This window comes from Micromonospora sp. NPDC006766, from assembly GCF_040636055.1.
Taxonomy (GTDB): Bacteria; Actinomycetota; Actinomycetes; order Mycobacteriales; family Micromonosporaceae; genus Micromonospora.
Genome location: NZ_JBEYIX010000030.1, coordinates 1 through 55,483 on the forward strand (window position 1 = coordinate 1; position 55,483 = coordinate 55,483).

Annotated in this window: 54 protein-coding genes and 1 pseudogene (1 of these 55 cut by a window edge); 30 read left to right on the forward strand and 25 right to left on the reverse strand. The window is 72.7% G+C overall.

All coding sequences use genetic code 11. The features are described 5' to 3' along the window. Positions 1 to 108 precede the first annotated feature (108 nt). Entirely contained in the window at positions 109 to 441 is a 333-nt protein-coding gene (locus ABZ671_RS21955; RefSeq protein ID WP_357861050.1) for a YnfA family protein, read from the forward strand. A gap of 109 nt (positions 442 to 550) precedes the next feature. Here the strand turns inward: ABZ671_RS21955 and ABZ671_RS21960 are convergent, their stop codons facing one another. Further along, positions 551 to 1,957 (reverse strand): lysine 2,3-aminomutase, encoded by a 1,407-nt coding sequence (locus ABZ671_RS21960; RefSeq protein ID WP_357861053.1) that lies wholly within the window; start codon positions 1,955 to 1,957, stop codon positions 551 to 553. A gap of 156 nt (positions 1,958 to 2,113) precedes the next feature. Between ABZ671_RS21960 and ABZ671_RS21965 the strand changes: the two genes are divergently transcribed. Genes ABZ671_RS21965 through ABZ671_RS21990 form a run of 6 tightly spaced genes read left to right on the forward strand, consistent with a single transcriptional unit; the run spans position 2,114 to position 8,822 of the window. Further along, positions 2,114 to 3,163 (forward strand): zinc-binding alcohol dehydrogenase, encoded by a 1,050-nt coding sequence (locus ABZ671_RS21965; protein WP_357861238.1) that lies wholly within the window; start codon positions 2,114 to 2,116, stop codon positions 3,161 to 3,163. A gap of 5 nt (positions 3,164 to 3,168) precedes the next feature. Continuing rightward, positions 3,169 to 4,740, forward strand: a complete 1,572-nt coding sequence (locus ABZ671_RS21970; protein WP_357861056.1) for an amidohydrolase — start codon at positions 3,169 to 3,171, stop codon at positions 4,738 to 4,740. After that, positions 4,737 to 6,296 (forward strand): lysine 5,6-aminomutase subunit alpha, encoded by a 1,560-nt coding sequence (locus ABZ671_RS21975; protein WP_357861059.1) that lies wholly within the window; start codon positions 4,737 to 4,739, stop codon positions 6,294 to 6,296. Before ABZ671_RS21970 ends, ABZ671_RS21975 begins: the two co-directional genes overlap by 4 nt. After that, the gene (locus ABZ671_RS21980) at positions 6,293 to 7,051 is read left to right on the forward strand and encodes an OAM dimerization domain-containing protein (protein WP_357861061.1); all 759 of its coding nucleotides are present in this window, start codon (positions 6,293 to 6,295) and stop codon (positions 7,049 to 7,051) included. Before ABZ671_RS21975 ends, ABZ671_RS21980 begins: the two co-directional genes overlap by 4 nt. Beyond that, positions 7,048 to 7,440, forward strand: a complete 393-nt coding sequence (locus ABZ671_RS21985) for a hotdog domain-containing protein (protein ID WP_357861064.1) — start codon at positions 7,048 to 7,050, stop codon at positions 7,438 to 7,440. The genes ABZ671_RS21980 and ABZ671_RS21985 overlap by 4 nt, the downstream gene beginning before the upstream one ends. Then, positions 7,437 to 8,822, forward strand: coding sequence for a glutamate mutase L (locus ABZ671_RS21990; RefSeq protein ID WP_357861067.1), 1,386 nt, complete (start codon positions 7,437 to 7,439; stop codon positions 8,820 to 8,822). Before ABZ671_RS21985 ends, ABZ671_RS21990 begins: the two co-directional genes overlap by 4 nt. Before the next feature lie 367 nt (positions 8,823 to 9,189). Here the strand turns inward: ABZ671_RS21990 and ABZ671_RS21995 are convergent, their stop codons facing one another. Next, positions 9,190 to 9,861, reverse strand: a complete 672-nt coding sequence (locus ABZ671_RS21995) for a response regulator transcription factor (protein ID WP_357861070.1) — start codon at positions 9,859 to 9,861, stop codon at positions 9,190 to 9,192. Next, entirely contained in the window at positions 9,858 to 11,039 is a 1,182-nt protein-coding gene (locus tag ABZ671_RS22000) for a sensor histidine kinase (RefSeq protein WP_357861074.1), read from the reverse strand. Before ABZ671_RS22000 ends, ABZ671_RS21995 begins: the two co-directional genes overlap by 4 nt. A 222-nt stretch (positions 11,040 to 11,261) precedes the next feature. Between ABZ671_RS22000 and ABZ671_RS22005 the strand changes: the two genes are divergently transcribed. From ABZ671_RS22005 to ABZ671_RS22025, 5 genes are all read left to right on the forward strand, one after another. Beyond that, positions 11,262 to 12,299 (forward strand): ABC transporter permease, encoded by a 1,038-nt coding sequence (locus ABZ671_RS22005; RefSeq protein WP_357861077.1) that lies wholly within the window; start codon positions 11,262 to 11,264, stop codon positions 12,297 to 12,299. After that, entirely contained in the window at positions 12,296 to 12,979 is a 684-nt protein-coding gene (locus ABZ671_RS22010) for an ABC transporter ATP-binding protein (protein WP_357861080.1), read from the forward strand. The genes ABZ671_RS22005 and ABZ671_RS22010 overlap by 4 nt, the downstream gene beginning before the upstream one ends. A 91-nt stretch (positions 12,980 to 13,070) precedes the next feature. Continuing rightward, positions 13,071 to 14,678 carry an apolipoprotein N-acyltransferase gene (lnt, locus tag ABZ671_RS22015; RefSeq protein WP_357861083.1) on the forward strand — a complete coding sequence of 536 codons (1,608 nt, stop codon included), beginning with the start codon at positions 13,071 to 13,073 and terminating at the stop codon, positions 14,676 to 14,678. Between the two features lie 39 nt (positions 14,679 to 14,717). Continuing rightward, entirely contained in the window at positions 14,718 to 15,512 is a 795-nt protein-coding gene (locus ABZ671_RS22020) for a polyprenol monophosphomannose synthase (protein WP_357861086.1), read from the forward strand. Between the two features lie 56 nt (positions 15,513 to 15,568). Next, entirely contained in the window at positions 15,569 to 16,093 is a 525-nt protein-coding gene (locus ABZ671_RS22025; protein ID WP_357861089.1) for an FxsA family protein, read from the forward strand. A 75-nt stretch (positions 16,094 to 16,168) separates the two neighbouring features. Here the strand turns inward: ABZ671_RS22025 and ABZ671_RS22030 are convergent, their stop codons facing one another. Then, entirely contained in the window at positions 16,169 to 16,510 is a 342-nt protein-coding gene (locus ABZ671_RS22030; RefSeq protein ID WP_089016192.1) for an RNA polymerase-binding protein RbpA, read from the reverse strand. 223 nt (positions 16,511 to 16,733) lie between these two features. On the opposite strand from ABZ671_RS22030, the gene ABZ671_RS22035 reads away from it, so the two are divergent. Next, positions 16,734 to 18,215, forward strand: a complete 1,482-nt coding sequence (locus ABZ671_RS22035; protein WP_357861092.1) for a peptide MFS transporter — start codon at positions 16,734 to 16,736, stop codon at positions 18,213 to 18,215. Positions 18,216 to 18,226: 11 nt separating this feature from the next. Here ABZ671_RS22035 and ABZ671_RS22040 read toward each other — a convergent pair. Continuing rightward, positions 18,227 to 18,816: pseudogene (locus ABZ671_RS22040) on the reverse strand (pyridoxamine 5'-phosphate oxidase family protein). A 123-nt stretch (positions 18,817 to 18,939) separates the two neighbouring features. Beyond that, the gene (locus ABZ671_RS22045) at positions 18,940 to 20,079 is read right to left on the reverse strand and encodes a hypothetical protein (protein WP_357861095.1); all 1,140 of its coding nucleotides are present in this window, start codon (positions 20,077 to 20,079) and stop codon (positions 18,940 to 18,942) included. A 68-nt stretch (positions 20,080 to 20,147) separates the two neighbouring features. Between ABZ671_RS22045 and ABZ671_RS22050 the strand changes: the two genes are divergently transcribed. Next, positions 20,148 to 20,657 (forward strand): NUDIX domain-containing protein, encoded by a 510-nt coding sequence (locus ABZ671_RS22050; RefSeq protein ID WP_357861098.1) that lies wholly within the window; start codon positions 20,148 to 20,150, stop codon positions 20,655 to 20,657. Between the two features lie 31 nt (positions 20,658 to 20,688). Here the strand turns inward: ABZ671_RS22050 and ABZ671_RS22055 are convergent, their stop codons facing one another. From ABZ671_RS22055 to ABZ671_RS22065, 3 genes are all read right to left on the reverse strand, one after another. After that, entirely contained in the window at positions 20,689 to 21,729 is a 1,041-nt protein-coding gene (locus ABZ671_RS22055; RefSeq protein ID WP_357861101.1) for a LacI family DNA-binding transcriptional regulator, read from the reverse strand. Next, positions 21,726 to 24,167 (reverse strand): glycoside hydrolase family 3 C-terminal domain-containing protein, encoded by a 2,442-nt coding sequence (locus tag ABZ671_RS22060; protein WP_357861104.1) that lies wholly within the window; start codon positions 24,165 to 24,167, stop codon positions 21,726 to 21,728. Before ABZ671_RS22060 ends, ABZ671_RS22055 begins: the two co-directional genes overlap by 4 nt. A 245-nt stretch (positions 24,168 to 24,412) precedes the next feature. Next, a complete protein-coding gene (locus tag ABZ671_RS22065) occupies positions 24,413 to 25,627 on the reverse strand; it encodes an ROK family transcriptional regulator (protein WP_357861107.1) in 1,215 nt (404 codons plus the stop codon). Between the two features lie 213 nt (positions 25,628 to 25,840). On the opposite strand from ABZ671_RS22065, the gene ABZ671_RS22070 reads away from it, so the two are divergent. The 4 genes from ABZ671_RS22070 to ABZ671_RS22085 are packed head-to-tail and all read left to right on the forward strand — an operon-like array spanning position 25,841 to position 31,487. Next, positions 25,841 to 27,508, forward strand: a complete 1,668-nt coding sequence (locus ABZ671_RS22070) for an extracellular solute-binding protein (protein WP_357861110.1) — start codon at positions 25,841 to 25,843, stop codon at positions 27,506 to 27,508. A 2-nt stretch (positions 27,509 to 27,510) separates the two neighbouring features. Further along, positions 27,511 to 28,542 carry an ABC transporter permease subunit gene (locus ABZ671_RS22075; RefSeq protein WP_357861113.1) on the forward strand — a complete coding sequence of 344 codons (1,032 nt, stop codon included), beginning with the start codon at positions 27,511 to 27,513 and terminating at the stop codon, positions 28,540 to 28,542. Beyond that, on the forward strand, positions 28,539 to 29,477 hold the full coding sequence (locus ABZ671_RS22080) for a carbohydrate ABC transporter permease (protein ID WP_357861116.1): 939 nt from the start codon (positions 28,539 to 28,541) through the stop codon (positions 29,475 to 29,477). The genes ABZ671_RS22075 and ABZ671_RS22080 overlap by 4 nt, the downstream gene beginning before the upstream one ends. 3 nt (positions 29,478 to 29,480) lie before the next feature. Then, complete coding sequence (locus ABZ671_RS22085) at positions 29,481 to 31,487, forward strand: beta-galactosidase (RefSeq protein ID WP_357861121.1); 2,007 nt, start codon at positions 29,481 to 29,483, stop codon at positions 31,485 to 31,487. Between the two features lie 9 nt (positions 31,488 to 31,496). On the opposite strand, the gene ABZ671_RS22090 is transcribed toward ABZ671_RS22085, so the two are convergent. Together ABZ671_RS22090 and ABZ671_RS22095 are read right to left on the reverse strand one after the other, a co-directional pair. Next, a complete protein-coding gene (locus ABZ671_RS22090) occupies positions 31,497 to 32,147 on the reverse strand; it encodes a LysE family translocator (RefSeq protein WP_357861124.1) in 651 nt (216 codons plus the stop codon). A gap of 67 nt (positions 32,148 to 32,214) precedes the next feature. Further along, entirely contained in the window at positions 32,215 to 32,715 is a 501-nt protein-coding gene (locus ABZ671_RS22095) for a LysE family transporter (protein WP_357861127.1), read from the reverse strand. 100 nt (positions 32,716 to 32,815) lie between these two features. Between ABZ671_RS22095 and ABZ671_RS22100 the strand changes: the two genes are divergently transcribed. The 5 genes from ABZ671_RS22100 to ABZ671_RS22120 all read left to right on the forward strand — a co-directional run bounded on the left by ABZ671_RS22100 (position 32,816) and on the right by ABZ671_RS22120 (position 36,180). After that, positions 32,816 to 33,142 (forward strand): CGNR zinc finger domain-containing protein, encoded by a 327-nt coding sequence (locus tag ABZ671_RS22100; RefSeq protein WP_357861130.1) that lies wholly within the window; start codon positions 32,816 to 32,818, stop codon positions 33,140 to 33,142. 91 nt (positions 33,143 to 33,233) lie between these two features. Then, the gene (locus ABZ671_RS22105; protein WP_357861133.1) at positions 33,234 to 33,782 is read left to right on the forward strand and encodes a GNAT family N-acetyltransferase; all 549 of its coding nucleotides are present in this window, start codon (positions 33,234 to 33,236) and stop codon (positions 33,780 to 33,782) included. Between the two features lie 96 nt (positions 33,783 to 33,878). Then, positions 33,879 to 34,370: a DUF1992 domain-containing protein gene (locus ABZ671_RS22110; protein WP_357861137.1), complete on the forward strand. Its 492-nt coding sequence runs from the start codon at positions 33,879 to 33,881 to the stop codon at positions 34,368 to 34,370. Positions 34,371 to 34,690: 320 nt separating this feature from the next. Next, entirely contained in the window at positions 34,691 to 35,764 is a 1,074-nt protein-coding gene (locus ABZ671_RS22115; RefSeq protein WP_357861140.1) for a P1 family peptidase, read from the forward strand. A 62-nt stretch (positions 35,765 to 35,826) separates the two neighbouring features. Beyond that, on the forward strand, positions 35,827 to 36,180 hold the full coding sequence (locus ABZ671_RS22120; RefSeq protein ID WP_357861143.1) for a VOC family protein: 354 nt from the start codon (positions 35,827 to 35,829) through the stop codon (positions 36,178 to 36,180). Positions 36,181 to 36,245: 65 nt separating this feature from the next. Here ABZ671_RS22120 and ABZ671_RS22125 read toward each other — a convergent pair whose 3' ends face one another. The 3 genes from ABZ671_RS22125 to ABZ671_RS22135 form a co-directional block, all read right to left on the reverse strand. Beyond that, entirely contained in the window at positions 36,246 to 36,575 is a 330-nt protein-coding gene (locus ABZ671_RS22125; RefSeq protein ID WP_357861145.1) for a nucleoside triphosphate pyrophosphohydrolase family protein, read from the reverse strand. A 51-nt stretch (positions 36,576 to 36,626) separates the two neighbouring features. Then, positions 36,627 to 38,051, reverse strand: coding sequence for a rifampin monooxygenase (gene rox, locus ABZ671_RS22130; protein WP_357861243.1), 1,425 nt, complete (start codon positions 38,049 to 38,051; stop codon positions 36,627 to 36,629). A gap of 1,238 nt (positions 38,052 to 39,289) precedes the next feature. Continuing rightward, entirely contained in the window at positions 39,290 to 40,759 is a 1,470-nt protein-coding gene (locus ABZ671_RS22135) for a mannitol dehydrogenase family protein (protein ID WP_357861148.1), read from the reverse strand. Positions 40,760 to 40,867: 108 nt separating this feature from the next. Between ABZ671_RS22135 and uxaC the strand changes: the two genes are divergently transcribed. After that, a complete protein-coding gene (gene uxaC / locus ABZ671_RS22140; protein WP_357861151.1) occupies positions 40,868 to 42,307 on the forward strand; it encodes a glucuronate isomerase in 1,440 nt (479 codons plus the stop codon). On the opposite strand, the gene ABZ671_RS22145 is transcribed toward uxaC, so the two are convergent. The 6 genes from ABZ671_RS22145 to ABZ671_RS22170 form a co-directional block, all read right to left on the reverse strand. After that, a complete protein-coding gene (locus ABZ671_RS22145) occupies positions 42,290 to 42,787 on the reverse strand; it encodes an HNH endonuclease (protein WP_357861154.1) in 498 nt (165 codons plus the stop codon). The genes uxaC and ABZ671_RS22145 overlap by 18 nt on opposite strands. Positions 42,788 to 42,846: 59 nt before the next feature. Next, a complete protein-coding gene (locus ABZ671_RS22150; RefSeq protein ID WP_357861158.1) occupies positions 42,847 to 43,131 on the reverse strand; it encodes a hypothetical protein in 285 nt (94 codons plus the stop codon). Positions 43,132 to 43,174: 43 nt separating this feature from the next. After that, positions 43,175 to 43,483: a hypothetical protein gene (locus tag ABZ671_RS22155; RefSeq protein ID WP_357861161.1), complete on the reverse strand. Its 309-nt coding sequence runs from the start codon at positions 43,481 to 43,483 to the stop codon at positions 43,175 to 43,177. Positions 43,484 to 43,597: 114 nt separating this feature from the next. Next, entirely contained in the window at positions 43,598 to 44,413 is an 816-nt protein-coding gene (locus ABZ671_RS22160; protein WP_357861164.1) for a TIGR04222 domain-containing membrane protein, read from the reverse strand. 55 nt (positions 44,414 to 44,468) lie between these two features. Next, on the reverse strand, positions 44,469 to 45,302 hold the full coding sequence (locus ABZ671_RS22165) for a DUF2785 domain-containing protein (RefSeq protein ID WP_357861167.1): 834 nt from the start codon (positions 45,300 to 45,302) through the stop codon (positions 44,469 to 44,471). Between the two features lie 50 nt (positions 45,303 to 45,352). Continuing rightward, positions 45,353 to 46,903, reverse strand: a complete 1,551-nt coding sequence (locus ABZ671_RS22170; RefSeq protein WP_357861170.1) for a glycosyltransferase family 39 protein — start codon at positions 46,901 to 46,903, stop codon at positions 45,353 to 45,355. A 99-nt stretch (positions 46,904 to 47,002) separates the two neighbouring features. Between ABZ671_RS22170 and ABZ671_RS22175 the strand changes: the two genes are divergently transcribed. From ABZ671_RS22175 to ABZ671_RS22190, 4 genes are all read left to right on the forward strand, one after another. Next, positions 47,003 to 47,488 (forward strand): GNAT family N-acetyltransferase, encoded by a 486-nt coding sequence (locus ABZ671_RS22175; protein ID WP_357861173.1) that lies wholly within the window; start codon positions 47,003 to 47,005, stop codon positions 47,486 to 47,488. Between the two features lie 27 nt (positions 47,489 to 47,515). After that, positions 47,516 to 47,911, forward strand: a complete 396-nt coding sequence (locus tag ABZ671_RS22180; protein WP_357861176.1) for a cupin domain-containing protein — start codon at positions 47,516 to 47,518, stop codon at positions 47,909 to 47,911. Positions 47,912 to 48,013: 102 nt separating this feature from the next. Beyond that, positions 48,014 to 48,580, forward strand: a complete 567-nt coding sequence (locus ABZ671_RS22185) for a cysteine hydrolase family protein (protein ID WP_357861180.1) — start codon at positions 48,014 to 48,016, stop codon at positions 48,578 to 48,580. A 47-nt stretch (positions 48,581 to 48,627) separates the two neighbouring features. Next, entirely contained in the window at positions 48,628 to 49,173 is a 546-nt protein-coding gene (locus ABZ671_RS22190; protein WP_357861183.1) for a GNAT family N-acetyltransferase, read from the forward strand. Here ABZ671_RS22190 and ABZ671_RS22195 read toward each other — a convergent pair. Then, positions 49,140 to 50,135: a WYL domain-containing protein gene (locus ABZ671_RS22195; protein ID WP_357861186.1), complete on the reverse strand. Its 996-nt coding sequence runs from the start codon at positions 50,133 to 50,135 to the stop codon at positions 49,140 to 49,142. The two genes, ABZ671_RS22190 and ABZ671_RS22195, sit on opposite strands and share 34 nt — an antisense overlap. A 206-nt stretch (positions 50,136 to 50,341) precedes the next feature. Between ABZ671_RS22195 and abc-f the strand changes: the two genes are divergently transcribed. Together abc-f and ABZ671_RS22205 are read left to right on the forward strand one after the other, a co-directional pair. Continuing rightward, positions 50,342 to 51,964, forward strand: coding sequence for a ribosomal protection-like ABC-F family protein (abc-f, locus tag ABZ671_RS22200; protein WP_357861190.1), 1,623 nt, complete (start codon positions 50,342 to 50,344; stop codon positions 51,962 to 51,964). 55 nt (positions 51,965 to 52,019) lie between these two features. Continuing rightward, a complete protein-coding gene (locus tag ABZ671_RS22205; protein ID WP_357861193.1) occupies positions 52,020 to 53,012 on the forward strand; it encodes a tyrosine-type recombinase/integrase in 993 nt (330 codons plus the stop codon). Between the two features lie 2 nt (positions 53,013 to 53,014). Here the strand turns inward: ABZ671_RS22205 and ABZ671_RS22210 are convergent, their stop codons facing one another. The 4 genes from ABZ671_RS22210 to ABZ671_RS22225 form a co-directional block, all read right to left on the reverse strand. Then, entirely contained in the window at positions 53,015 to 53,413 is a 399-nt protein-coding gene (locus tag ABZ671_RS22210) for a class F sortase (RefSeq protein ID WP_357861196.1), read from the reverse strand. Further along, positions 53,377 to 53,886: a hypothetical protein gene (locus tag ABZ671_RS22215; protein ID WP_357861199.1), complete on the reverse strand. Its 510-nt coding sequence runs from the start codon at positions 53,884 to 53,886 to the stop codon at positions 53,377 to 53,379. Before ABZ671_RS22215 ends, ABZ671_RS22210 begins: the two co-directional genes overlap by 37 nt. A 139-nt stretch (positions 53,887 to 54,025) precedes the next feature. Further along, entirely contained in the window at positions 54,026 to 54,397 is a 372-nt protein-coding gene (locus tag ABZ671_RS22220) for a VOC family protein (protein WP_357861202.1), read from the reverse strand. Positions 54,398 to 54,453: 56 nt separating this feature from the next. Further along, positions 54,454 to 55,483, reverse strand: partial view of an acyl-CoA dehydrogenase family protein gene (locus ABZ671_RS22225; protein WP_357861205.1) — the 3' portion only. The gene runs 677 nt beyond the window's last position; 1,030 of the gene's 1,707 nt are visible here — the last part of the coding sequence; its start codon lies beyond the right edge, outside the window — the gene reads right to left on this strand; it ends in the stop codon at positions 54,454 to 54,456.

A 55,483-nucleotide genomic window follows, 5' to 3' on the forward strand; every position in this document is an offset into this window, starting at 1 on the left:
GATTCTCGTTCATCTAGTGTGTGACTGGTGTTCTTAGGTGTTCTATTGCGATGTGGCCCCTGTTGGGGGCCCGCCGCCGCGCGTTTCGCCAGGATCTAGGGTCGCAGGATGGTCGTCCTGCGTTCTCTGCTGCTGTTCGTGTTGGCCGCGCTCGCGGAGATCGGTGGGGCGTGGCTGGTCTGGCAGGGCTGGCGGGAGCACCGGGGCCTGTGGTGGGTGGCGGCCGGGGTGCTGGCGTTGGGGGCGTACGGCTTCGTGGCGACGTTCCAGCCGGACGCGCACTTCGGGCGGATCCTGGCGGCCTACGGGGGCGTGTTCGTGGCCGGGTCGCTGGCCTGGGGGATCGTGGTGGACGGGTTTCGCCCGGACCGGTGGGACGTGGTGGGCGCCGCGATCTGCCTGCTGGGCGTCGCGGTGATCATGTACGCCCCGCGGAGCTGACGCCGGCGGATCAGGGCGACGGCGGTGTGCCGGAAGCGATATGCCGCTGAGGCATAAGTATTCCTCAGCGGCATATCGCTGTTGACGTGGGCGAGCTTGCCCGGACAGGTCAGTCGTTGCGGTGGGCCGCCCACCAGGCCTGGCCGGCCTCGGGCAGGGTGTCGATCGGGTCGTAGTAGGCGTAGCGCTTGTCGAGCGCCTCGTGGTCGGTCGACTCGATGGAGGTGCGGTAGTTCTTGGTCCAGTAGGAGACGCCGCGTTCGCGGTCGTACTCGGTGAGCATGTGCACCCAGCGCTTGCCGACGAACGGCACGTCGCAGACGATGCGCGGGGTGGCGTAGCCGGGTAGGTAGCCCATGATGTCGTGCTGGAGCTGCTGGGCGTGCCAGACGGGGACCCGCCAGTGCTCGGCGTTGGGGATCATGTCGCACATGTAGAAGTAGTACGGCAGGATGCCGGCTTCGCCTTGGAGGGCGAAGCAGAGGTCGAGCAGGTCGGCGGCGGTGGCGTTGACGCCGCGCATGAGGACGCCCTGGTTGCGGACGTCTCGGACGCCGACGTCGAGGGCGGTCTGGGCGGCTTTGGCGACCAGCGGGGTGATGGACTGCCGGTGGTTGACGTGGGTGTGGATGGCCAGGTTGACGCCGCGGCGGGAGGCGGTGCGGGCGACCCGTTCGAGGCCTTCGACGACGTCGGGCTGGAGCCAGTGCTGGGGCAGGCCCATGAGGGCCTTGGTGGCGAGCCGGATGTCGCGGATGGTTTCGATCTCGAGCAGTCGCATCAGGTAGGACTCGAGGTTTTTCCACGGCACGTTGGCCACGTCGCCGCCGGAGACGACGACGTCGCGGACGCCGGGGTGGGCCTTGAGGTAGGCGATGTGGGCGTCGTAGCGGTCGACGGGTTTGAGGGTGAGCTTGAGCTTGTCGACGGCGGGGGTGGAGTTGCCGACGAGGTCCATCCGCGTGCAGTGGCCGCAGTACTGCGGGCAGGTGGAGAGCAGTTCGGCGAGGACTTTGGTCGGGTAGCGGTGGGTGAGGCCTTCGGCGACCCACATGTCGTGTTCGTGGAGGCTGTCGCGGCTGGCGTAGGGGTGGGAGGGCCAGTCGGTGCGCCGGTCGGAGGCGACGGGGATCATGTAGCGCCGGACCGGGTCGGCCAGGAGCGCCTCGGTGGTCATGGGCTCGAAGGGCACCATGGTGTTGAGCATCTGCGGGGGCACCAGCATGGACATGGTGGCCAGGGCCTTCTGGTCGGCCTCGAGGTCGGCGTAGAAGGTTTCGTCGACCAGGTCGCCGAGGACGGTGCGTAGCTGCTTGATGTTCTTGACGCAGTTGACCCGCTGCCACTGGGCGTTCTCCCACTGGTCGCGGGTGACGTGGCGCCAGCCGGGGAAGCGGGTCCAGTCGGGCTCGACCAGCGGGTTGCGGCGGTATTCGTAGGGCTGTCCGGCGGTGGGGACGGCGACCGGCGCGGGGCGTGGCGCAGGGATGGTCTCCACCGGTTGGGTCTGGGTCACGGCCCCTCCTGGTTGTGGTGCGGGTTGATCAATGGTCCCGAAGGCTACTGGAAAATATCCGGTGAAGAAATTAGTCTGCCGGAAGTTTTCCCGCGATGCGACCCCTGCTCAGGGGGTTCGGGCGGTGGACGGAGGGGGTTGGGCGTGACGTCACCGGTGGGTCTGCACCGCGTCGTGGAACCTGCGGGAGTGCTGCCGCAGGCGGCGTGGCGGCTGGACGCCGATCCGCGGATCGCCTCTAACGAGGTGCGGATCCGCGTGGAGCGGCTGAACCTGGACGCGGCGAGCTTCCGGCAGCTGTCGGAGAAGCACGGCGGTGACGGGGAGAAGGTCCGCGCCGAGGTGCTGGAGATCATCTCTGCTCGGGGGAAGATGCAGAACCCGGTGACCGGGTCGGGCGGCATGCTGATCGGCACGGTTGAGGAGGCGGGGCGGCGGTCGCCGTTGGGGCTGAGGCCGGGTGACCGGGTGGCGACGCTGGTGTCGCTGACGCTGACCCCGCTGATGATCCTCGACGGGTTGGCCCGGTGGGACGGGCGCAGCGAGCAGGTGCCGTGCGACGGGTACGCGATCCTGTTCGCCCGGTCGATCGCGGCGGTGCTGCCGGCGGACCTGCACCCGGAGTTGTCTCTGGCGGTGCTGGACGTGTGCGGGGCGCCGGCGTTGACCGCGCGGGTGGTCGCGGAGCAGGTGCAGCGGCGGCAGCGTGCCGGGGACGCCCGGCCGGTGCGGGTGGCGGTGATCGGCGGGGCCGGTAAGAGCGGGTCGCTGTCCCTCGCGGCGGCGCGGCGGGCGGGTGCGGGTCGTACGGTCGGGGTGGTGCCGGTGGCGGCGGAGCGGGACGCGCTGGTCGCGGCCGGTCTGGCCGACGCGGTCGCGTTGGCCGACGCGCGGGATCCGGTGGGGTTGTCCACGGCGGTGACCACGGCGTTTGGGGCCCCGGCGGATGTGACGGTGGTCTGCGTGGACGTGCCGGGTTGCGAGCACGGGGCGATCCTGGCGACCGAGGACGGCGGCACGGTGATCTTTTTCTCGATGGCGACGAGTTTCGCCGGGGCGGCGTTGGGCGCGGAGGGCCTGGCGGCGGATGTGACGATGCTGGTGGGTAACGGGTACGTGCCGGGGCATGCGGAGTTGGCGTTGGGGTTGCTGCGGGCCGAGCCGGGGGTGCGGCGTCTGTTCGAGGCTCGGCTGGCGGCAGACTGACAGTCATGACGAACCCCTCGACTTTGTATCGCGGCGGGATGCTGCACTGTCCGGCTGACCCGCGCGCGACGGCGTTGCTGGTGCGTGATGGTCGGATCGCCTGGTTGGGTGAGGACGCGGATGCGCCGTCGGCCGACCGGGTGGTGGATCTGGCCGGGGCGTTGGTGACTCCGGCGTTCGTGGATGCGCATGTGCATGCCACGGATACCGGGCTGGCGTTGTCGGGGTTGGATTTGTCGGGGGTGCGGTCGGCCGGTGAGTTGTTGGCCGCGGTGTCGGCGTTCGCCGCTGGTGTGCCGGGGGACGCGGTGGTGCTGGGGCACGGTTGGGACGAGTCGTCCTGGGCGGAGCGGGCGCTGCCGGACGCGGCGGCGTTGGACCGGGCGGCCGGGGGGCGGCGGGTGTATCTGTCGCAGGCGTCGATTCATTCGGCGCTGGTGTCGCGGGCGCTGCTGGCGGCCTGTCCGGAGGCGGCGGGCGCCGTCGGGTACGACTCGTCGGGCTGGTTGCGGCGGGACGCGCACCATGTGGTGCGGGCGGCGGCGTTCGGGTCGGTGACCCGGTTGCAGCGGGTGGCCGCGCAGCGGCGGGCCTTGGCGCACGCGGCGTCGTTGGGGATCGCCGCGGTGCACGAGTGCGGTGGTCCGGAGATTTCCGACGAGGAGGATTTCACCGGGTTGTTGGGCATCTCGGGTGTCGGGTTGCCGGAGGTGTACGGCTACTGGGGTGAGCTGCTGGGTGCGGCGCGGGCCCGGGAGTTGGGGGCGGTGGGTGCCGGTGGTGATCTGTTCGCCGATGGGGCGTTGGGGTCACGGACGGCGCATGTGTCGGCGGCGTACCTGGATGGTGAGTCGGGGGGTTGTGGGCACGGGTACGTGACGGCTGAGCAGGTGCGTGATCATCTGTTGGATTGTGCGGCGCACGGGTTGCAGGGGGGTTTCCATGCGATCGGTGATGCGGCGATCTCGACGGTCCTCGACGGGTTCGCGGGTGCGGCGCAGCGGGTGGGTGTGGATCGGCTGCGGGCGGCCCGGCATCGGGTCGAGCACGCGGAGATCATGAGTAAGCGGCTGATCGCCGGGTTTGTGGAGTACGGGATTGTCGCGTCGATGCAGCCGGCGTTTGACCGGTTGTGGGGTGGCGCGGGTCGGATGTATGAGTCGCGGTTGGGTTTGTCCCGGTCGTTGGAGTCCAATCCGATGGGGGCGATGCATTCGGTCGGGGTGGCGTTGGCGTTCGGTTCGGATTCGCCGGTGACGCCGTTGGATCCGTGGGGTTCGGTGCGGGCGGCGGCGGCGCACCATAATCCGGCGCAGCGGATGAGTGTGCGGTCGGCGTTCGCCGCGCACACCCGTGGTGGGTGGCGGGCGGTGCACCTGGACAACGAGGGTGTGCTGGCGTTGGGTGCGGCGGCGACGTTCGCGGTGTGGTCGACCCCGGCTGGGGTGCAGCGGGGCCTGCCGGTGCTGGAGGCGGAGGATCCGGAGTTGCGGGGCGCGGATGATCCGACGCCGCTGCCGGTGTGCCGGTTGACGGTGCTGCGCGGTGACGTGATCTATGAGGAAGGTAGTTCGTGACCGGAAAGCTTGGGCTGGACCCGGCGTTGGTGGTGCGGGCGCGGGAGTTGGCGCGTCGTGCGGGGCAGCCGGTGGTGGAGTTGGCGCGTAGCCACACCACGGTGTCGGTGGAGCGGGCGGTGCTGCGGCTGGCGGGGGTGACCGGCGCGGACCCGGACGGTATTCCGTGGGTGAACCGCCTCGTGGACGCGGTGGTTGCGGATGTGGGGTTGGGGCACGGGGTGGCGGTGCCGGTGTTCGACGCCCTCGCCCGGGAGGAGATCACCGATGTGACGTTGCTGGCGCAGAAGGCGGCGGCGGGGTCGGTGCGGTTCGCGGTGCCCACTGGCAAGGCGGGCGCCGCGGCGCGGAAGGCGGCTCGCCGGGCGGTCGCTGCGGGTGTGCGGCAGATCGATCGGCGGCGCGCGGAGCGGGACCGGCTGATCAGGCGGTACGGGGATCCGAAGCAGCGGCCGTGGGTGTATCTGATCGTGGCCACGGGCGATATCTATGAGGATATTCCGCAGGCGCAGGCGGCGGCGCGGGCCGGCGCGGACATCATCGCGGTGATCCGGTCGACGGGGCAGTCGTTGCTGGACTATGTGCCGGAGGGCGCGACGCGGGAGGGGTTCGCCGGCACGTACGCGACGCAGGAGAATTTCCGGCTGATGCGGGCCGCTCTGGATGAGTCGTCGCGGGAGTTGGGGCGGTATGTGCGGTTGACGAATTACGCGTCGGGTCTGTGCATGCCGGAGATGGCGACTCTGGCCGGCCTGGAGCGGCTGGACATGATGCTCAACGACTCGATGTACGGGATTTTGTTCCGTGACATCAATCCGATCCGCACGTTTGTCGATCAGCGGTTCTCGCGGCAGGTGCACGCCCGGGCGGGGATCATCATCAACACTGGTGAGGACAACTACCTGACCACCGCGGACGCGGTCGATGAGGCGCACACGGTGACGGTGTCGCAGCTGCTGAACGAGTATTTCGCGCACGAGGCGGGGTTGGCGGACTGGCAGTTGGGGCTGGGGCACGCGTTCGAGATCAACCCGGATGTGCCGGAGTCGTTCCGCCTGGAGTTGGCGCATGCGTTGTTGGCGCGGGAGTTGTTCCCGGAGGCGCCGTTGAAGTGGATGCCGCCGACGAAGCACATGACCGGTGACGTGTTCCGGGGCAACCTGTTGGACGGGTTCTTCAACCTGGCGGGCGCCATGACCGGGCAGGGGATTCTGTTGGTGGGGATGATGACCGAGGCGGTGGTGACGCCGTGGTTGTCGGACCGGGACATCGCCTTGCAGAACGTTCGTTACGTGTTGGGCGCGGCGGGTGGGTTGCACGAGGATTTCGTGCCGGCGCCGGGCGGGTTCATTCAGCAGCGCGCGCACCGGGTTCTGGGCGAGGCTGTCGACCTGTTGGACCGTATTGGTGAGCAGTCGTTGTTGTCGGCGATCGCCGAGGGCACGTTCGGGATCATGAAGCGGCCGGCGGACCGTGGTAAGGGCCTGGACGGGGTGGCCCGGCATGAGGCCGACTACTACAACCCGGCGACGGAGATGTTGGAGGCGGCGGCGTGAGCGCCTCGGAGAAGACGATCGTCCGGCCGTACGGGGACACCACGGGTGACGGCATGGTGCAGGTGTCGTTCACGCTGCCGGTGCCGCACGACAAGCGGGCCGAGGGCGCTGCGGTGCAGTTGGCCAACAGGATGGGCATTGACCCGGCGATGTTGGTGCACGCCAAGCAGATGGGGGACGGGTTCACGTTCTTCGTGGTGTATGGGCGGGTGAACCATCTGGTGGACCTTTCGGCGGTGCAGGTGGTGGAGCGGGACTTTCCGCTGCTGTCGGCCAAGGAGGTCAACGGGGTGGTGAAGCAGAGGTTGCGGCGCAAGCTGTCGGTGGTGGGGGCGTGCATCGGCACGGACGCGCACACGGTCGGTATCGACGCGATCCTCAACGTGAAGGGCATCGCGGGGGAGAAGGGCCTGGAGTACTACCGGGAGTTGAAGGTCACGAATCTGGGTGCGCAGGTGAGTGTGCCGGAGTTGGTGGAGGCGGCGCGGCGGGAGAAGGCCGACGCGGTGCTCGTCTCGCAGGTGGTCACTCAGCGTGATGCGCATTTGCACAACACCCGGGAGATGTCGGCGGCGTTCCGGGAGGCGATGCCGGCGGGTCGGCGGCCGCTGCTGATCGTCGGTGGGCCCCGGTTCGACGAGACGATGACGCAGGAGTTGGGGGTGGACCGGATTTTCGGTCGGGGCACCACTCCCGGTGAGGTCGCCAGCTATCTGGTGCACGCCCTGATCACGGACAAGAAGGCGAAGAAATGAGCGGTTCGCGGGTCGGTCTGACCGTCACTCACCGTCGTTATGTGCCGTACGCGCACGCCCACTATGCGGGGAACCTGGTGGATGGGGCGTACGCGTTGGGCCTGTTCGGGGATGTCGCCACGGAGGTGTGTGTCCGCGGCGACGGTGACGAGGGCTTGTTCGCCTCGTACCAGGATGTGCAGTTCAAGGCGCCGATGAAGGCCGGGGACGTGTTGGAGGTGGTGGCGACGGTGACCCGGGTGGGCACCCGCAGCCGCACCATCGACTTCGAGGCCCGGGTGGTGTGCCGGGGCCGCCCCGACCGGGGTGAGTCGGCCGCGGAGGTCCTCGAGGTGCCGATCGTGGCGGTCACCGCGACCGGCACCGTGGTCGTGCCTTCGGCGACGTGAACGTCGCCGTCTGCGCCGACGTCGGGTCGACGTACACCAAGGCGGCGGTGGTGGATCTGGACGGTGGTCGGCTGGTCGGGGCGGCCGCCGCGCCGACCAGCGTGGGCACGGATGTGCTGCACGGCCTGGACGCCGCGGTCGCGGCCGCGACCGCCGGCGCGGGGGTGCGCGGTGACGTGGCCTGGTATGTGTGTTCGTCGGCCGGGGGTGGGTTGCGGCTGGCCGTCGTCGGTTACGAGCCGCTGGTCACCGCGCAGGCGGGCCGGCGGGTGGGGTTGTCGGCCGGGGCGAACGTGGTGCACGTGGCCGCCGGGCGGCTCGGCGCGGCCGATCTGGCCGGGCTGCGCGCGGCCCGCCCTGACGTGGTGCTGCTGGTCGGGGGCACCGACGGCGGTGACGCGGAGGTGTTGACGCACAACGCGACCCGGCTGGCGAAGGCCCGGTGGCGGGTGCCGGTGGTGCTCGCCGGCAACGGTGACGTCCGTGACGAGTTGCACGGCTTGCTGGTGGCTGCGGGAGTGCCGGTGACCGCCGCCGACAATGTGCTGCCCCGGATCGGGGTCCTCGCCCCCGGGGCGGCGCGGGCGGCGATCCGGGAGGTGTTCCTGCGGCACGTCATCGGGGGCAAGAAGTTGTCCCGGGGTGGCCGGTTCGCGCGGCTGGTCCGGGCGGCCACCCCGGACGCGGTGCTGACCGGGGTGGAGGTGCTCGCCGACGCGCTCGGTGGGGACCTGGTCGTGGTGGATGTCGGCGGGGCCACCACCGATGTGTACTCGGTGCTGACTCCGGACGAGCGGGACAGTGGGCCGGGTCGGGAGGTCGCCGGGACGTTGTGGCGGGCCCGCACCGTCGAGGGGGACCTGGGCATGCGGTGGAGCGCGCCCGGTGTGGTGCGCGCCGCCGTGGAGGAACGTCTCCTCGACCCGGGGGAGGCGGACGAGTTGGCCGCTGTCGCGGCGGTGCGGGCCGCTGACCCGGGTTTCCTGCCCGGCGGGGACGCCGACCGGGCGGCCGACCGGCGGATCGCCGCGCTCGCGGCGACGGTGGCGGTGCGGCGGCACGCCCGTGGGGCGGCCACCGGGGAGCGGGCCGGTCGGGATCTGCGTGACGTGAAGCTGATGGTCGGCTCCGGTGGGGTGCTGCGGCACGCCGACGCCGGTGACGCGGCGGGGGTGCTCGCGGCGGTGCTCGGCGACCACGCCGGCGGGTGGCCGTTGCCCCGGGCGGCCCGCGCGGTCGTCGACGTCGACTACGTCCTCGCGGCCGGCGGGTTGCTCACCGCCGAGCATCCGGGGGCGGCGGTCGGGTTGCTGCGCCGCCACCTCGCCGCGGATGTGGTGGCAGCGGATCGGGACGCGCCGACGCGACACGCCGTGGTGTGAGACACGACAGGCCGGGGTGGGTTGACAGCGGCGGGGGTGCACGCCGTACCGTCTTTGAGTCCTATCACGGGAAGCGGCTGCTGTTCGCTTCGTCCCTTCGTCCGCTGGCCGAGCGACCCGATGTGGTTGCGGCGGCCAGGTCCAGCGGGCGGGGGTCGGCGGGGCGGCGCGAACCGGCCGCGGTTACCGGTGTACGGGCAGGGTGAAAGGCACGGCCAGTAGACAACGGCCAGGCGGGGGCAGCCAGTCCACGTCCGGTCGGTCCGAAGGTCGGCGCCGGTCATCCTCGCCCCACCGGCCGGGAGGGGCCTGGGAGCATCGGGGCGCGGCGCAGGCCGCGCCCCGATTCCGTTTGCGGCCGCTTGGGTCAGCGGCGCGGCGGGCGGCCGGCGGTGTGACGCGGGCCGGGGCGGGCGCGGATGAGGCCGAGGCTGGTGGCGGCGGCGACTGCGGCGGTGCGGGAGTCGACGCCGAGTTTGGTGTAGATGCGGGCCAGGTGTGACTTGACGGTGCCCTCGGTGAGATGCAGCCGCGCGGCGGTGGCCCGGTTGGACAGCCCTTCGGCGACCAGCACGAGCACGTCGGTCTCGCGCCCGGTCAGGGCGGTGGCGGGGGCGCGCAGCCGGTTCATGAGCCGGTCGGCCACGGCCGGGGCCAGTGTCGTGCGGCCGGCCGCGGCGGTGCGCACGGCGGCGGCGAGCGCCTCGGGCGGGGCATCTTTGAGCAGGTAGCCGGTGGCGCCGGCTTCGATGGCCGGCAGGGTGTCGGCGTCCGAGTCGTAGGTGGTGACGATCAGGACGCGGGGCGCGTCGGGGCGGGCGGTGATGGCGGCGGTGGCCTCGGCGCCGTTCATGCCCCGCCCGAACTGCAGGTCCATGAGTACGACGTCGATGTCGCCGGCGGCGGCGCGAGCGACGGCGTCTTCGGCGGTGGCGGCCTCGGCCACCACGAGCAGGCCGGGTTCGGTTTCCAGCACGGCCCGCAGGCCGGCCCGGACCACCGGGTGGTCGTCGGCCACCAGCAGGCGAAGGTCGGTCACCGGTTCACCTCGGCGCCGGGAACGGGCACGATGACCGGTAGCCGGGCGGTCACGGTGGCGCCCTGCCCGGGGGTGGAGGTGACGTCGAGGGCGCCACCGAGGTCGTGCACGCGGGCGCGCATGGCAGCCAGGCCGAAACCGGTGGCGTCCGGATCGAAACCCACGCCGTTGTCGGCGATCCGCACGGTCACCTGTTCGTCGAGGTAGCCGAGGGTGACCTCGACCGTGGTGGCGTGGGCGTGGCGGACGGTGTTGGCCAGGGCGGACTGGGCGATGCGCAGCAGGGCGACCTCGTGTGCGGTGGGCAGCGGCAGCGGGTCGCCGGTGAGGTGGAACCGCGCGGCGAGCCGGTGCCGGGCGGATGTGGTGGCGCACAGCCGGCGCAGGGCGTCGGCCAGGGTGGTGTCCTGCAGGGCCGGCGGGGTGAGGGCGGTGACGAAGCGGCGGGCCTCGGCGAGGTTGTCCACGGCCGCCTGGCGGGCCTGCTCCACGTGGCGGGCGGCGGCCCCGTCGGGCAGGGACCGCTCGGCGGCGCGCAGCAACAGCTGGATGCTGGTCAGCCCCTGGGCGAGGGTGTCGTGGATCTCCCGGGCCAGGCGTTCGCGTTCGGCCAGCACCCCGGCGGTGTGCTGGGCGGCGGACAGGTCCGCGCGGGTGGCGGTGAGTTCCTCGATCAGCCGGCGCCGCTGCTCGCTTTCCCGGTAGAGGGTCTGATACCCCCACACCACCGCTACCGCGACGGCCGCGCCCAGCGCCGGGCCGACGGCGGTGGCCAGGGCGAATGAGCCCCGGTGGGCGGCGAACGCGAGGATCGCCGCGAGCGCGGTCGCGGCGACCGCTGCCGGACCCGCCCGGCGTGGCAACAGATGCAGCTGCAGGAAATAGAACGGGAACGCGAGCCACACCGCGTCGGCGGACAGGACCAGCAGCAACAGCCACAGCACACCCACGGCGGCCAGCCACCCGGCGGCGGCCCGGCGGGCGGCGTGGGCGCGCGGCAGCAGCCCACCGGCGGCGTAGACCAGCATCAGCAGCGCCGACGCGGCGACCACGCCGGCCGCGTGCGGGGCGGCGGCCACGGCCCGACCGGCGGTCAGGGTGAGGAGGCCGACGACCAGCAGGTGCAGGCACCAGGCCAGGGCGCGGACGCCTGGGGCGGAGGTGGTGGTGGTGTTCACGGTTCTTCCAGCCTAGGCGCTGGCCGGCGTGGTCGCTCTCTGCCAAAAGATGCAACCCGACCGCTGCCGTTCGGTCCGTGAAGTCCCGTCCTGGGTCAGATGTCGCCGGCGCACGCGGGGGCGACGCTGGACAGGCACCGCTACTGCCTCATGAAAGGGCCGGGACCTGTCGTGTTCGTCGCCTGGAGAGATCTCAAGTTCGCCAGAGGGCGGTTCGCCCTGATGGGGGCCGTCGTCGCGTTGATCAGCATGCTGGTCGGGCTGCTGTCCGGGCTCACCGCCGGTCTGGGCCGCCAGAACGTTTCCGCGATCACCGACCTGCCCGCGGACCGGATCGCCTTCGCCGCGCCCGCCGGCGGGCAGGACGTGTCGTACGCCGACTCCACGGTCACGCAGCAGCAGTGGCGGCGGTGGGCGCAGGTGCCCGGGGTGAGCCGGGCCGAACCGTTGGGGATCACCGTCACCCGGGCCGCCGCGGGTGACGTGGGCGCCGGGGTGGCCGTCTTCGGGGTCCTGCCCGGATCCGCGTTGGCGCCCGACGGCGCGCGGATCGACGGCCGGTCGGTGGTGCTGTCGGCGTCCGCCGCCGACGATCTGCAGGTGGGGGCCGGTGACACTGTCACCGTCGCCGGGCGGGGGTTGACGGTCGCCGGGGTGCGGGGCGACGCCTCCTACAGCCACACCCCGGTGATCTGGGTCAGCCTCGACACGTGGCGGCAGGCTGCGCCGTGGTCCGGCGCCGCCGACGTCGCGACCGCCACGGTCATCGCCCTGACCACCACCGGCGATGTCGACGTCGAGGCCGCCGACGCGGCTGCCGGCACCAGCACCGTCACGGTCGACGCCTCGTTGTCCGCGATCGGCTCCTACGCCTCGGAGAACAGCTCGCTGCAGTTGATGCGGGGTTTCCTGTTCGTCATTGCCGCTCTGGTCATCGGCGCGTTCTTCAGCGTGTGGACCATCCAGCGCGGCGCCGACGTCGCCGTGTTGAAGGCGCTGGGCGCCTCCACTGGGAATCTGCTGCGTGACGCGCTCGGTCAGGCTGTCGTCCTGCTGGCCGCGGGCACCCTGGTCGGCAGCGCTGTCGCCGTCGCCCTCGGCGCCGCCGTCGCGGCGTCGGCCGTGCCGTTTCTCCTCGCCCCCGCCACGGTCCTCGCGCCGGCCGCCGTGATCGTTGTCCTCGGCGCGCTCGGGGCGGCCCTGGCCATCCGCCGTGTCACGTCCGTCGATCCGCTGACCGCCCTGGGGAGCTCCCGATGAGCCTCAACCTTTCCGATATCACCCTCACCTATCCCGACGGCGCGGGTCGGTTGACCGCGCTGGACCAGGTCACCCTCGACGTGCCGCGGGGCAGCCTCACCGCCGTTGTCGGCCCGTCCGGGTCCGGCAAGTCCAGCCTCCTGGCCGTCGCCGCCGCCCTCATCACTCCCGACGCCGGCACCGTCACCATCGACGGGACCGCCACCACCGGCCTGAGCAGGGCGGAACTGGCCGACCTGCGGCGGCGGCGCATCGGCGTCGTCTTCCAGCAGCCGAACCTGCTGCCCTCGCTCACCGCCGTGGAGCAGCTGCAGGTCATGGCGCAGATCGGTGGGCGGTCCCCCGCCCGGGCCCGGCCCAGGGCGATGGAACTGTTGCACGCTGTCGGTCTCGCTGGGGAGGCCGGCCGGCGTCCCCACCAGATGTCCGGCGGGCAGCGTCAGCGCGTCAACATCGCCCGCGCCCTGATGCACGAGCCCACCGTGCTGCTGGTCGACGAACCCACCAGCGCCCTTGACCACGACCGTGGCGCCGCTGTCGTCGACCTGATCGTCCGTCTCACCCACCAGCAGGCCGCCGCGACCGTCCTGGTCACCCACGACCGCACCCACCTGGCCGCCGTCGACCGGGTTGTGCAGGTGCGCGACGGGCGGCTGGGCACGCCGACTCCGGCGCGCTGAGCGGCCGTGTGGGTGGCGGGGCCACGGCGTCCACCGGCGGCGGCGCGGGCCGGCCGGGTAGCCTTCGGCGCGTGATCGTGATGGAGCGCCGGTGACCACCCTCGACCGCCCGCAGGCGCGCACCGCGGGCGGGGCACCCGACCCGGTGGCGGCGCGGCGTCCGCTGCCGCTGCCGGTGGCCGTGCCGCTGGCCGTGCTGGCGGGGCTGGCGATGCTGGCCGCGTTCCCCCCGTACGGGGTGTGGCCCCTGGCGCCGGTGGGGGTGGCGTTGCTGGCCGCGGCGGCGCACCGGCGGCGGCTGCGCGCCGGCGCCGGGCTCGGTTTCCTCACCGGGGTGGCGCTGTTCGCGCCGCTGCTGGAATGGACCAACCTGCACACCGGCTACCTGCCGTGGATCCTGCTGGCGTTGCTGCAGGCCGGCTATGTGGCGCTGCTCGGCGCGGCCACCTCCTGGGTGTCGCCGCTGGTCGACCGGCGCCGGCTGGTGTGGCCGCTGCTGACCGGGGTGCTGTGGGTGGGGCAGGAGGCGCTGCGTGACCGCACCCCGTTCGGCGGGTTCCCGTGGGGGCGGCTGGCGTTCAGCCAGGACACGTCGCCGCTGCTGCGGCTGGCCGCGCTCGGCGGCGCCCCGCTGGTCACCTGCGCGGTCGCGGTGGCCGGCGGGCTGCTGGTCACCGCCGCGTGGCGCGACTGGCGTCCACCGGCCGGGCAGTGGCGGCCGGTGGCGGGGGCCGCGGCCGCGTTGACCGCGCTGCTCGCCGCCGCGGCGGCGGTCCCGGTCGGCGTGCGCGGCGGCGGCGACACCGTCACCGTCGCCATCGTGCAGGGCAACGTGCCCCGCCTCGGGCTGGACTTCAACGCCCAGCGGGAGGCGGTGCTCGACAACCACGTCGAGGCCACCCTGAAGCTGGCCGAGCAGGTCGCCGCGGGCGCGCAACGCCGCCCCGACCTGGTGGTGTGGCCGGAGAACTCCAGCGACATCGACCCGCTGCGCAACCCGGACGCCGGGTACCGGATCTCCCAGGCCGCTGAGGCGGTCGGCGCGCCCGTGCTGGTGGGCGCGGTGCTGCTGGGCCCCGGGCCCGGGCAGGTCCGCAACGCCGGGCTGCTGTGGCGGCCCGGCAGCGGTGTCGACCTGGCGCAGATGTACGTCAAGCGGCACCCGGTGCCGTTCGCCGAGTACGTGCCGCTGCGCCGGATCGCCCGGATGGTCAGCGCGGAGGTGGACCGGGTCCGCACCGATTTCGTGGCCGGCGCCACGCCCGGGGTGCTCGACGCCGGGCCGGTCACCGTCGGGGACGTGATCTGCTTCGAGGTCGCCTACGACGGGATTGTCCGGGACACCGTCACCGGCGGCGGGCAGCTGCTGGTGGTGCAGACCAACAACGCGACCTTCGACGTGGCCGAGGCCCGCCAGCAGTTGGCCATGGTGCGGCTGCGCGCCGTCGAGCACGGCCGGGCGGCGCTGATGGCCTCCACGGTCGGGGTGTCCGGGTTCGTTACCCCCGACGGGCGGGTAGACGGGGCCACGGGGTTCAACACCGCGGCGGTGGTGGTCCGGCAGATGCGGTTGGGCGACGGGCGGACCCCGGCGACCCGGGCGGGGGTGTGGCCGGAGATGGCCCTCGCGGCGCTGGCCGTCGCGGCCCTGGCCGGCGCGGCGGTGCTGCGCCGTCGTCGGGAGGGCGCCCCCGGGTAGGACGAGGCGCCGGCAGGCCGGCGGGAGGGTGGTACGGCGGTGGGCGTGGCAGCGCAGCGGCGGACGTCCGGGCATCCCGGGGTGGGGCGGGTGCTCGTGGTCATCCCCACCTACAACGAGGCCGACAACGTCCGCCGGATCGTCGCGGGCGTCCACGCGGCGGCCCCGACGGTGGACGTCCTCGTGGCCGACGACAACAGTCCCGACGGCACCGGGGCGATCGCCGATGATCTGGCCCGTGGTGACCCGCGCGTGCACGTGCTGCACCGTCAGGGCAAGGATGGCCTCGGCGCGGCCTACCTGGCCGGTTTCGCGTGGGCGCGCCAGCGCGGCTACGACGCCGTGGTGGAGATGGACGCCGACGGGTCGCACGCCCCGCAGGACCTGCCGGCGCTGCTGGCCGCCGCCCGCGACGCCGACGTGGTGATCGGCTCCCGATGGACCCGCGGGGCGCGGGTGGTGAACTGGCCGCTGCGGCGGCTGCTGCTGTCGCGGTGCGCGAACCTGTACACGCGGCTGGCGTTGGGTATGCCGGTCACCGACGCCACCGGCGGCTACCGGGTGTACCGGACGGCCGTGTTGGAGGCGATTGACCTGGATTCGGTGCGGTCCCAGGGGTACGCGTTCCAGGTGGAGCTGTCCCGGCTGGCGCATCGGGCCGGGGTGCGAATCGTCGAGGTGCCGATCACGTTCGCCGAGCGGGAGCACGGTGACAGCAAGATGAGCCCGCTGATCGTGGCCGAGGCGTTGTGGCGGATCACCAGCTGGGGGGTGCGGGACCGGCGTACGGCGCTGCGGCGGGGCGGGCCCGACGAGCTGGCCCGATGGCCGTGAGTGGCGGCCGTGTCATGCTGGAGGAGCGTGATGACGCCCGTGGCTGATGAGGTGAGATGCGCCGACTGAGACTGAGGTATGTGCCGCCGGCTCTGCTGCTGTTGGCGGTGTTGGAGCTGATCGTGTTCGTCCTGGTGGGCCGGGCGGTCGGCTTCGGCGTCGCGCTGCTGCTGGTGTTCGGGGCGTCGTTGCTCGGCGTGGCGCTGCTGCGCCGGGAGGGGATGCGGGCGTGGCGGGGGTTCCGCGCCGCGGTGGATTCCGGGCAGCCGCCGGGTCAGCGGGTCACCGACGGCCTGGTCGGGCTGGCGGGGGCGTTGCTGCTGGCGTTGCCCGGCCTGATCACCGGTGCGGTGGGGTTGCTGCTGCTGGTGCCGCCGGTGCGGCGGTGGGTCCGCGCCGGCACGCAACGGGCCACGGAGCGTCGGGTGTCGTCGATGGTCGCCGGTGACCTGTTCGGCCCCCGCCGGGTGCGGGTGTACCGGGGCGCGCCGCAGGAGCCGCCGGCGACGCCGCAGCAGCAGCCGGCCGGGGAGCCGGGTGCGGCCATCGAGGGTGAGATCGTCGAACCCCGGCGGCCCTGAGCGCGGGGCTGAAACGTGACGAAGCGCCCCCGGGGATGACCCCGGGGGCGCTTCGGTCGTTTGGTGCTGCGCTGGTCAGGCGCGGCCTCGTCGGGTGCGGACCTCTTGGAGCCGTTCGGCGAGGATGTCCTCCAGCTCGGCGATGGAGCGCCGCTCCAGCAGCATGTCCCAGTGGGTGCGCGGCGGCTTGGCCTTCTTCTGCTCCGGCTCGCTGCCGTCGACCAGCCGGGCGACGCTGCCGTCGAACTTGCACTCCCAGGTCGCCGGGACCTCGGCGTCGACGGCGAACGGCACCTCGAACTGGTGCCCCTTGGCGCAGAGGTACTCGCGGGTCTGCCGCGGCGCGAGCTCCGTGTTGCGGTCGGATTCGTAGCTGACCGCGCCCAGTCGGCTTCCGCGCAGCATGCGCTCGCCCATGATCGATTTCCCCTCGTTGGTGGTGCTGGTCTTCTCGGTGTAACGGTTCGTCCCCGCCGGGCCATTCCCGCCCACGCCGGCGTCACCCGCGCGGGTCGGAACCCTGCAAGGGTAGCCGCCCACGCGAGGTGCCCGGCGGGGTCGTCCCCGGCCGGGTCGAATGGGTGGAGTGTTTCGGCTGTCACTGGGGATGTTAACCGCCCAGGGGGCGCCGGAGGTGACGATGACCAGTGACATGCCGGCCGGGGCCAGACCGCCCGGCGGGAAGACGTTCTTCGGTCATCCGCGGGCGTTGTCGACCCTGTTCCTCACCGAGATGTGGGAGCGGTTCAGCTTCTACGGCATGCGGGCCATCCTGGTCCTGTATCTGACCGCAGCGGTCGCCGACGGTGGGCTGGCCATCCGGGAGTCCACCGCCAACGCCGTCTACGGCGCCTACAACGCGATGGTGTATCTGATGGCGCTGCCCGGCGGTTGGATCGCCGACCGGCTCATCGGCGCCCGGCGCAGCGTGCTGTGGGGCGGCGTGGTCATCGCGGCCGGCCACTATGTGATGGCGGTGCCGACGCGGTGGAGCGTGTTCGGCGGCATGACGCTGATCGTGCTCGGCACCGGGCTGCTCAAACCCAACATCTCCACCATGGTCGGCGACCTGTACGACCGGGACTCCCCGCGCCGCGACGCCGGGTTCTCGATCTTCTACATGGGCATCAACCTGGGTGGGTTCATCGCCCCGCTGGTCACCGGCCTGCTCGGCGAGAAGATCAACTGGCATCTGGGGTTCGGCGCCGCCGCGATCGGCATGACCTTCGGGGTGGTGCAGTACGTCGTCGGCGGCCGCAACCTGGGCGAGGCCGGCGCGCGGCCCGTCGACCCGCTGCTCGGGGCGGACCGGCGGCGGGCGTTGACCCACGTCGGCGTGGCCGTCGTGGTGGTGCTGGCGGTGCTGGCGGCGCTGGCCCTGGCCGGGCTGTTCACCGTCAACACGGTGGTCAACCTGCTCACCCTGGTCACCGTGCTGGTGGCCGCCGGATACTTCGCCCGGATCCTCACCGACCGGGAGGTCAGCGCCACCGAACGCAGCCGGATGAAGGCGTACCTGTGGCTGTTCGTCTTCGCCGCCGCGTTCTGGCTGATCTACGACCAGGCCGGGTCGGTGCTGAACATCTTCGCCGCCGACAAGACCAACCGGGGCGTGCTCGGTCTCACCTTCCCGGCGTCCTGGCTGCAGTCGGTGAACCCGATCCTGATCATCATCGGGGCGCCGTTGGCCGCCTGGCTGTGGCTGAAGCTCGGCCACCGGGTGTCCACCCCGATGAAGTTCGCCGTCGGGCTGGTCCTCAACGGCCTGTCGTTCGTGCTGATGGCCGCCGCGGCGCAGGCCGCCGTCGGCGGCCGGCTGGTCTCACCGTTGTGGCTGGTCGCGGTGTACGCCATCCAGGTCGCCGGTGAGCTGTCGCTGAGCCCGGTGGGCCTGTCGGCCACCACCAGGCTGGCCCCGGTCAAGTACGCCAGCCAGATGATGGGCCTGTGGTTCCTCGCCTCCGCCGTCGGCGACGCGATCGGCGGCCAGGTGGCCCGGCTGGCCGGGACCTGGTCGGAGGCGACCTACTTCCTCACGTTCGGGTTGGCGTCGGTGGTGCTGGGGCTGAGCGCGGTGATGTTCGCCCGGCACATCCGGATGCTGATGGCCGGCATCCACTGACCGGCGCCGGGTCATGCCGCCGGGGTGGGCGGCAACGGCAGCGGCAGGCCGGGCAGCCCGTCGATGCTGGTCGCCACGTGCTCCTTGCCGGCGAAGTAGGCGCCCAGCGACGCGTCGTCCTCCCGGGCGAACCGCCGGCCATGCAGGTCGCGGTCGGCGTCGTAGGTCATCAGCGGCACGGCGTAACCGCAGGTGTCGCGGATCAGCGTGGCGCGGACCACGATGATCGCCCGCAGACCGTGCACGGCGGTGTCGATGTCGGGAAAATGGCGTAGCAGGTCCGGCCAGCGGGGGTCGTCGCGGAACACCGGTTCGCCGCGCCCGTGCACCCGCACGATGTTCGGCGGGCCGGTGAACGCGCACCACATCAGCGTGATGCGGCCGTTCTCCCGCAGGTGGGCGATGGTCTCGGCGTTGCTGCCGGCGAAGTCCAGGTAGGCGACGGTGTGCTCGTCGAGCACCACGAAGGATCCGCGCAGGCCCTTGGGGGAGAGGTTGACCGTGCCGTCGCCCGCGAGGGGGCGGTGCCGGTGAAGAACATCGGCTGCGCCTCGATGAAGTCGCGCAGCCGGCCGTCGATGCGTTCGTACGTCTTTCCCATGCTGCGCATCATCGCCGCCGCGGGCGCGTCGCGCTGTCCCCGTCCCAGCTCATGGAGCCCGACCGCAACCGATGGTGACCGGGTCACGGTGGGCACACCGGCGTCGACGGGCCGGCGGGGCGGTCAGACGTCGCGGATGCTGAGCCGGGCCAGGGCGCTGGCCAGATCGCCGACCTGGTCGGCGAGCTGCCCGGCCCGGCGCTGGGCGGCGTCGCGGTCGGCCTCGACGGCGGCCAGCCGTACGGCCAGCTCGGCCAGTCGGGCCTCGAGCGTGCCGGCGGCCGCCCGCGCGGCCGCCAGGTCGGCGGCGAGGGCGTCCCGCTCCCCGACGCGGGCCGCTGCCTCCTCCCGGGCGGTGGCCGCCGCCGCGACGGCCTCGACCCGCGCCGCCTCGGCCCGGTCCCGGGCGGCCTGCGCCGCCTGCGCGGATCGCCGCGCCTGCTCGGCCTCCGTCCGCGCCTGCTCGGCCTGCGCGTCGGCCCGCGCGACCGCCGCCCCGGCCGCCTCGGCCTCGGCCCGCGACTGGTCGGCCTCGACCCGCAGCCGGTCGGCCCGCTCCACCGCCTCGCCGGCCGCGCGGGCGGCCCGCTCGGCGTCGGCGCGGGCAGCGTCCCGCTCGGCGGCCAGGTCGGTGACCCGGCGCCGCTGCGCGTCGAGTTCCGTGCGCGCCGCGCCCAGCTCGTCGCGGGCGGCGTCACGGTCCCGTTCGGCCTGCGCCCGCAGCGCCTGCGCGGCGCTGGCCTGGTCGCGGGCGGCGTCCCGGGCCGCCTCGGCGCGTTCGGCCCGCTGCGCGGCGCGGCCGGCCTCGGCCTCGGCGCGGTCGGCGTGTTCCCGGGCCGCGTCCCGCTCGGCCAGCGCCGCCTGGGCCTCCTGCCGGGCCCCGGCGGCGGTCGCGGTGGCAGCCTCGGCGTCCCGGCGGGCCTCGTCCCGTTCGGTGTGCGCGGCGGCCACCTGGGTGGCCGTTTCGGCGCGGACCTGTGCGAGCTGCCGTTCCACCCCGGCGGGGGACAGTTCGGCGTGCAGCGCCTCGGTGAGGGTCGCCACGATCTGGTCGAGCCGGTCCACCGCCTCCCAGGTGCGGGCCACCTGGCCGGGCAGGCCGGGGGCGTTGCGGTGGCGCATCCGCGAGTTGCGCGACGCCCGTTGGCAGGCCCCGTCGTTGTCCCGGCAGTAGCGGAACGGCCGGCCGGCGCCGGCACGCTGCGGCACCTGCCGTCCGCAGTGGGCGCACGGGCGGGTGTCGGGGGCGGGCTGGGCGTCCATCGGGGGCGAAGTCTAACGGCCGGTCCGCCGCCGGCGCGGCACGCCCGCGCCGGGTAGTGTTTGCGGCCATGCCCGTCTCGCCGTACATCGCCCGAATGCGTCGACACATCGGACAAGACCTGCTCATGCTGTACGGGGTCAGCGCGGTGGTGACCGACGAGACGGGGCGGCTGCTGCTGGCCCGCCGCAGCGACAACGGGCGCTGGTCCCTGCCGGCCGGTGTGGTCGACCCGGGCGAGCAGCCGGCCGACGCGCTGCTGCGCGAAGTGTTCGAGGAGACCGGCGTGCGGGTGGCGATCGACCGGGTCGGCGGGGTGGCCACCCACCCGGTCGTCTACCCCAACGGCGATGCCTGCGAATACCTCAACGTCTGGTTCCGCTGCCACGCGGTCGGTGGCACGGCCACCACCGACGGGGACGAGTCCATCGCGGTCGGCTGGTTCGACCCGGACGACCTGCCCGCGCTGGACGACTGGGGCCGGCTGCGGATCGACACCGCGCTGCGCGCGGAGACCAACGCCTGGTACGCCGCGCCGGGTGAGCGGCACCCGGCGCTCATCCGGCCCGACAACCTCTGACAGCGCGAGCGGCTTCCGGTGGGCCCGGCCGTCATTGGCCGCGCCCGGCGGTGCTGTCCCGCACGGCCAGCCGTGGCTCGAGCAGCGTCACCTCCGGCACCGGCTCGTCGCGCAGCCGGCGCATCAGCAACGTCACCGCCTGCCGGCCGACCTCCTCGGCGGGCACCGGCACGCAGGTGAGCCCCGCCTGCTCGGCGAGCTGATCCGGGCAGACGGCCACCACCGACATGTCCGTGGGCACCTGCCGGCCCAGGGCCGGCAGCGTGGCCAGCACCGGCCCGACCGCCGACTCGTTCTGCACGACGAGGCCGCGGATGTCGGGGTGACGGTCCAACAGGGACGCCAGGTCGCGGCGGATCGCCGTCCGGCCCTCCTCGCAGGGCAGCGTCACCGCGTCGAGGCCGAGCCGGGCGGCCGCGGCCAGCACCCCGGCCCGGGTCCGATGCGCGAAGCCGGTGCCCCGGGCGTAGACGGCCGCCGGGGCGCCGAGCAGCGCGACCCGCCGGTGCCCGAGCCCGGCCAGGTGCTCGACGCAGACCTCACCAGCCCGGTGAAAGTCCAGGTCGACGCAGGCCAGGGCGGTGGTGTCGGAGGGATGCCCGATCAGCACGCTCGGCAGCGCCAACTCCCGCAGCAACGGCACCCGGGAGTCCTCCAACTCCACATCCATCAGCAGGACACCGTCGACCATCGCCGCGGCGGCGATACGCCGCAGCCCGGCCGGCCCCTCGTCGGAGGTGACCAGCAGCACGTCGTGGTCGTGCCGGCGGGCGGTGGTCACCACTGCGGTGGCGAACTGCATCACCACCGGCACCTGCATCCCGGTGCGCAACGGCAGCACCAGGGCGATGACGTTCGCCTTGCGGCTGGCCAGGGCGCGCGCTCCGGCGTTGGGGTGGTAGCCGAGGGCGCGGACGCTGGCCAGGACCCGGTCCCGGGTCACCGCGGAGATCGCCCGTTTGCCGCTGAGGACGTACGACACGGTGCTCGCCGCGACCCCGGCGTGCCGGGCGACGTCGGCGATGGTGACGGGGTCGCCGCCGGTCCGGCCGCGACCCGGTGCGGTGGTCATCGGGCCACGCCGCACCGGTCGGTGGCCGGCGACGAGGCCGGGGCCGTGCCGGTCACGGTGAGGGCGCCGACCAGGCGGACGTCCCGGGCGGACCGGCCGACCAGCACGGTGTGGGTGGCGTCCTCCACCACCATCGCGCCGTGGGACTCGTCCCACCAGGCCAGCTCGGCGGTGCGCAGCCGCAGGGTGACCGTGGCGCGTTGCCCGGGCGCCAGGGCGACCCGGGTGAAGTCGCGCAACTGCCGCAGGGGTTGCTTGACCCGGGAGCGCCGCTGCCGGGTGTAAAGCTGCACCACCTCCGTGCCGGGTCGGTCGCCGGTGTTGGTGACCGCGACGCTCACCTCGACCACCTCGCCGGCGGTGACCTCGGTCGCGCTCAACCGCAGGTCGGCGTAGTCGAAACGGGTGTAGCTGAGCCCGTGCCCGAACGGGTACAGCGGCTCGCCCCGGTGGTACAGGTAGGTGGCGTCGGCGCTGATGATGTCGTAGTCGAGCAGGTCGGGCAGGTCGGCGGTGTCGGCGTACCAGGTCTGGGTGAGCCGGCCGGCCGGGTCGGCGTCGCCGAGCAACACGTCCGCGAGCGCGTTGCCGTGCTCCTGACCGCCGTGCGAGGTCCACAGCACCGCCGGCAGGTGCCGCTGCGCCCAGCCGACCGCGTACGGGTAGCTGCTGGTCACCAGCAGCACGGTCCGCGGGTTGGCGGCGTGCACGGCGCGCAGCAGCGTCTCCTGCCCGGTCGGCAGGGCCAGGTCGAGGCGGTCCTCGGTCTCGCGGCCGCCGACCATCGGGTGGTTGCCCAACGCCACCACGGCCACGTCGGCGGCGGCGGCCAGCGCGGCGGCCTCGGCCGCACCGTCGACGAGCAGGTCCACGGTGAACCGGGCGGCGTCGGCCGGGTCGGCCCCGACGGTCAGCCTGCCGTCGACGTCGACGGTGACATAGCGGTCGGTGGCCAGGTGGTGCAGCAGCGCCGTGCCGTCGGCGCGGTGGTGGAAGCGGAACGTCTCCCGGACCACCCAGCCGCCCGGGCCCGGACGGTCGTTGACCAGGGTGCCGCCCTCGTCGGCGCCGACGTGGCGGCCGTTGCCGACCGCGCGCAGCGCCACCACGTCGCGGCCCCAGTCGTACACGTCGAAGCCGGTGGGCTCGGCGTCGAGGGTCAGCGGGCCGCCGTCGGGGGTGTCCGGGCAGCGGACGTAGCGGTCGCGCAGGCGCAGCGTGATCCGGTCGGCGCCCGGGTGGGTGGTCACCTCGGGCAGCCGGGCGGCCAGGCCGGCGTACGCGCTGACCGTGTACGGCGGGGTGCCGCTGTACCAGTCGAGGTGGACGGTGTCGGCGAGCGGGCCGAGCACGGCCACCCGGGGCGCGGCGGCGCTCGTGAGGGGCAGCAGCCCGTCGTTGTGCAGCAGCACGACCGCCTGGCGGGCCGTCTCGCGGGCCAGTCGCCGGTGCGCCGGGCAGTCGATGACCTCGGGCGTCACGGCGGCGTACGGGTCGTCAGCCGGCGGGTCCAGGTCGCCCAGGCGCAGCCGTACGCCGAGGATCCGGCGGGCCGCCCGGTCCACGTCGGTTTCGGTGATGAGCCCGCGGCGCAGCGCCTCGGTCAGCCGCCGCAGCGTCGGGCCGCTGTCCTCGTCGTCCTCGGTGAAGCTGTCGATGCCGGCGCGCAGGGCGGCGGCGAAGCCTTCGACGTGGTCGGGCAGGTGGGCCTGCACCCCGGCGATGTTGCCGACCGCCGCGGCGTCGCCGACCACCATGATCTCGTCGTCGGCCCAGCCGCGCAGTTCGGCGGCGATGAGGGGGCTCAGGTGCGCCGGCACCCCGTTGACCCGGTTGTAGGAGGCCATCACGGCCACCGCCGCGCCGGCGGCGATGGGGGCCCGGAAGGCGGGCAGTTCGTACTCGTGCAGCACGCGGGGCGGCAGGTTGCTGGAGGTGGTGGCCCGGTCGGTCTCGTTGTTGTAGCCGAGGAAGTGTTTGAGGGTCGGCGCGGTGCGCATCCGGGTCGGGTGGTCGCCGCGCAGTCCGCGGGCGTACGCGGTGGCCAGCCGGCCGGTCAGCCACGGGTCCTCGGACCAGCCTTCCTCGTTGCGTCCCCAGCGTGGGTCGCGCAGCGGGTTCACCACCGGCGCCCACACGTTGAGGCCGACCCGCGCGGGGTCGGCGTGGTGCTTGGCGCGGACCTCGTCGCCGACGGCGGCGCCGACCGCCCGGATCAGGTCGGGGTTCCAGGTGGCGGCCAGCCCGACCGCCTGGGGGAAGACGGTCGCCGGGCCGAGCCAGGCGACGCCGTGCAGCGCCTCCGTGCCGGTGCGGAACGCCGGCAGCCCGAGTCGGGGCACCGGTGCCTGCCACTGGTGCAGCAGGCCGAGCTTCTCCGGCAGCGTGAGCCGGGCCAGCAGCTCCTCGAGGTGGTGGTGGGGGATGCGGTCGGTCATGGCGGGTGCCTTCCGTGGGCGTCTGGCCGGGATGTCGAAGCGCTTCGACGGCCGCCGTGACGAGCGGCGGTCCTCGGTCATGCGGATTCGAGCGGTGGCCGGCCCGGACGCTGGTGAAGCGCTTCGACGACCGCGGAAAGAGATGCCGCCTCGGCTGCCCTGGTGACGAGGTGGCGGTACCGAGGTTGGCACCGGGCGGCGATCCGGTCAAGGCCCGGTGCGCAGCCGGGCGTTGACCGGCGAGGTCAGGCGGCCGGTAGCCGGCCGGCCTCCACCGTGGCCAGCGCGGCGGTGGCGCCGCCGAGCGCGGTCGCCGCGGTGCCGAGGGTGCTGGCCTCCAACCGGCATTCGCCGGCGGCGAGGGTGCGGGCGGCCAGTTCTCCGCGGGCCGCCGGCAGCAGCCAGGGCGCCAGCGCCGCGAGGTGGCCGCCGACCACGACCACCTGCGGGTCGATCAGGTTGGCCAGGATGGACACCCCGTGGCCGAGCCGCCGGCCGATCTCGGCCAGTCCGGTCAGGACGGCATCGTCGCCGGAGCCGGCGAGGGCCTGGATCCGGTCGAGCTCCGGCAGATAGTCGACGACCGGGCCGTCCTGGCCGGCGTCGGGCAGGACGGCCCGGACGACGGCGTCCACCCCGATGAACGCGGCCAGGCAGCCGCGGCGGCCGCACGCGCAGGCCGGCCCGACCGGGTCCAGCGGCACGTGGCCGATCTCGCCGGCGAAGCCGTGGCCGCCGCGCAGCAGCCGGCCGCCGCTGATCACCCCCGCGCCGGGCGCGATCCCGCCGCTCAGGTGCACCAGGTCGGCCGTCCCGGCGTACGCGCCGTGCCGCTGCTCGGCCAGGACGGCGAGGTTGGCGTCGGTGTCGACGCCGACGGTGAAGCCCGGCTCGCGCAGCGCGCGGCGCAGCTCGGCGGCGAGCGGCACGTCCCGCCAGCCCAGCGCGGGGGCCAGCGGAACCTCGTCGTCGGTGCCCACCAGCCCGGGTACGCCCACGGTGAGGCCGAGCACGCTGCGGCCCTGCCCGGTGGCCCGGGTGATCGCCCGGCGGGCCAGCGCGGCGAGCGCGCGGACGGTCTCCTGCGGGGCGACGGCCGGCGCGGTGAAGGCGCGCCGCCAGGTGAGCAGCCGATTGCCGCCCAGGTCGGCCGCGACCACGACGAGTTCGTCGGCGCCGACCTGCAGGCCGAGCCCGACGTACGGCTCGCCGTCGAGGACGAGCATGGTGGCGGGCCGCCCGATCCGGTTCTCGGTGAGCCCGGTCTCGCGCAGCAGTCGCCGGTCGATCAGCTCGGTGACCAGGCTGGAGACGGTGGCCTTGTTGAGCCCGGTGTGCGCGGCGATGTCGGCCCGGGAGCACGGCGCGTGCAGCCGGACGTGTCGCAGGACCACGGCCCGGTTGGCCGTCCGGACGTCGCCGAGGTCGGTGGGCTGGGGTGGGGTGTGGATGCTGATCACGAGCTGCCCGCTTCCTGCGCCGACGCTGCCGTTCCCGGTGGTGCGGCCCCCATCATCGCCTACCTCCGCGGTCGGCCCGGATCGACCGCCCGGGGTGGGTGGGCTGTCTTGTGGGCGGGATCACCGTCGATTAGTTTGTTCGGCTAGAACCCCAACTAATCCTATCCGGTTCCAGGTCCTCGGCAAACCCACCACCCACGAAGGGAGTGCGCCGTGAAGCCGTCCCTGCCGGGCGCATCCACCGACCGCCGGACCCTGCTACGGCTGATCGGCCTCGGCGCCACCGCCACCCTCGGCGGCGGCGCCCTGGCCGCCTGCAGCAGGGAAGCCGGCAGCAAGGGCACCGCCACCAAGGCCGACACCATCCGATCGGTGCTGCCCACCCGTAAGTCGGCCGTGCTGCTCAAGCCGGACATTCCCGGGGAGGGACCGATCCCCGACGGCTACCTCAGCTATCCCCGACAGCTGGTGGACGCGGTCACCGAACAGCCCGGCCGAGGCGGGCCGGCCATCCGCACCATGAGCCCGTGGTGGGGGCCCACCCCGCCGACCCTTGGGAAGAACTCCTACCTCGCGGCGGTCAACGCCAAGCTCGGCGTCGACGTCGACCCCAGCCTGCAGGACGGCAACACGTACGCCGACAAGCTCAACGCGATGCTCGGCGCCCGCGACGTGCCGGACATCCTCAGCGTGCCCAACTGGGAGGTCGACAAGATCGCCCGATTCTCCGACGCGGTCAAGGCGCTCTTCGAGGACCTCACCGACCACCTCAAGAGCGACGCCGCGGCGAAGTATCCGTACCTGGCCGCGCTGCCCACCGGCGCCTGGGAGTACTCCGTCTGGGGCGGCCGGCTGGCCGCGGTGCCGTTCCCCACCGACGGGCCGTTCGCCTGGGCGCTGTTCCACCGCAAGGACCTGCTCGACCGGGCCGGTCTGGCCGCGCCGACCAGCCCCGACGAGCTGTACGAGTTGGGCAGGAAGGCCACCGACCCGGCCAAGGGCGTCTGGGCCTTCGGCAGCGTCTTCGACATGGTGCAGCAGTTCTTCGGCTGCCAACAGACCTGGCGCAAGCGGCCCGACGGCGGCCTGGAGCACAAGTTCGAGAACCCCGCGTTCGCCGCCGCCCTGGAGTTCACCGCCAAGCTGTTCAAGGAAGGCCTGGTCCACCCCGACACCGTGGCCAGCAAGGGTGCCGACGAGAAGCAGCTGTTCAAGGCCGGCAAGATCCTGATGTACCAGGACGGCCTCGGCGCCTGGCAGGGCATGCAGAGCGAGCAGACGCAGGTGCTGCCCAGCTTCGACATGCAGCCGCTGCCGGTCTTCGGCGCGGGCGGCGGCCAACCGATGATCTGGGGCAGCGAAAAGCCGATCTTCTTCACCTTCGTCAAGAAGGGCCTCGGCAAGGACCGCGTCGAAGAGCTGCTGCGGGTGCTCAACTGGTGCGCCGCCCCGTTCGGCAGCCGCGAGTTCGAGCTGCGCGAGTACGGCGTCGAAGGCAAGCACTTCACCCGCGCCGCCGACGGCAGCCCCGCCGCCACCGAGCTGGGCCGCAAGGAGATGGGCGCCCAGTACACCCACATCGGCGGCCGGATGCCGGTGAAGGTCCGCAGCGCCGACACCCCGAACTACGTGCAGGACTACCTCGGCTACTACCAGAAGAACATCAATCTGATGGAGAAGGACCTGTTCGCCGGGATCAAGCTCGAGCTCCCCGCCAACTGGTCGAAGATCATCCAGCCGACCGACGACAAGATCCTCGACATCCTGCGCGGCCGCCGGCCGCTCAGCGACCTGGAAACGGTGCGGAAGGAGTTCCTCACCACCGGCGGCGAGGAGGGGCGCGCGTTCTTCGAAAAGGCGCTCTCCGACAACGGCCGTTGACGATGAGCGAGCGCCAGCGAGCGACCACCCCGGGCTCCGCCGGCGTGCTGGACACGCCGGCGGCCACCCCGGCCGCACCGCCGGGGCGTACCCGGAAAAGAGCCCGGCGGCCCCTGCGCGCCCGGCTGGCCCGCGACTGGCCGCTGCTGGCCATGACCGCACCGGCCGCGGCGCTGCTGCTGGTCTTCCACTACCTGCCCACCCTGGGCAACGTCATCGCCTTCCAGGACTACAACCCGTTCATCGGCGACGACCCGATCGACGCGTTCCTGCACAGCGAATGGATCGGCTTCGGCAACTTCGAGGCCCTCTTCCGGGACCCGCTGTTCTGGGGCGCGGTCCGCAACACCCTCACCATCACCGCGTTCCAACTGGTCTTCTTCTTCCCCCTGCCGATCCTGCTGGCGATCCTGCTCAACAGCCTGATCTCCGGCCGGGTGCGCGGCTTCGTGCAGAGCGTCGTCTACCTGCCGCACTTCTTCAGCTGGGTGCTGGTGGTGACGTTCTTCGTGCAGATGCTCGGCGGCGCCGGGCTGCTCGCCCAACAGATGCGCCAGGGCGGCCTGGAACCCTGGAACGTGATGACCAACCCGGACGGGTTCATCGTGCTGGTCACCGCCGAGGCGGTGTGGAAGGACCTCGGCTGGGGCGCCATCGTCTTCCTCGCCGCCCTCGCGGCGATCAACCCGAACCTGTACGAGGCAGCCGCCGCCGACGGGGCCGGACGGTGGCGCCGACTGTGGCACATCACCCTGCCCGGCCTACGTCCGGTGATCGTGCTACTGCTCATCATGCGCCTCGGCGACGCGCTCTCCGTCGGTTTCGAACAGTTCATCCTGCAACGCGATGCGGTCGGCCGGAACGCCGCCGAGGTGCTGGACACGTTCGTCTACTACCAGGCGATCGTCACCCAGCAGTGGGGGCTCGGGGCCGCCGCCGGCCTGTTCAAGGCGGCGGTCGGGCTGGCGTTGATCCTCACCGCCAACCACGTCGCCCACCGGCTCGGCGAGCAGGGGGTGTATTCCCGAACATGACCAGTCAACTCGACGCCCCGACGATCCGGCCGCGGCGCTCCCGCCGGCCCGCCTGGGAGGAGCCACCCTCGCCGGCCGGGCAGGCCGCCAAGGGTGCCCTGCTGGTGCTGCTCGTCGCCGCGGTCCTCGTTCCCCTGTGGGCGGTCCTGGTGACCAGCCTCTCCTCCCGCACGACGATCGACGAGGCCGGTGGGATGGTGATGGTGCCGCGCGGCATCGACCCGTCGGCGTACGTGACCATCTTCAACGGTGGGCAGATCAGCCAAGCGGTCTGGATCAGCACCCTGATCACCGTGTTCGGCACCACCTTCAGCCTGGTACTCACCGTGCTCGCCGCCTACGGGCTGTCCCGGCCCGGGTCGGTCGGCCACCGGGGGCTGCTCTTCTTCTTCCTGCTGACCTTCCTCATCTTCCCGGGGCTGGTGCCCAGCTATCTGGTGGTCACCGGGCTCGGGCTCAAGGACAGCATCTGGTCACTGATCGTGCCCAGCGCGGTCAGCGTGTTCAACCTGGTGGTGATCCGGGCGTTCTTCATGAACGTCCCCGGCGAACTGCTCGACAGCGCCCGCATCGACGGGGCGGGAGAGTTCCAGATCCTCTGGAAGATCATGCTGCCGCTGTCGCGGGCGGTGATCGCGGTGATCGGGCTCTTCTACGCCGTCGGCTACTGGAACGCGTACTTCAACGCCGTGCTCTACATCGACGACAACGACAAGTTCCCGATCCAGCGGGTGCTGCAGAGCTACATCCTCGCCGGGCAGTCACCCAACGTCACCGGCGCGCCGGTGAACCTGCCCGGGGTGACCGCCTACCCGCCGACGCTCGCGGTCAAGATGGCGGTCGTGGTGATCACCGTGCTCCCAGCCGTGATCATCTACCCGTTCGTGCAGCGACACTTCACGAAGGGCATGATCACCGGCGCGGTGAAGGGCTGACGGATGCGCGACGACGGCCGGCTGCGCTACGGCGGCGACTGGAACCCGGAGCAGTGGCCGGCCGAGGTGTGGCGGGAGGACGTCGCGCTGATGCGCCGCGCCGGGGTCAACCTCGTCAGCGTCGGCGTGTTCGCCTGGTCCCGCCTCGAACCGGCCCCCGGCCGCTACACCTTCGACTGGCTCGACGAGGCGCTCGACCTGCTGCACGTCAACGGGATCCGGGCCGCGCTGGCCACCCCGACCGCGTCGCCGCCACCGTGGTTCTCCCTGGCCCACCCGGGCGCGCTGCCGGTCACCGCCGACGGCGTACGGCTGCACCACGGCAGCCGCGACACCTACTGCGCGGCCGCGCCCACGTACCGGGCCGCCGCGCGCGGCATCGCCGGCGCGCTCGCCGACCGGTACGCCCACCACCCGGCCGTGGCCCTGTGGCACGTGCACAACGAGTACGGCACCACCTGCCACTGCCCGCACACCGAGGCGGCGTTCCGCCGCTGGCTGGTCGACCGGTACGCCGACCTCGACGCCCTCAACGCCGCCTGGGTGACCAGCTTCTGGAGCCAGCACTACTCGGACTGGGCGCAGATCACCACCCCCCGGGCCACCCAGTACCTGGCCAACCCCGGTCAACTGCTCGACTTCCGCCGATTCTGGTCCGACACCCTGCTGGCCGCGTACACCGAGCAGCGGGACCTGCTGCGGGCGGCGAACCCGGCCGTACCGGTCACCACCAACTACGTGCTCGGCGACTGGGTGCCGGTCGACCACGCCCGGTGGGCCTCCGAGGTGGACGTGGTCGCCGTCGACCACTACCCGTCGGCGGTGGACGGCGGCGCCGAGGAGCAGACCGCGCTCGCCGCCGACCTGGCCCGCGGCTGGGCCCGGCACGGCGCGTACCGGCGGGGCACGGTCGACGCCGGCTGGCTGCTCATGGAGAGCGCGCCCCACCAGATCCACACCGCCGGGCGGATGCACACCAAGGAACCGGGCCGGATGACCCGGCACAGCCTCTCCCACGTCGCGCGCGGCTCCCGCGGGGTGATGTTCTTCCAGTGGCGGGCCTCGGCCGGTGGCGCGGAACGTTTCCACTCGGCGCTGGTGCCGCACGCCGGCCCGGACAGCCGGGTGTTCCGGGAAGCCACCCGGCTCGGTGACCTGCTGGCCCGGATCACCGAGGTCGACGCCGGCCGGGTGGAGGCCTCCGTCGCGATCGGCTGGGACGCCGCGTGCGGCTGGGCGTTGCAGCATCCGGGCCTGCCGTCGCAGCGGCTCGACCAGCAGGCGGAGGTGGCCGCCGCCCACCGCGCGCTGTGGCGGGCCGGCATCGCCTGCGACATGCTGGTGCCCGGCGACTCCCTCGACGGGTACCGGCTGCTCGTGCTGCCCGCCCTCTACCTGGCCGCCGACGCCACCGCCGACTGGGTACGCGACCACGTCCAGGCCGGCGGTCACCTGCTGGTCACCTGGCTCAGCGGGGTCGCCGACGAGCACGGCCGGATCCGTCTCGGCGGCTACCCGGGCGCGTTCCGCGACCTGCTCGGCGTACGCGTCGAGGAGTTCCACCCGCTCGCCGAAAACGACCGGGTGCCGCTGACCGGCGGCGGACACGGCCTGACCTGGACCGAAACCGTGCACCTGGCCGGGGCCGAGCCGGTCGCCGCGTACGCCGGCGGGGTGCTGAACGGGTGGCCGGCGGTGACCCGGCACCGGGTCGGCGACGCCCTCACCTGGTACGTCTCCACCCGCCCCGACGGCGACACCTACCAGCGGCTGCTCACCGAGGCCGCCCGCTCGGCCGGGGTCACCCCGGTCTGCCCGGACGCGCCACCCGGGGTGGAGGCGGTACGCCGCCGCGACGGTGACCGCAGCTGGCTGTTCCTGCTCAACCACACCGACCGGCCGCACCGGGTGCCCGCCGCCGGGACCGACCTGCTCACCGGCGAACCGGTCGACGATGCGGTGACCGTGCCGGCCGGCGGCGTCGCCGTGCTCCGCGAACCACCCGGCTGACGGCGGCGATCAGCCGGTGGCGACGGCGGCCCGGGACCGGTCCGCGGCGATGCGGATCGCGAGGCCGGCCAGCACGCTGCCCATCACGTACCGCTGCGCCCGCGCCCACCCGGGGCGGCGGACCAGGAACGCCGACACCGTGCCGGCGGTCAGCACGATCAGCCCGTTCACGGTCAGCGCGATGCTGATCTGGGTCAGCCCCAGCAGGAGGCTCTGCACCGCCACGTGCCCGCGCGTCGGGTCGATGAACTGCGGCAGCAGCGACACGTACAGGATGGCGATCTTCGGGTTGAGCAGGTTCGTGACCAGGCCCATGGTGAACAGCCTCCGGGGGTGGTCCGGCGGCAGCGGCGCGGGGGTGAACGCCGAGCGGCCGCCCGGGCGCAGCGTGCGCCAGGCCAGCCACAGCAGGTACGCGGCCCCGGCCAGCTTCACCGCCACATACAGCGTGGGCACCAGCACGAAGATCGTGGCGATCCCGGCGACCGCCGCGGCCAGGTAGACCAGGAAACCGACGGCCACCCCGAGCAGTGAGATCAGCCCGGCCCGCCGCCCCTGGGCGACCGACCGGGACACCAGGTAGACCATGTTCGGGCCGGGCGTGAGCACCAGACCCAACGCCACCAGGGCGATCCCTGCCACCGCGCCGACCGTGACCACACGCCCTCCCCGGGTTCGTCCCGTCGTGACCATATGCCCCGGCTGGCCATGGTGGCCGTGACGGGCGTCACGTCAGCGCGGCCCGTACGCCGAGGGCCAGCAGGATTCCGCCGGCCAGCCGGTCGAGCAGGCGCCGGGCGGCGGCGAGCCGCCACAGCCGGGCGGCGGCGCCGGTGACGGCGGCCCAGCCGGCGAGCCAGCAGGTGTGCAGGGCGGCGTGTGCGGTGGCCAGGAGGAGCATCTGCCCCAGCACCGGTCGACCCGACGCCAGGAACTGCGGCGCGAGGGTGAGGTAGACGGCGGCGGCCTTGGGGTTAAGCACGTTGCCGAGCAGACCCTGCAGGTAGGGATGGCGGGCCCGCCATCGCCGTCGGCCGTCCGGCCCGCCCGGGTTGGCGGGGGTGCTCGACGCGGTCCGGCGGATCGAGGACCACATCATCCACACGCCGAGCCCGGCGAGGTACGCGGCGCCGGCCAGCTTGACCACCCAGAACGCCTGGGACGAGCGCAGGACCAGCACCGCGAGGCCGACGGCGGCGAGAACGGCGTGCGCGTACAGCCCGGTCACCGTACCCAGGATCACCCACCACAGCCCTGCCGTCGCCCGCCGCCCGCGACGCGGGAGACGACCAGGGTGAGACGAGCAGACCCGGCTCGACGTGGTGAGGGTGCGCCGCGCCGTGCGTACCCTCTTCGCCGCAGCCGTCCGGCCGGGGCCGCCGAGCCGGGCCGACACCAGCGCTCTGCTGTCCCCGGCAGAAGCGGTCGAGCGGCTCAACCGGACCGCCGCGGCGGCGCCGGTCCGTCCCGTGCTCAGCTGGCCGGATGGCGCCGCTCCGACCCTCACCTGGGCCGCCGAGGTGGACGATGCCCGGCTACGGCTCACGGCGGGGCTGGCTCGCAAGGACCATCCGCGTCAGGAGTGGTGCAAACCCTCCTGCGGCAACCGGGCGCGCGTCGCCCGCCACTACCAACGGCACAACGCCGACCGGTGAGCAGCCGGCGGCGACACCTCAGGCACCCGCGATAACGGTTGTCGGCCCATCGGGGGCCGCCGTGGGCGGCGAAGTGGGCCAGACTACCGACATGTCGATCGTGCTGCACGCCCCGTCCACCCCGACCGCGCCCGGCCTTCTGCTGCGGCCGTGGCGCGGCGGCGACGCCGACGCGCTGCTGACCGCGTACCGGGACCCGGTGCTGTTGAGCCGGACTAAGAACCCGGTGACCACCCCGGCCGAGGCCCGCGCGTTCCTGCGCCACAGCCAGCAGGGCTGGGCTGCCGGCCGCCGGTTCAGCTTCGCCGTGACCGAGGCGACACCCGAGGGGGAACGGCTGGCCGGGCACGTGCTGCTCAAGGAAGTGGCACCCGGTCGACCGTACGCCGAGGTGGGCTACTGGACGACGGCGGCCGCCCGCGGTCGCGGCGTCGCGCCCCGCGCCGTGGACGCGATCAGCGAGTGGGCGTTCGCCCGATTCTCCGCCAGCGGCCTGACCGGCCTCGAACTGATGCACCAGATCGACAACCCGGCCTCCTGCCGAGTGGCGGAGAAGAGCGGCTACATCTTCCAGGAGGTGCTGCCCGCCCGGCCGCCGTTCCCCCGCGACGGCCACCGCCACGTCCGCCGACGGCCCTGATCCACCCGGGTGCGACTCGGACCCCGCGCCGTACCCGACCTGCAGTCCGTCGAGCGCTGACGGTGGCCGGCTCGGCGGATATGGTGGGTGCGGGAGGTGACAGCAGTGGTTGCTGGTTGGGAGGCGGCGGTCGAGGCGCAGATCCGCGCGGCTCAGGAGCGCGGCGAGTTCGACAACCTGCCCGGCGCCGGCAAACCGATCCCCGGGCGGAACCTGCCCTACGACGAGTCGTGGTGGATCAAGAGCTTCCTGGAGCGGGAGCGGATCCCGGGCGACCTGCTGCTGCCCACCCCGTTACAGCTGCGTCGGCGAGTGGAGCGGCTGCCCGACGAGGTGCGGGACCTGCCCACCGAGGAGTCGGTCCGGGCGTTCGTCGCCGATCTGAACACCCAGATCGTGGCGTGGCTGCGCACCCCCACCGGCCCCCGCGTGGTGGTCCGCCCGGTCAACGCCGACGACACCGTACGCCGCTGGCAGGCCGACCGGGCGGCAGCCGCCGCCGACCGGGTCGCCGCGACGGCGGACCCTGCGCCGGTCGAGGTGCCCCGGGCGCGGCGGTGCTGGCGGCTGCCCTGGCGGCGCCGCTGACCTGCCTCAGTCCAGCGCGGCCCGCCAGCTCCCCCGGGGCCGGTCGACCAGCGGCGCCCGCCCGGTCATGGCGGACTCGGCAGCCCGGGCACGGATCTGGCGCACCTACGCAGAGCATCCCGCGTGGCGCGCCGAGCTGCAGCGGTCGGGCACGGCGGTGCGCGCGCTGACCCAGAACGTTGACAGCCCGCACCAGCGGGCCGGCCTGCCGGCGCGGATGGTGCTCGAGCTGCGGTGCAGCGGGGGCGACGTCCGTACGCCGGCCGCCGCGACGCCATCCTGGATTCTGTTGTTGAAGCCAACACCGACCCAGGAGTCCCATGAACCCGCTCGTCAACCGGCCCCGCGCCCGCGACCTCGGCGTTGTCGTCGGAGCGTTGCCCACCGGAGCGCACAACGCGATCACCGACGTCCCAGGGGTGCTGGTGGGGCACACCACCATCGAGGACGACGCCGACCTGCACACCGGCGTCACCGCGATCGTGCCGGGCCAACTCGGCCCCGACCGGTGGACGCTGCCGGCGGCCGTGTACACCGGGAACGGTTACGGGAAGCTCGTCGGCTCGACCCAGGTGAGCGAGCTCGGCGTCCTGGAATCACCGATCGTTCTGACCGGCACGCTGTCGGTGTTCCGGGCCGCGGACGCGCTGCTGACCTACCTGATGGACCGACGGCCGGACGTCCTGTCGCTCAATCCGCTGGTGGGCGAGACCAACGACGGTCACCTGTCGGACATCCGGCGACGCCCGATCACCGAGCGGCATGTCCTCGACGCCGTCACCGGGGCCTCCGCGCAGCAGCCGGCGGAGGGGTGCGTCGGCGCCGGGACCGGCACCACGGCCCTGGGCTACAAGGCGGGAGTCGGCACCTCGTCCAGAACGGTCCCCGCCGCCGACCGTCAGGTGACGATCGGTGCCCTCACCCAGTCCAACTTCGGTGGCGTGCTGACCGCGCTGGGTGTCCCGCTGCCGGTTGAGGAACTGATCCCGGACGCCGACCGGACCGCGCCGCCCGGCAATTCCTGCATGATCGTGGTGGCCACCGACGCGCCCCTGGACGCCCGGCAGCTGGGTCGCCTGGCCCGGCGGGCCATCTTCGCCATGGGACGGGTCGGTGCGTCGTACAGCAACGGCAGCGGCGACTACGCGATCGCGTTCAGCACAGCCGGGCCCGACCAGCCGCCGATCCCGGACGCGCAGCTCGATCCGGTCTTCGCCGCCGTCCTGGATTCGGTTGAGGAAGCGTTGCTCAACTCGATCTTCACCGCCACGACCACCAGGGGAGTGGGCGGCCGAGTCAGCCATGCCCTGCCGTACGAGGCCGCTGTCAGGCGGCTGGCCGCGGCCAGCCGCCTGACGGACAGTGTCCTGCAGCCGGCGAAGTCAGACGGATGAGATGACCTTGGGGCGGCAGAGGTGCGGCGCCAGCCCGATCGCCGTCCTGGCAAAATTGCGGCATGGAACGTGTGCTTGGAATCGGTGGATACTTCATGCGGGCTGCCGACCCGGCGGCCCTGAGCGCGTGGTACCGCAATTGCCTAGGCTTGGACGCCGACGAGAACGGACTGTGGCATCAGGGAACCGGGCCCACCGTGTTCGCGGCGTTCGAGTCCGAGACCGACTACTTCGGGTCCCGAGCCCAGCAAACCATGCTCAACTTTCGGGTCCGCGACCTGGATGCGATGCTCACGCAATTGCGCGCCAAGGGAGCAGACGTGTCCGAGGAGACGCAGGACATGGAGGGTGTCGGTCGATTCGGCTGGGTCACCGACCCTGAGGGCAATCGGATCGAGCTGTGGCAGCCCGCCTGACCACATCTTCACGCCGGGGTGGTCCAGGGCCACCCCGGCCTGGCCGGCATCCGGCAGGTCCCCGCTCAGCGGTTGTCGCCGCTGCCACCCAGCACGCACCGCTCCTGGCGGCTGGCCAGCTTGGCCAGGTTGCCCGTCGCGATGTCGTCCAGCGAAAGATCGAGATAGTCGGCGAGCACCGCCACGTACCAGAGCACGTCACCGAGTTCCTTGGCGATGTCGTCCCGGTCGATCCGCGCCTCGTCGCTGTCGAGGTCTCGAACCCACTTCTTGAACTTTTCGGCGATCTCCCCCGACTCACCGACCAGCCCGAGCACCAGATGGAGCAGTTCGTTCCTCTTGTCACGTGGAGCGGCCGTGCGGAGGGCGCCGCGCTGATACTCGTTCAGTTCCATATCGCTCTTTTCGTTCGAATTGGCGAGGCTGAGTCGGGTTGACCTGCGAAATTAGTTGGTCGGCTTACCGAACCAGCGGGAGAGGTGGTCGTCCAGGTCCTGCTGATCGTCCCCGATCCAGGCGACGTGGCCGTCGGGGCGTAGCAGGACGCACGGAACGTCCAGTGCCGCGGTGGGATCCCCGAGGTAATCGACCCGGTCCGACCAGCCGCCGACGGTCAGACGTTCGGTGCGGTCCAGCAGCAGGCCGCGGCCGCGATGCAGCAGGCCGTAGAGGTGGCCCTCTTTCACGTCGATGTCGCGCAGGCGGCGGCCGAGCAGGTCGGGGCCTGCGCCGAAGTCGTAGCGGATACCGATCGCGGTGATCTTCTCGATCAGATGGCGGTTCACCTCGTCGAAGTCCATCAGTTCGGCGAGCAGCCTGCGCACGGCCTGCGGGCCCGGTTCGGTGGACAGCAGTTCCATCTGGGCGCGGGTGTTGTCCAGCACTTCCTCGGCGACCGGATGACGTTCGGCCTGGTAGGTGTCCAGCAGTGTTTCCGGCGCCCAGCCGCGGATCTGTGCGGCCAGTTTCCAGCCGAGGTTGAAGGCGTCCTGAACGCCCAGGTTGAGGCCCTGTCCGCCGATGGGTGGATGGATGTGTGCCGCATCGCCGGCCAGCAGCACCCGCCCGACCCGATAACGTTCGGCTTGCCGTGTGGCATCTCCGAAGCGGGACAACCAGCGCGGGGAGTGTACGCCGAAGTCGGTTCCGGCGATGGTGCGCAACTGTTGTTTGAAATCCTCGAGGGTGGGCGGTTCCGCGCGATCGCTGACTCCCGCGGCGGGGACGACGACGCTGTAGGCCCCAGCGCCGAAGGGCCGGAGCCAGAATCGCTGATGGGTCTCGCGGATCTCGGTCACCTTGGCGGCGATCTCCTCCTGCGGCACACCCACTTCCATCTCGCCCATCAGCGTCTCGGTCCGCGCGGGCTCGCCGGGGAAGCCGACGCCGAGCAGCTTGCGCACCGTGCTGCGCCCGCCGTCACAGCCGACGAGGTAGCGCGAACGCAGCCGCTCCCCGTCCGCCAGCTCGACGGTCACACCGTCGTCGTCCTGCTCGAAATCGGCTACCGCACAACCGCGCCGGACCTGCGCACCCAGGTCGATCGCATGTTCTTCGAGCAGGTGAACGATGACCGGCTGCGGAATGCCCAGCAGATAGGCGTACGCGGAATCCAGGCCCTTGGGCACGGGTTTGTTGATGGCGGCGAACAAGTCGCCGGCCGGACGTTGTCGTCCGCGTCGGAGAATGCGCTCCAGCAGCCCGCGCATTGCCATCAGTTCGAGACTGCGAATGTGCAGACCGACTATGCGGACGAACGACACGGGCTCGGTTTCCTTTTCGAGGACGAGTACCCGTACATCGTGCAGCCGCAGTTCGGCGGCCAGCATCGCGCCGGTCGGCCCGCACCCGGCAATGATCACGTCGAACATGACGGGCGTGCTATCGGTGTCGGCGGCCGGCGATGGAAGTCCGGGGACGTCGCCCACGGTGGGGTCGCGCTCGACCGTGTCGGTCGACGACGGCTCGGCGGTGAAGTGCAGAGAGTCCATAGGTGTTGCCTTCCGGGAGTGCCTTATTGGCGAGGCGCTCCCGGCGACATCTACGTCAATCGCCCGACCGTGACCAGGAGGGGGAGCACCCACATCGATACAGCGTTCATGGGTCTCACCTCCTTGGGCGGTGTCACGGGCAACTGCAAGCTACAAGCCCGAGCATCATCCCGTCCAGTCCTTCCCCGCCACGTGATCACGACTACGAACGGGCCAGAGCAGCCAGAACGGCTGCGATACGATCCCGGTCACCGACGGGTCGAAGTCCAACGCCACCAGGTGATCACGTTCCATCCACGACGCGAAGCCGACCCGGCGGCGCGGTGGCCATGCATTACCGCCGCGCGCGCTGAATCGCAGGAGTCCATCGCCGCCAGCTCATCGGCTGCGCGGCGTACTCCTCGCGCTCGCCCCCGTTACCGTCTTGATCGTCCCCAGCCGGGGACTCCTCGGTCGCCCGGCCCGGTATGACTTACTTCCCCTGTCGTACGCATGATCCGGGGGTGTTGTCGCCGGGGCGGGTGGCGTCGGCGGACCGCTGATAGGGACCCGGCCACCCCGGTGCTCGGGGTAGATCTCTTCGTAACGTGGATGGCAACTGGAACGCGTCCTCGGCCCCAATCCCACCATCGGCCGAGACCTGAGCGACTCGCTCAGGGTTCCGTTATCGCCGGCTTCACGTTCTACCTGGTGGTCGCTGAGGCCTGCTCTGGCGTGCGATGACCAGGATCGCAGCGCCCCATGAAGCCATCTCCGGGTTTCATGAGGCGCTGCCGCGTTCATGTCCACGGCTCGAGACGGCATCTTACGAGCTCGCCCACTCTTCGACTGAGGCCTGACTCGCCACCAGATCTGATGAGACGCCGCCACCATCACCGACAGATCCCCTGAGATGCCGCCAGTTCAAGCGAGACCTGACACTCGCCAGTTCATCTGGGAAGCGACAACCTGCGCCCATCCGGTTGAATTTTTGGATTACCGGTAACATCAATCCAAAAATTCAACCGGGCAAAGCGGGCGTAACGGTACTACATCATAATGACAGTTCTTGTGTGTAATGCATTAGGATGGTGCAATCAACAGCCAGGTGCCCTGGACGCAGAGACGTTCCAGCCGGTTCAGCCCTTCATCACGTGCGCGACGTGATCCACCAGCGCCGCCCTGAATCCCTCATGCTCGGGGAGGTCCGCGCCGAAGATCTCCGGCACCCGCAGCAGCGAGTCGACAAGGCGGTGCGGGTGGCCCTCGACCCCCGCCACGGCGGCACGCAAACGAGCGGCCATGGGGTCGTCCAGGGGAAGCTTCCGTCCCCGCGTGTCGCGGCCCTGCGCCACGTACACCATCCAGGCCGCGACGGCGAGGGCCGCGTGTCGCGGCACCGCCCCGGCGGACAGGCGGTCCCGCACCGTGCCCAACACCCGGACCGGCAGCTTCCGCGAGCCGTCCATCGCCACCTGCACGGTGCGGTGTCGCAGCGCCGGGTTGGCGAAGCGGGTCAGCACCTGGCGCCGGTAGTCGGCCAGGTCGAGCCCGTCGGGCGTCCGCAGGGTGGGTGTGACATCCGCCATCAGGGCCTCGGCGGCTGCCGCAAGCCGGTCGTCGGTGACCGCGGCCGCGATGGTGTCGTACCCTGCCAGGGCGCCCAGGTAGGCCAGCAGCGAGTGGCTGGCGTTGAGCAGCCGCAGCTTGACCGCCTCCCACCCGGTCACGTCGGCGGTCAGGACCGCGCCGGCGCGTTCCCAGGCGGGCCGGTCGGCGGCGAAGTCGTCCTCGATGACCCACTGGCTGAACGGCTCGGCGGCCACGACACCCCGGTCTTCGAGGCCGAGTATCCGGCGCGCGTCCGCGCGGTCCTCGGCGGTGGTCGCCGGGACGATCCGGTCCACCATCGAGGACGGGAAACGCGTGAAGGTCGCGATCCAGTCGGCGAGGCCGGTTGCCTCCGACGACGGCAGGGCGTCCACGAAGTCGTGCACCAGCGCGCGCAGTACCTGGCCGTTGCCGCTGAGGTTGTCGCAGGACAGCACTGTGATCGGCGCGCCGCTGCGCGCCCGGCGGTGCTGCAGCCCGCGCGCCAGCTGGCCGACGGCGGTCCGGGGTGGCCGGCCGGCGAGGTCGGCCGCCACTTCCGGATCCGACCGGTCCAGCCCGCCGGCACCGTCACGCCGGTATCCCTTCTCGGTCACAGTCAGCGTGACCAGGCGTACCGCCGGGTCGGCGATGCGGTCGAGCACCGCCGCCGGGTCGGCGCCCGCGAAGAGGACTTCACGCACGCTGCCGACCACGCGCAGCAAGGTCTGGTCGGCAGCACGTTCGAGCACCGAGTAGAGGCCGTCCTGCGGCATCAGCTGCTCGCGCACGGCCGCCGACCGCTGGGTGACCCCGGCGATACCCCAGTCGTCGCGGCCGGTCGCGGCGGCGGCCAGCTCGGTGAAGACGGCCTGGTGCGCTCGGTGGAACGCCCCGATTCCGAGGTGTACGACTCCAACTCGCAGCGCGCGTGGATCGACGTCCGGGCCGGTCCAGCCCTGGCCCGAATGAGCCAGCCGGGCCAGGGTGTCGAGGCGGAGCCGCCCATCGCTCACCATGGACAGACAATATCCGTGAATATCTACTTACGCCGCGCGCCGCCCCTTGTCGGGTCACCCCGCCGATGGGATTCTGTGCGGCATTGGTGCGCCGCTGAGGAGGGTCACGTGGCACAGCTCCGTCTGCATCCCGACCGGGCCCTGCCCGCCGGGGACGACATCCGCGCCGTTGCCCGCCGCATCTACCAGTCCACTCGGGGGTTGCCGCTGCTGTGCATGCACGGGCACGTGGACGCGGCCGTGTTCGCCGACGACCAGCGGTTCTCCGACCCGGCGCGCCTGCTGGTGGTGCCCGACCATTACGTCACCCGCATGCTCGTGTCGCAGGGCGTGCCGCTGGAGGACCTCGGCATCCCCCGCACCGATGGTGGCGACGTCGAGACCGACCCCCGCCGAATCTGGCGACGGTTCTGCGCCCACTGGCGCCTCTTCCGTGGCACCCCCAGCCGATACTGGCTGGAACACGAGCTCGCCGAAATTCTCAAGATCGACGTGGTGCCCGGCCCGGACACCGCCGACATGCTGTTCGACCTCATCGAGTCGCGGCTGGCGGAGCCGGCCTACCGTCCCCGCGCGCTGCTCGACGCCTTCAACATCGAGCTGATCTGCACCACCGACCCGGCCACGTCGACACTCGCCGACCATGCCCGGTTGCGGGCCGACGGCCTGGGCGTGCGGGTGGTCCCCACGTTCCGCCCCGACGCGCTGACCCACGTCAACACCGCCGGCTGGAACCGCCACGTCGAAAAGCTCCAGGAATTGTCCGGAGTCGACACCGGCGACTACGATGGCTTCCTGGCCGCCCTGCGCGCCCGACGTGAGGCCTTCGCCCGGGCCGGGGCCCGGGCCACCGACCATGGCCACCTCACCGCCGCCGCCGAACCCCTGCCCGAGGCCGATGCGAAGCGCATCTACGCGGCAGCCTGCCGGGGCGAGACGAGCGACGACGAGGCGGCCGCCTTCGCCGGCCACCTGCTGTTCGAGATGGCCCGGATGTCCCGGGACGACGGCCTCGTCATGCAGATCCACCCCGGCGTGCTCCGAGACCATGACACCGCCATCCACCACTTTTTCGGCCCCGACCGGGGATTCGACATCCCGATCACCGCCGAGTTCACCCGGGCGCTCCGACCGGTGCTCAACGCGTTCGGCCGTGACCCGAATTTCCGGCTGATCCTGTTCACCGTCGACGAGACGGTCTACGCGCGGGAACTCGCCCCACTCGCCGGCGTCTACCCAGCTGTCCGGCTCGGCGCGCCCTGGTGGTTCCTCGACAGCCCGGACGGGATGCGCCGGTTCCGGGAACTCGTGACCGAGACGGCCGGCTTCTACAACACCTCCGGATTCGTCGACGACACCCGCGCCTTCCTGTCCATCCCGGCACGCCACGACCTCGCCCGACGGATCGACGCCGGCTACCTCGCCCGCCTGGTCGTGGAGCACCGGCTCGCCGAGGACGAGGCAGTCGAGACGGCGACCGACCTGGCGTACCGCCTGCCGCAGCAGGCGTACGCGCCGTCCGGCTCCGCCTCACCGGCCGCCAGGTAGTCCCTCGTCCGAGGCTGACGGGTTGCGGCCGTACTCGACGCGGGCTTGTGCGACCTCGGCGGACCGCCGCTCCCGCCAGCGTCGCTGGGCCTCCCGGTTGCAACCTCGGCACACCCGCCGGTACCGGCCGGTCGTCTCGTCGACCTCCCGGTCATGCCCGTTGCGGCACCGGTCGGCGGGCCGACGGGTGCGGCAGTTCTCCGCCCGGCTCACCTGACGCAGGTGGGCGGGCTCGATGCAGTCCGGCACGCCACACCGCTGGTCGACGTCCAGGGCCGGGTCGTAGCCGCCGACGAACACCACGTACGCGGCGATGTGCGCCCACGCGCGTCCGGCCAATTTCTGGTGGACGCCGCGCCGGCCGCCGTAGCCGCGCACGATCAGGCAGCCGTCGTCGCGGCGCGTCGACCGGTCGACCAGGTACACGCGCAGGCTCTCCGGTGTGAAGTGGCGGGACAGCCCCTTGACCTGCGACAGCATGCAGTCAGGGTATGCCGCTGGGCGGCCCCGCTCGGCGGGGCCGCCTCCGACGCCGTGCCTCACCGTTCCGTACGGTCCTCGATCTCGCTGCCGGACTCCCCGGGCCGGGCCCCGATCGCCTGCTCGGCGGCCCGGCCGCCGGTGCTCTCGTCACCCAGGTTGAGGTCGCTGCGGGGCATGCCCTGCACCCCGGAGACCGTGCCGGTGCCGTCCGGCGGGCCGGCGGCGCGGGAGTCCCCGGTGCGGCCCCGAGTCACGCCCCGCTCGTCCATGCGCCGGCCGGCGGTCTCACCGCCCAGGTGGTCGGCTCGGGACTTCGCCACGCGGTTGATGTCCTTGCCCATGTCGCCTCCCGTGTGGTGGCTGTCAAACTGCAACGACAGCGCGTCAGTGGTCGGTGCCCGAACGTCCCGGTTTCGGCCCGCCGGCCCGGGACGCCGCGGTCTGGGCGGCTGGGCCGCCGACGGACTCACGTCGCCCCACCCCCTGCCCGTGGTATATGCCCTCGTTCGTGCCGGGGTCGCCCGGATCGGCCAGGCTGGTGTCGATCGGCCCGCCGGTCGGCTCGGCCAGGCCGGCCCGGCGCAGCGCGGCGACAAGGTCGTCGTGTGGCATCCGGTCGCTGTCCGGGATCCCGGCGGCGTACGCGATGGCCCGCAGCGTCGCCAGATCTTCATCCACGAAAGAATCGGCCATGCCGTTGCCTTCCCGGACCTCGGCAGGGGAAACCGCCGGCGGCGGTTCGGTCCTCGACCGTACGGGCGGCAGCCAGGCCCACGGGATCTGCTAGCGGCGGTTACCGGGGCCGGGTCAGCGTGCGGTCTTCGCGTACTCCCGGGGTCGGGTGTGCTCGGGGTCGACCCCGACCAGTTCGGCGAAGGCCGGGTCGACGGCGAGCAGCGGGCGCGGCCCGAACACCGCCATCGCGGTCAGCAGCTCGTCGGTGCCCCGCTCGCTCCACGCGGGCCGCTGCTGCGGCGCGAGCTGCGCGTACGCGCGGCGCTGCCGGCGCAACAGCCGACGCGCGGCCGAGCCCGTCTCCGGCACCTCGCACAACCACCAGGCGCCGAGCACGGTGGCCAGGCAGCACAGCAGCAGCCCCACCACCGAGGCCGGCCCGCCGGCCTCGCGCCCCTCGACCGCGCTGTCCACCAGCCGGGTCACCCCGACCACGGCGACCGCGAACAGCGGCACCGTGCCCCACATCATGCGGCGCCGCTGCGCCCGGGTGAGCAGCCAGCCGTCGCGGACCAGCCGACCCACCAGCCGGCGCAGCGCGCGGCCCACGCCCGGGTCGGCGAGCACGGCGGCCCAGGTCTGCGGCCGGCGTAGCGCGGCGTGCAGGGCGCGTACCAGCGGCGCGGATCCGGACGGCGGCGGGCCGTCCACCGACAGGGTCGCCAGCTCTCCGAGGTGGACCACGCCGGCCCGGCGCAGCGCCGCCACGCCCACCTGGCAGGCCAGCCCCGACCGGTCGGTGAGGTACGCCAGCTCCACGCTCGACAGCGGCCCGCCCCGCGTCCGCCACCCGATCAGCGACCGGACGGACAGCGCGATCGTGAGGGCCCCGGCCACCCCGGCGAGGTAGTCGAGGAGAAAGGCCGGGCCGCTGACATCCCAGAGCATGCCGTCAAGTATTCAACGCCGCCCGGCGCCGGCCCGGGCCGCCCGGCCGGCGGCGTCAGACGGCCCGGAACCTGTTCACCCGCGTCTCGGCGGCCAGCACGGCGTCGGCGACCAGCCCGGTGCGGGGCCGCCGGAAGTGCAGACTGCGCAGGAGGTTCTTCGTGTTGGTCCGGGCCACCACCTGGGCTCGGCTGCGCGGCTGGTCGGCGCACGCGGCCAACCCGCCCAGCCACTCGGCGATATCCCGCACTGGCAGCAGGGACTCCTCGACCAGGGTGTCCACGACCGTGGCGATCCGCTCGTCGTCCTCCTCGGCGAAGATCGTGGTGCCGTTGTGCAGGACGCCGCGTAGCACGTCCAGGACGGCGTGGCGGGTGGCCGGGTCGGCCTCCGGGCAGCGGACCAGCTCGGTCAACGCGTCCGCGCCGTGCGCGGCGGCGTGCGCCCAGCCGCCCTCGGCGACGAGCCCTCGCAGGTCCCGCTCCTCGCGGTGGTAGCGCAGCAGGGCGTCGCGTACCCGGGTGAACCCGTCGGCGGTGAGGAACGGGCGGCGCTGGTGCCGGCGCAGCACCAGGGCAACCACCAGCATGCTGAAGGTGCGGGTGAACACCGTCGGGTCGCCGGCGCCGCCGATGCCGTGGAAGAGGTGCCGGTCGTCGAGCAGCGTGTCGAGCAGGCGGCGCAGCTCGTCCTCGGTGAGCCGGTCACCCTCGACGAACGCGTGGAAGGTCGGGTACACGAGCTCGTCGCGCAGTTGCGGCGCCGGGTCACCGATGTGGGCCAGCAACGTCGGAAGGAAATCCGCCGGTTGCTCGCCGGGGCGGAGCTGGTACTCGTCGTCCTCGATCCGCCGCAGATCCGCCAGCAGCCTCGTTCTGGTGTCGGTCAACCCTGGAGTCCCTTCAGTATCGTCGTGATTTCCGCATCAGCGGAATGTGGTCAGCCGGCGTGGCGTACCTCGGTGTCCCAGATCTGCGACCACGGCCGCAGCAGCCCTCGGCAGACGAAGACGGGCATCCCGTTCTCGTCGTTGTCGACGTCGACCCGCTCGTCGATCCGGCCGGCCTCGGTGACCTCGGCGAACCAGCCCCGCAACTGGTCGGGCGCGTCCCAGCCGACGGCGATCACGACGTCGGCGTCCTCGGGCGGGCGGCCGAAGGTGGCCATGCTGTTGTGCCCGGAGTACGCCCGCGGCAGGCCCCGCTGCGGCCCGTACCGGGCCACCGCGCCCGCCTCGCCGTAGTTGGCGGTCAGGATCACCGCGCGTTGCCGCTGCTCCGGCGGCAGGCCACGGTGGACGGCGGCGAGCGAGTCGGTGAACGCGGGCCAGCCGATCATCTCGCCCGCGTCGTAGTTGACGTCGACCACGAAGCCGGGCAGCCGGTCGGCGGGCAGGACCGGCAGCAGCAGGATCGCGCTGCCGGCCACCGCCACGGCGGCGCCGGCGGCGAGCAGCGCCCGACGGGCCCGCACCGCGCCCCGGGCCGCCCAGTCGACGGTGACCACCGCGCCGGCGGCGGTGGTGACCAGCAGCAGCGGCGCGTCGTAGTAGCCCTTCCCGCCGGTGAGCAGCACGATCGCGAACACCACCGGCCAGGTCCAGCCGATCGCCCGGTACGCCCGCCAAGCGGGGCGGCGCAGCAGCGCCACCAGCCCGGCGACCCAGATCGGCACCGCGACCGGGCTGATGATGACCAGTTTCAGCAGGATCGCGTCGAAGGGACCGCTGTAGGAGCTGTTGCCCGCGGCGATCGAGGATGCCACGGACAGCTGGGGAAAGCCGTGCGCGGCCTGCCAGAGCAGGTACGGGGCGGCCAGCAGGACGATCATGCCAGCGGCGGCGTACACCCACCGGTCGCGCAGCAGCCGGCGCGGCCCGGCGATCGCCACCCCGGCCAGCAGCCCGACGGCGAGCAGGGCGGGCAGCAGCTTGTTGAGCATGCCGACGCCGAGCGCCAGGCCGATGCCGAGGGCCCACCGGCTGTCCCCGGTACGCAGCATCCGCACCGCGGACCAGGCCGCGACCAGCCACACCAGCACGTCGACCGTGGTGGTGCTGAGCATGTGGCCGGGGGCGAGCACCATCCCCGCGATGGCGCCGAGGAACGCGGCCATCAGTTGGGCGCCCCGACCGCCGCCGAGCTCCCGGGCGATCGCCGCGACCAGCACCACCGCCGCGCCGGCGATCAGCGCCGACGGCGTACGCAGCACCACCAGGTTGCCGGGCGCGATCGTGTCGGCCAGCCGGGCCAGGGCCGGCACCAGGGGCCCCTGGTCGGCGTATCCCCAGTCGAGGTGCCGGCCGCACAGCAGGAAGTACAGCTCGTCGCGGTGGTAGCCGTACCGGTCGGCGAACAGCAGCAGCACGGTGGTGACGGCCGCGCCGGCCAGCCACGGCCCGGCGGTACGCGGACCGGGTGGCGGGGGAACCGCGTGCGTCGGGGATGCCCCGGCCGGGGTGCGGTCGAGTTCGTTGACGGGTTCGGGCACGTGCACATCATCGTCGTGCCCCGCTAAGCCACGGTAGCCGGGTCTGCGCGATGAAAATCGAATCGCGGGCGGCCCGACGGGGCGGATAGCGTGCGCGGGATGCGGATCCGCGAGTTCACCGAGTCCGACTGGTCCCAGGTCTGGCCGATCGTCGAGGACGTCATCACCGCCGGGGAGACCTTCCCGTACGACCCGGCGTGGCCCGCGCAGGTCGTACACGATGTGTGGGTGGAACGGCCGCCCGGCCACACGGTGGTCGCCGAGGACGGCGGCCGGATCCTCGGCACCGCCAAGATGGGCGCCAACCGGCCCGGCCCGGGCTCGCACGTGGCCACCGCCAGCTTCATGGTCGCCGCCGACACGCGGGACCGTGGTGTCGGCCGGGCGCTGGCCGAGTACGCGCTGGGCTGGGCCCGCCGCCGGGGATTCGCGGCGATGCAGTTCAACGCGGTGGTGGAGACCAACGAGGTGGCGGTGGAGCTGTACCGACGGCTCGGCTTCACGGTGGTCGGCACCGTGCCGGAGGCGTTCACGCACCCGAGTCTGGGCCGGGTGGGCCTGCACGTAATGCACCGTCCCCTGTGATCGACGGTGTTGCGCGAGGATGAGCCGATGAACGTTGAGCCGATCGAGCTGGCCGCCGCCCTGGCGCGCTTCGACCAGCTGTGGAGTCCCCGCATCGTCACCACCGTCAACGACTACGACGTCCGGATCGCGAAGGTGGCCGGCGAGCACGTCTGGCACTCCCACGCGCACACCGACGAGTTCTTCCTGGTGCTCGACGGGGAGCTGCGCATCGCCCTGCGCGACGGCGCGGACGGCGCCGAGCGGGAGGTGGTGCTGCCGCGCGGCGCGGTGTTCGTGGTGCCGCGCGGGGTGGAGCACCGACCGTCCGCACCCGGCGGCGCGTCGATCCTGATGTTCGAGCCTTCGGGCACGTCGAGTGTCGGCGACCGGCACGACGAGGTGCCCGACCACGTGGACGCCACCACCGGCCACCGACTCTGAGCGGTCGGGTCAGCGCCCCGCCGGCACCGGTTCCGCAAGGATGTTGTCGGTGGGGAGGCCTAGGGTGGCCGCGGACCGACATTCGCACGCCAGGGGGAAATCATGACCACGCTGATCGACCGACCGCACACCGCCCTGCTCGTCATCGACGTGCAGAACGGCGTCGTGGCGCACGCGTACGACCGGGACCGGGTCGTCGCCAACATCGCCACTCTGATCGACAAGGCCCGCGCCGCCGGCGTGGAGGTCGTCTGGGTCCAGCACAACAGCGAGGAGTTCCCGACCGGCAGCGAGGTGTGGCAGTACGTGCCCGAGCTGGTGCGACGCGACGCCGAGCCGCTGGTGCAGAAGGCGTACGGCGACTCCTTCGAGGAGACCGACCTGGAGCAGGTGCTCGCTGCGCGCGGCATCGGCCGGCTCATCGTGACCGGCGCGCAGACCGACGCGTGCATCCGCTCGACCCTGCACGGCGCGATCGCCCGCGGCTACGACGTGACGCTGGTCGGTGACGCCCACACGACCGAGGACTTCTCGTCCTACGGCGCGCCGACGCCCGACAAGGTCATCGCTCACACCAACCTCTACTGGCAGTACCACCGGGCACCCGGCCGGGCCGGAGGCACTGTGGACACCGCCGACGTCGACTTCGCCGCAGCCGTGCCCGCCTGAGCCGAGTCGTCCGGAAAGTCGTTTGACGGTGCGGTGAGGATCGGGCGGTGACAACCTGGACCGTCTGCCTCACCCCGCCCGACAATCACGACGCGGCGACGCTGCTGCGCGAGTACATGGCGGAGATGGTCCGCCGCTGGTACGGCCGCCCGGAACGGCCGGAGGAGGTGACCGGGGCGCTCGCCGAGATGCCCAGCGACGATCTGTCCCCGCCCACCGGGCTGCTGCTGTTGGCCCGCCACGACGGGCAGGTCGCCGGGTGCGCCGGCCTGCGGTGGCGTCCCGGCTGGGCGGAACTCACCCGGGTCTACGTCCGCCCCGCCCACCGCGGCACCGGCGGCGGAGCCGCCCTGCTGGCCGCGGTCGAGTCGCAGGCCCGGGCGGCCGGGGCGGACCGGATCCGGCTGGACACCCGTGCCGACCTGGTCGAGGCCCGCGCCCTGTACGCCCGCCACGGCTACGTCGAGATCCCCGCGTACAACGACGACCGGTACGCCCAGCACTGGTTCGAGAAGCTGCTGCCGGCCCCGGTCGACGACGCCGAACGCCGCACCGTGAGTCAATGCGACTCGGCGGCCACGCCGCTCGGGTAGAGCCGGGCTAGCGCGTGGGCGGTGGCGGTGAGCCGATCCCGCAGCTGCGCCGGCGCCAGCACCTCCACCTCCGCGCCGAGCTTGAGCAGTTCGGTGTGGGCGTGCTTCACCGACTCGATCGGCACGGTGGTCTCCAGCCAGCCGTGCTCATCCGGCTCGCCGGCCGCCGCCCGCGCCGCCCGGCTCATCTCCGGCGGGAAGACATACTGCGTGAACTCCAGCGCGGCCACGGTCATCCGGACCTGGGCCTGCGCCCGGTAGACGTCCCGCTCGTACCGCTGCGTCCACTCCCGCCAGTACCCGGCCAGGTCGAAGTCGGCCGGTCGCGCACCGCGTTCGTCGCGCACCACCAGGTCCAGCACCGCGCCGACCCGGTAGGTGCGCAGCTGCTCGTCGCAGCGGGCCACCAGATACCAGCGGCCGGCCTTGAGCACCACGCCCAACGGGGCGACCACCCGGGTCACCTCGCGGGGGGCCCGCCACCGCCGGTAGCGCATTTCCACCAGCCGGTCCTCCCACACGGCCCGGGCCAGGGCGGCCAGGTGCGGGGTGGGCTCGGGGTGCCGGAACCAGCCCGGCGCGTCCAGGTGGAACCGCTGCCGCACCCGGCCGCCCCGGTCGGCCAGTTCGTCGGGAAGCGCGGCCAGCAGCTTCAGCTCGGCGGCGGCCACCACCTGACCGAGGCCCAGCTCGGCGGCCGGGCCGGGCATCCCGGCCAGGAACAGCGCCTCGGCCTCCGGCGCGGTCAGCCCGGTCAGCCGGGTCCGGTAGCCCTCCAGCAGCCGGTAGCCGCCGGCCGGGCCCCGGTCGGCGTACACCGGCACCCCGGCCGCGCCGAGTGACTCGACGTCCCGGTAGACGGTCCGGACGGAGACCTCCAGGGCGTCGGCGAGTTCCTGCGCGGTCATCCGCCCCCGGTTCTGCAGGAGCAGCAGCAGGGAGACCAGGCGGCTGGCGCGCATCCGCCGACGGTATCCCGGGCCGAAAACCGTTGGCGGCCCGGCCCGCCGGCTGGCAGAGTCGGCCTCGACAGCGCCGCCGACCGAGCAAGGAACCGTTCGACACATGTGATCCGCGAGGACGCGGCTGGGCGTAGCGCCCGCCGCCACGGTCACCGACCGCCGCCACCACGGCAGCGGTCCCGCCCGTCGTCCCGCGGAGGAACCTCGTGTTGAAAGCCGTGTCGGTCAGCAAGTCCTATGACACCGAGCCCCTGTTCACCGACCTTGACCTGATCGTCAACGCCGGCGACCGGGTCGGCCTGGTCGGCCCGAACGGGGTGGGCAAGTCCACCCTGCTGCGGGTGCTGACCGGCGAGGAGCCACCCTCGTCCGGGCACGTCGAACGCGCCCCCGGCACCACCGTCGGCTACTTCGCCCAGCAGGTGCCCGACCCGGACAGCACGGTCGGTGAGTTCCTCGCCGCCGGCCTCGGCGAGCTGCACCCCCTCGCCGCCACGTTGCGCGAGCTGGAGCGGCGGCTCGCCGCCGGCGACACCGCCGCGCTCGACGCGTACGGGCAGGCGCAGGACCGGTGGGCGGCGCTGGACGGCTGGCGGGCGCAGGCCCGGCTCGCCGAGGTCCGCCAGCGCCTCGACGTCGGCCACCTAACCGACGACACCCCGCTGCACCGGGTCAGCGGCGGTGAGCAGGCCCGACTCACCCTGGCCCGGGTGCTGCTCGACGCCCCCGACCTGCTGGTGCTCGACGAGCCCACCAACCACCTCGACGCCGACGGGATCGCCTGGCTCGGCGACTGGCTCACCGGGTTTCCCGGCGGGGTGCTGGTGGTCAGCCACGACCGGGCGTTCCTCGACCGGACCGTGCAGCGCATCGTCGAGTTGGACGGCATCCACGACGAGCCGCAGACCTACCCCGGCGGATACACCGACTACCGGGCCGAAAAGGTGCGCCGCTGGCAGCGGCTGCTGCTGGACTACGAGGCACAGCAGAAGGACCACCGCCGCTGGCTGGCCGACATCGACCGCACCAAACAGCAGGCCCGCGGGGTGGAGGAGTCGGTGCGCAGCGGCCTCGGCGCCGACCAGCAGCGCCGCTACGCCAAGAAGGTGGCGAAGAAGGCCAAGGCTCGGGAGCGGCGCCTGCTGCGGCAGATGGCGTCGATCCGCTGGCTGGCGCAGCCGCGTACCCGGCCGAGCCTGGCCCTGGCGTTCCCGCAGGAGCCGCCCGCGGACGCCGAGGTGCTGCGGGCCTGCGACCTGACCCTGACCGCTGGCGGCCGGACGCTGCTGCGCCGGGCCGAGTTGAGCGCGCGCGGCGGCGACCGGATCCTGCTGACCGGCCCGAACGGGGCCGGTAAGACCACCCTGCTGCGGGTCCTCGCCGGCCGGCGTGACCCCGATGCCGGCCGGGTCGAGGCCACGACCGGTGTCGCGCTGCTGCCGCAGACCCACGACGCGCTGCGCACCGACGTCACCGTCGTGGACTACTTCCGCTCCCAGGTGCCCGTGTACGTCGACGACGCGGAGCGCCTGCTCGACGGCTACCTGTTCGGGCCGGACCAGTGGCACGCCCGGCTGCGTACCCTGTCGGCCGGCGAACTGCGCCGGCTGCTGCTGGCGGTCATGGTCAACAGCCCGGCCCGGGTGCTGCTGCTCGACGAACCCACCAACTATCTGGACTTCGACTCCCTCGACGTGGTCGAGGCGGCGCTGCGCGAGTTCCGGGGCACGGTGGTCATGGTCAGCCACGACACGTGGTTCGCCGAGGCGGTGGGCTTCGACCGGCGCTGGCGGATCGCCGACGGCCGACTGGTGGTCGAGGCGATCTGATCTTCGTGGGCGCGCCTCGTCGCACTTCGTCCCGCCGGCTGAGAAGCTTCCTCGCATGCTGCGTTCCGAGGTTCTGCCGCGCGGTTCGGCCGGTCCCGCGCTGCCGAGCGGGCCGGTCGACTTCACCGAGGCGTGGCTGCGCAACCGGCGGCTGTCCGAACACACCCGCGACGCGTACCGGCGGGATGTCGCCGGCTGGCTGGGCTGGTGCGCCGGGCGGGGCCTCGATCCGCTGCGGGCCACCTTCCTCGACGTCAACGCCTACGGCCGGGAGTTGGAGTCCACGCTGGGCTCGCGCAGCGGCCGGCCGCTCACCCCGGCCACCGTCGCCCGCCGCCTGTCCGCCCTGTCCAGCTGGTACGACTTCCTGGTCAAACTGCGGGCGGTGGAGACCAACCCGGTGGCCGCCGCCGACCGTCCCCGCGTCGACCGGGACCACTCGGCGACGGTCGGCCTGACCCCGCAAGAGGTCGACGCGCTGCTCGCCGCCGCCGAGGCGGACACCGGCCCGACCGCCGCCCGCAACCGGGCCACGATCGCGCTGCTGGCCGACCTGGGGTTGCGGGTCGGCGAGCTGATCTCGCTGGACCTGGCCGACCTGGGCGCCGAGCGGGGGCACCGCAGCGTCCGGTTCGTCGGCAAGGGCGGCAAGGTCCGTCGTCGGGCGCTCACCCCCGGCACCGCGTACGCCGTCGACGCCTACCTGGCCGCGCGGGCCGCCGCCCAGCAGGTGACCGTGCCCGAGCTGACCGGCCCGCTGCTGGTCACCGCCACCGGCGCCCGACTGGACCGGCATTCGGTGTTCCGGCTGGTCCGCCGCCTCGCCCAGGCCGCCGGCATTCCCGCCTGGGCGAAGCTGTCGCCGCACTCGCTGCGGCACGCGTTCGCCACCACCGCCCGTGACGAGGGGGTGCCGCTGGAGGACGTGCAGGACGCCATGGGGCACGCCGACCCACGCACCACCCGCCGCTACGATCGGGACCGGCACAACCTGGACCGGGATCCGGCGTACGTCATCTGGGCCGCCCGGGCCCGCCGCCGGGGGTAGAGTCAGGCGCTCGCCCACGAGGTGAGGGTCGCGGACACGATGATGTTGTCCAGGTACGAGCGCGTGCCGCGGTCGAACTGACCTCCACAGGTGACGAGGCGCAGGCTCGGCTTCGGATTCGAGCCGTAGACGAGGTCCGCCGGAAAGGACGACTTCGGGTATCGCTCGGTGCGCTCCACCGTGAACCGCGCGACCGATCCGTCGGCACGGGTCACGGCGATGCCGTCGCCCGGCCGCAGCGCGCTGAGGCGGTAGAAGACGGCTGCTCCGGTTCGCCGCGAGTCGACGTGGCCGACGATGAGCGCGTTGCCGATCTCCCCGGGGGTCGGCCCCAACCGGTACCAGCCGGTCAGTTCCGCCCGCTCTAGGGGCGGAACTTCGAGCGTGCCGTCGTCGGCCACCCCGAGTGGTGTCCGGAGATGCCGCCCGGCGGGTTGGCCCAGTGCAGGGTGGGGTCGACCGGTAGCAGCGGCGGCAGGAACCGCCCCTTGCTGTCGACGAGCTGGTTGATCCAGGTCACCCGGGTGGGTCGGTTGACGCACGCGTTGATCGTGAACCCGGGATAGCTGAACGTCTGCGGATGCGCGACCGAGCCGTAACCCCAGACGGTGGTCTTCGGCAGGGTGGGCGGGAGGACCTGCTGGCGGAACTGCCGGACGCCGATCTCGTACACGTCGAGCGAGGAGTGCTTTGCTCCGTCGACCGTGGGCATGGCGGGCGGGATCGTCAACGGGGTGACGTACTTCGGGATGCCCAGGGGGTCCAGCGTGGCGGGCGCGGACCGCGAGGGCGCGGCCCACGACATGTCGGTGCCGAGCAACACGGTGGTGCCGGCCGCCGTGCCGGCCACCAAAACCCGCCTACGCGTGACCATTTAGTCCCCTTTGTCCGGTTTGATGCCAAACCTTAGGAGACCGGCGCGGGTTTGTACCGGGAACGAGGAAGACAGGAAGTCCTCGCTTCCGGCGCCGGGCAGCGGCCCCGCGGGCGCTGCCCGGCCGGCAGACCGCGCCTCAGCTTTGCGGGCGCGGGCAGATGCAGAACGGCTGGCCGATCGGGTCGAGCAGCACCGTCCACCGCTCGCCGCCGGGCTGGAAGTCCGGCCTCGTCGCGCCGGCCGCCAGGAGGTCCTTCTCCGCGACGGTCAGGTCGTCGACGTACAGGTCGAGGTGGTAGCGCTTGCCGGCGCTCTCGTCGGGCCAGGCCGGCGGGGCGTACCCGGCCACCAGGCCGAAACCGATCGAGGTCCCGTCCTTGCTGATCATGGCGTATTCGGCCTGGCTGTGGGTGACCTCCCAGCCGAGGGCGCGGGCGTAGAACGCGGCGTGGGTAGCCGGGTCGGAGCTGTCGAGGTTGACCATCGCGAGGTCGGCGTGCACTGTCATGTCGCCCATCCTGTCGGCGGATCCTGACATCCTCTGGCAGGTACCGCGCGGATCTTTCACCACAGCAGGTCGAGGTGCCGGTGGGCGTCGGCGGCGATGTCCTCGTGCCGCAGCCGGCGCCGCGCCCAGAGCCGGGCCGCCACCTCGGCCTGCTCGTCACCCCACGCCGCGTGCTCCACCAGCAGCGCGGTGGTCAGCGCGTACGCCGCCCGCAGCGCCAGCCCGCGCGCCCCGGCGACCACCTCGACGGCGGTCGGGTCGGCGGTGACCTCGCCGAGCCGGGTCCGCAGCTCGTCGGTCACCGCGGCCAGGGTGTCGGCCAGGGCCGGGGAGAGCTGTCGGGCCAGGCCGACGGCGGCGGTCAGCCGGCGCAGCAGCGGCACGCCGGCGTCCTCCCGGGCGACCGCGCGCAGTACGTCCAGGGCGAGCACGTTGGTGGTGCCCTCCCAGATCGGCAGGACCTGCGCGTCGCGCAGCAGCCGCGGCACCCCGGTGTCCTCGACGTAGCCGGCGCCGCCGAACGCCTCCACGTACTCGCTGGCGCAGGCCACGGCGAGCCGCCCGGTGGCCAGCTTCGCCAGCGGCGCCACCACCCGCAGCTCCGCGGCGGCGTCCGGGTCACCGCCCACCTCGACCCGGCCGAGCAGCGTGAACGCGTGCCCGGCAAGGACGAACGCGCCGGCCGTGTCGACCGCGAGAGCGCCGAGGGTCGCCCGGTGCAGCGGCGAGTCGGCGAGTCGCCCGTCGGCGACCTGCCGCGCCCGCGCGTACGCCCGGGCGTAGGCCAGGCCCCGGCGCATGCCGGACGCGGCGGCGGAGGCGTTGTGCACCCGGGTCACCACCACCAGGGTCATCGCCCGGACCAGCCCGGGCATGGCCGGGTCACCCAGCGGCAGCGCGTACGCGTCACGCAGCCCGATCTCGGCGGTGGGCAGCGCCCAGGTGCCCAGCTTGTCCTTGAGCCGGTGCACCCTCACCCCGGGAGCCGGCGCGTCGGCGGCGACGGTGGCGCCGGCCAGGGGGGAGTCCGCCGCGTAGCGGGGCACCAGGAACGGCGCGAGCACCCGGCTGCCCCGGCCGGCGCCG

What these genes read in the sequence shown, in the direction of transcription:
- ABZ671_RS22075 (WP_357861113.1), top strand. Translation starts at nt 27,511, where the DNA reads ATGAGCGAGCGCCAGCGAGCGACCACCCCGGGCTCCGCCGGCGTGCTG.
- ABZ671_RS22035 (WP_357861092.1), top strand. Translation starts at nt 16,734, where the DNA reads ATGACCAGTGACATGCCGGCCGGGGCCAGACCGCCCGGCGGGAAGACG.
- ABZ671_RS22050 (WP_357861098.1), top strand. Translation starts at nt 20,148, where the DNA reads ATGCCCGTCTCGCCGTACATCGCCCGAATGCGTCGACACATCGGACAA.
- ABZ671_RS22055 (WP_357861101.1), bottom strand. Translation starts at nt 21,729, where the DNA reads ATGACCACCGCACCGGGTCGCGGCCGGACCGGCGGCGACCCCGTCACC.
- ABZ671_RS21955 (WP_357861050.1), top strand. Translation starts at nt 109, where the DNA reads ATGGTCGTCCTGCGTTCTCTGCTGCTGTTCGTGTTGGCCGCGCTCGCG.
- ABZ671_RS22080 (WP_357861116.1), top strand. Translation starts at nt 28,539, where the DNA reads ATGACCAGTCAACTCGACGCCCCGACGATCCGGCCGCGGCGCTCCCGC.
- ABZ671_RS22025 (WP_357861089.1), top strand. Translation starts at nt 15,569, where the DNA reads ATGCGCCGACTGAGACTGAGGTATGTGCCGCCGGCTCTGCTGCTGTTG.
- ABZ671_RS22175 (WP_357861173.1), top strand. Translation starts at nt 47,003, where the DNA reads ATGCGGATCCGCGAGTTCACCGAGTCCGACTGGTCCCAGGTCTGGCCG.
- ABZ671_RS22060 (WP_357861104.1), bottom strand. Translation starts at nt 24,167, where the DNA reads ATGACCGACCGCATCCCCCACCACCACCTCGAGGAGCTGCTGGCCCGG.
- ABZ671_RS22150 (WP_357861158.1), bottom strand. Translation starts at nt 43,131, where the DNA reads ATGGGCAAGGACATCAACCGCGTGGCGAAGTCCCGAGCCGACCACCTG.
- ABZ671_RS22220 (WP_357861202.1), bottom strand. Translation starts at nt 54,397, where the DNA reads ATGACAGTGCACGCCGACCTCGCGATGGTCAACCTCGACAGCTCCGAC.
- ABZ671_RS22180 (WP_357861176.1), top strand. Translation starts at nt 47,516, where the DNA reads ATGAACGTTGAGCCGATCGAGCTGGCCGCCGCCCTGGCGCGCTTCGAC.
- ABZ671_RS22010 (WP_357861080.1), top strand. Translation starts at nt 12,296, where the DNA reads ATGAGCCTCAACCTTTCCGATATCACCCTCACCTATCCCGACGGCGCG.
- ABZ671_RS22120 (WP_357861143.1), top strand. Translation starts at nt 35,827, where the DNA reads ATGGAACGTGTGCTTGGAATCGGTGGATACTTCATGCGGGCTGCCGAC.
- ABZ671_RS22045 (WP_357861095.1), bottom strand. Translation starts at nt 20,079, where the DNA reads ATGGACGCCCAGCCCGCCCCCGACACCCGCCCGTGCGCCCACTGCGGA.
- ABZ671_RS22105 (WP_357861133.1), top strand. Translation starts at nt 33,234, where the DNA reads ATGTCGATCGTGCTGCACGCCCCGTCCACCCCGACCGCGCCCGGCCTT.
- ABZ671_RS22030 (WP_089016192.1), bottom strand. Translation starts at nt 16,510, where the DNA reads ATGGGCGAGCGCATGCTGCGCGGAAGCCGACTGGGCGCGGTCAGCTAC.
- ABZ671_RS22160 (WP_357861164.1), bottom strand. Translation starts at nt 44,413, where the DNA reads ATGCTCTGGGATGTCAGCGGCCCGGCCTTTCTCCTCGACTACCTCGCC.
- ABZ671_RS22185 (WP_357861180.1), top strand. Translation starts at nt 48,014, where the DNA reads ATGACCACGCTGATCGACCGACCGCACACCGCCCTGCTCGTCATCGAC.
- ABZ671_RS22145 (WP_357861154.1), bottom strand. Translation starts at nt 42,787, where the DNA reads ATGCTGTCGCAGGTCAAGGGGCTGTCCCGCCACTTCACACCGGAGAGC.
- ABZ671_RS22135 (WP_357861148.1), bottom strand. Translation starts at nt 40,759, where the DNA reads ATGGTGAGCGATGGGCGGCTCCGCCTCGACACCCTGGCCCGGCTGGCT.
- ABZ671_RS22155 (WP_357861161.1), bottom strand. Translation starts at nt 43,483, where the DNA reads ATGGCCGATTCTTTCGTGGATGAAGATCTGGCGACGCTGCGGGCCATC.
- ABZ671_RS22005 (WP_357861077.1), top strand. Translation starts at nt 11,262, where the DNA reads ATGGGGGCCGTCGTCGCGTTGATCAGCATGCTGGTCGGGCTGCTGTCC.
- ABZ671_RS22195 (WP_357861186.1), bottom strand. Translation starts at nt 50,135, where the DNA reads ATGCGCGCCAGCCGCCTGGTCTCCCTGCTGCTGCTCCTGCAGAACCGG.
- ABZ671_RS21985 (WP_357861064.1), top strand. Translation starts at nt 7,048, where the DNA reads ATGAGCGGTTCGCGGGTCGGTCTGACCGTCACTCACCGTCGTTATGTG.
- ABZ671_RS22125 (WP_357861145.1), bottom strand. Translation starts at nt 36,575, where the DNA reads ATGGAACTGAACGAGTATCAGCGCGGCGCCCTCCGCACGGCCGCTCCA.
- ABZ671_RS22205 (WP_357861193.1), top strand. Translation starts at nt 52,020, where the DNA reads ATGCTGCGTTCCGAGGTTCTGCCGCGCGGTTCGGCCGGTCCCGCGCTG.
- ABZ671_RS22115 (WP_357861140.1), top strand. Translation starts at nt 34,691, where the DNA reads ATGAACCCGCTCGTCAACCGGCCCCGCGCCCGCGACCTCGGCGTTGTC.
- ABZ671_RS21970 (WP_357861056.1), top strand. Translation starts at nt 3,169, where the DNA reads ATGACGAACCCCTCGACTTTGTATCGCGGCGGGATGCTGCACTGTCCG.
- ABZ671_RS22085 (WP_357861121.1), top strand. Translation starts at nt 29,481, where the DNA reads ATGCGCGACGACGGCCGGCTGCGCTACGGCGGCGACTGGAACCCGGAG.
- rox (WP_357861243.1), bottom strand. Translation starts at nt 38,051, where the DNA reads ATGTTCGACGTGATCATTGCCGGGTGCGGGCCGACCGGCGCGATGCTG.
- ABZ671_RS22215 (WP_357861199.1), bottom strand. Translation starts at nt 53,886, where the DNA reads ATGGTCACGCGTAGGCGGGTTTTGGTGGCCGGCACGGCGGCCGGCACC.